Annotated in this window: 53 protein-coding genes (2 of these 53 only partly in view); 25 read left to right on the forward strand and 28 right to left on the reverse strand. The window is 60.2% G+C overall.

Annotated features, from left to right (window positions below; all coding sequences use genetic code 11):
• On the reverse strand, window positions 1-123 hold the 5' portion of the coding sequence (locus tag ACYVGC_RS00230; protein WP_460581763.1) for a DUF7738 domain-containing protein. It extends 360 nt beyond the left edge of the window; 123 of the gene's 483 nt are visible here — the first part of the coding sequence; the start codon lies at window positions 121-123; the stop codon falls past the left edge of the window.
• A gap of 97 nt (window positions 124-220) precedes the next feature.
• Complete coding sequence (locus ACYVGC_RS00235) at window positions 221-913, reverse strand: HAD family hydrolase (RefSeq protein ID WP_460581764.1); 693 nt, start codon at window positions 911-913, stop codon at window positions 221-223.
• Between the two features lie 75 nt (window positions 914-988).
• Between ACYVGC_RS00235 and ACYVGC_RS00240 the strand changes: the two genes are divergently transcribed.
• From ACYVGC_RS00240 to ACYVGC_RS00250, 3 genes are read left to right on the forward strand one after another with little or no spacing between them, the layout of a single operon-like run.
• Window positions 989-2,002: a vWA domain-containing protein gene (locus ACYVGC_RS00240; RefSeq protein WP_460581765.1), complete on the forward strand. Its 1,014-nt coding sequence runs from the start codon at window positions 989-991 to the stop codon at window positions 2,000-2,002.
• Window positions 2,003-2,028: 26 nt separating this feature from the next.
• A complete protein-coding gene (locus tag ACYVGC_RS00245; RefSeq protein ID WP_460581766.1) occupies window positions 2,029-2,697 on the forward strand; it encodes a YggS family pyridoxal phosphate enzyme in 669 nt (222 codons plus the stop codon).
• Between the two features lie 34 nt (window positions 2,698-2,731).
• Window positions 2,732-3,397, forward strand: a complete 666-nt coding sequence (locus ACYVGC_RS00250; protein ID WP_460581767.1) for an alpha/beta hydrolase — start codon at window positions 2,732-2,734, stop codon at window positions 3,395-3,397.
• 116 nt (window positions 3,398-3,513) lie between these two features.
• Here ACYVGC_RS00250 and ACYVGC_RS00255 read toward each other — a convergent pair whose 3' ends face one another.
• From ACYVGC_RS00255 to ACYVGC_RS00270, 4 genes are all read right to left on the reverse strand, one after another.
• Entirely contained in the window at window positions 3,514-4,254 is a 741-nt protein-coding gene (locus ACYVGC_RS00255) for a Rossmann-fold NAD(P)-binding domain-containing protein (protein ID WP_460581768.1), read from the reverse strand.
• Window positions 4,255-4,295: 41 nt separating this feature from the next.
• Window positions 4,296-5,123 carry a type IX secretion/gliding motility protein PorT/SprT gene (gene porT / locus ACYVGC_RS00260; RefSeq protein WP_460581769.1) on the reverse strand — a complete coding sequence of 276 codons (828 nt, stop codon included), beginning with the start codon at window positions 5,121-5,123 and terminating at the stop codon, window positions 4,296-4,298.
• On the reverse strand, window positions 5,072-5,800 hold the full coding sequence (gene ubiE / locus ACYVGC_RS00265; RefSeq protein ID WP_460581770.1) for a class I SAM-dependent methyltransferase: 729 nt from the start codon (window positions 5,798-5,800) through the stop codon (window positions 5,072-5,074). The genes porT and ubiE overlap by 52 nt, the downstream gene beginning before the upstream one ends.
• 141 nt (window positions 5,801-5,941) lie before the next feature.
• Complete coding sequence (locus ACYVGC_RS00270; RefSeq protein WP_460581771.1) at window positions 5,942-8,137, reverse strand: OmpA family protein; 2,196 nt, start codon at window positions 8,135-8,137, stop codon at window positions 5,942-5,944.
• 482 nt (window positions 8,138-8,619) lie between these two features.
• Between ACYVGC_RS00270 and yihA the strand changes: the two genes are divergently transcribed.
• The 3 genes from yihA to ACYVGC_RS00285 all read left to right on the forward strand — a co-directional run bounded on the left by yihA (window position 8,620) and on the right by ACYVGC_RS00285 (window position 10,404).
• Complete coding sequence (yihA, locus tag ACYVGC_RS00275) at window positions 8,620-9,237, forward strand: GTP-binding protein (RefSeq protein ID WP_460581772.1); 618 nt, start codon at window positions 8,620-8,622, stop codon at window positions 9,235-9,237.
• A gap of 64 nt (window positions 9,238-9,301) precedes the next feature.
• Window positions 9,302-9,757, forward strand: coding sequence for an energy transducer TonB (locus ACYVGC_RS00280; RefSeq protein WP_460581773.1), 456 nt, complete (start codon window positions 9,302-9,304; stop codon window positions 9,755-9,757).
• Between the two features lie 95 nt (window positions 9,758-9,852).
• A complete protein-coding gene (locus ACYVGC_RS00285; RefSeq protein ID WP_460581774.1) occupies window positions 9,853-10,404 on the forward strand; it encodes a DUF5606 family protein in 552 nt (183 codons plus the stop codon).
• A 145-nt stretch (window positions 10,405-10,549) separates the two neighbouring features.
• Here the strand turns inward: ACYVGC_RS00285 and fbp are convergent, their stop codons facing one another.
• Window positions 10,550-11,563: a class 1 fructose-bisphosphatase gene (gene fbp, locus ACYVGC_RS00290; protein ID WP_460581775.1), complete on the reverse strand. Its 1,014-nt coding sequence runs from the start codon at window positions 11,561-11,563 to the stop codon at window positions 10,550-10,552.
• Window positions 11,564-11,738: 175 nt separating this feature from the next.
• On the opposite strand from fbp, the gene ACYVGC_RS00295 reads away from it, so the two are divergent.
• From ACYVGC_RS00295 to ACYVGC_RS00320, 6 genes are all read left to right on the forward strand, one after another.
• A complete protein-coding gene (locus ACYVGC_RS00295; RefSeq protein ID WP_460581776.1) occupies window positions 11,739-13,037 on the forward strand; it encodes an amino acid kinase family protein in 1,299 nt (432 codons plus the stop codon).
• 128 nt (window positions 13,038-13,165) lie between these two features.
• Window positions 13,166-13,747: a peroxiredoxin gene (locus tag ACYVGC_RS00300; protein ID WP_460581777.1), complete on the forward strand. Its 582-nt coding sequence runs from the start codon at window positions 13,166-13,168 to the stop codon at window positions 13,745-13,747.
• Window positions 13,748-13,880: 133 nt separating this feature from the next.
• The gene (locus tag ACYVGC_RS00305) at window positions 13,881-15,125 is read left to right on the forward strand and encodes a 3-deoxy-D-manno-octulosonic acid transferase (protein ID WP_460581778.1); all 1,245 of its coding nucleotides are present in this window, start codon (window positions 13,881-13,883) and stop codon (window positions 15,123-15,125) included.
• A gap of 96 nt (window positions 15,126-15,221) precedes the next feature.
• Entirely contained in the window at window positions 15,222-16,148 is a 927-nt protein-coding gene (gene rsgA, locus ACYVGC_RS00310; RefSeq protein ID WP_460581779.1) for a ribosome small subunit-dependent GTPase A, read from the forward strand.
• Between the two features lie 47 nt (window positions 16,149-16,195).
• On the forward strand, window positions 16,196-17,764 hold the full coding sequence (locus tag ACYVGC_RS00315) for a hypothetical protein (RefSeq protein ID WP_460581780.1): 1,569 nt from the start codon (window positions 16,196-16,198) through the stop codon (window positions 17,762-17,764).
• 42 nt (window positions 17,765-17,806) lie between these two features.
• Window positions 17,807-18,691: an NAD(P)-dependent oxidoreductase gene (locus ACYVGC_RS00320; RefSeq protein ID WP_460581781.1), complete on the forward strand. Its 885-nt coding sequence runs from the start codon at window positions 17,807-17,809 to the stop codon at window positions 18,689-18,691.
• Between the two features lie 148 nt (window positions 18,692-18,839).
• Here the strand turns inward: ACYVGC_RS00320 and ACYVGC_RS00325 are convergent, their stop codons facing one another.
• Window positions 18,840-19,478 carry a fasciclin domain-containing protein gene (locus ACYVGC_RS00325; protein ID WP_460581782.1) on the reverse strand — a complete coding sequence of 213 codons (639 nt, stop codon included), beginning with the start codon at window positions 19,476-19,478 and terminating at the stop codon, window positions 18,840-18,842.
• Window positions 19,479-19,646: 168 nt separating this feature from the next.
• Between ACYVGC_RS00325 and ACYVGC_RS00330 the strand changes: the two genes are divergently transcribed.
• The 3 genes from ACYVGC_RS00330 (at window position 19,647) to ACYVGC_RS00340 (ending at window position 22,912) form a co-directional block, all read left to right on the forward strand.
• On the forward strand, window positions 19,647-20,108 hold the full coding sequence (locus ACYVGC_RS00330; protein ID WP_460581783.1) for a peptidylprolyl isomerase: 462 nt from the start codon (window positions 19,647-19,649) through the stop codon (window positions 20,106-20,108).
• Between the two features lie 96 nt (window positions 20,109-20,204).
• Window positions 20,205-21,068 (forward strand): helix-turn-helix transcriptional regulator, encoded by an 864-nt coding sequence (locus ACYVGC_RS00335; RefSeq protein ID WP_460581784.1) that lies wholly within the window; start codon window positions 20,205-20,207, stop codon window positions 21,066-21,068.
• Window positions 21,069-21,202: 134 nt separating this feature from the next.
• A complete protein-coding gene (locus ACYVGC_RS00340; RefSeq protein WP_460581785.1) occupies window positions 21,203-22,912 on the forward strand; it encodes an FAD-dependent monooxygenase in 1,710 nt (569 codons plus the stop codon).
• 505 nt (window positions 22,913-23,417) lie between these two features.
• Here the strand turns inward: ACYVGC_RS00340 and ACYVGC_RS00345 are convergent.
• The 3 genes from ACYVGC_RS00345 to ACYVGC_RS00355 form a co-directional block, all read right to left on the reverse strand.
• Entirely contained in the window at window positions 23,418-24,941 is a 1,524-nt protein-coding gene (locus ACYVGC_RS00345; RefSeq protein WP_460581786.1) for a P-loop NTPase family protein, read from the reverse strand.
• Between the two features lie 133 nt (window positions 24,942-25,074).
• Complete coding sequence (locus tag ACYVGC_RS00350) at window positions 25,075-26,184, reverse strand: vWA domain-containing protein (protein ID WP_460581787.1); 1,110 nt, start codon at window positions 26,182-26,184, stop codon at window positions 25,075-25,077.
• Between the two features lie 113 nt (window positions 26,185-26,297).
• Window positions 26,298-27,302, reverse strand: coding sequence for a GNAT family N-acetyltransferase (locus tag ACYVGC_RS00355; protein WP_460581788.1), 1,005 nt, complete (start codon window positions 27,300-27,302; stop codon window positions 26,298-26,300).
• A 95-nt stretch (window positions 27,303-27,397) separates the two neighbouring features.
• On the opposite strand from ACYVGC_RS00355, the gene ACYVGC_RS00360 reads away from it, so the two are divergent.
• Window positions 27,398-27,679, forward strand: coding sequence for a DUF427 domain-containing protein (locus ACYVGC_RS00360; protein ID WP_460581789.1), 282 nt, complete (start codon window positions 27,398-27,400; stop codon window positions 27,677-27,679).
• A 164-nt stretch (window positions 27,680-27,843) separates the two neighbouring features.
• On the opposite strand, the gene ACYVGC_RS00365 is transcribed toward ACYVGC_RS00360, so the two are convergent.
• The 7 genes from ACYVGC_RS00365 to ACYVGC_RS00395 all read right to left on the reverse strand — a co-directional run bounded on the left by ACYVGC_RS00365 (window position 27,844) and on the right by ACYVGC_RS00395 (window position 35,712).
• On the reverse strand, window positions 27,844-28,800 hold the full coding sequence (locus ACYVGC_RS00365) for an NADP-dependent oxidoreductase (protein ID WP_460581790.1): 957 nt from the start codon (window positions 28,798-28,800) through the stop codon (window positions 27,844-27,846).
• Between the two features lie 126 nt (window positions 28,801-28,926).
• On the reverse strand, window positions 28,927-29,913 hold the full coding sequence (locus tag ACYVGC_RS00370; protein WP_460581791.1) for an acyl-ACP desaturase: 987 nt from the start codon (window positions 29,911-29,913) through the stop codon (window positions 28,927-28,929).
• Between the two features lie 306 nt (window positions 29,914-30,219).
• Window positions 30,220-30,759, reverse strand: a complete 540-nt coding sequence (locus tag ACYVGC_RS00375; protein WP_460581792.1) for a GbsR/MarR family transcriptional regulator — start codon at window positions 30,757-30,759, stop codon at window positions 30,220-30,222.
• A 22-nt stretch (window positions 30,760-30,781) separates the two neighbouring features.
• On the reverse strand, window positions 30,782-31,693 hold the full coding sequence (locus ACYVGC_RS00380; RefSeq protein WP_460581793.1) for an epimerase: 912 nt from the start codon (window positions 31,691-31,693) through the stop codon (window positions 30,782-30,784).
• Window positions 31,694-31,818: 125 nt separating this feature from the next.
• Window positions 31,819-32,901, reverse strand: coding sequence for a nucleotidyltransferase domain-containing protein (locus tag ACYVGC_RS00385; protein WP_460581794.1), 1,083 nt, complete (start codon window positions 32,899-32,901; stop codon window positions 31,819-31,821).
• Between the two features lie 256 nt (window positions 32,902-33,157).
• Complete coding sequence (locus ACYVGC_RS00390; protein ID WP_460581795.1) at window positions 33,158-34,936, reverse strand: hypothetical protein; 1,779 nt, start codon at window positions 34,934-34,936, stop codon at window positions 33,158-33,160.
• Between the two features lie 11 nt (window positions 34,937-34,947).
• The gene (locus ACYVGC_RS00395) at window positions 34,948-35,712 is read right to left on the reverse strand and encodes a nucleotidyltransferase domain-containing protein (protein ID WP_460581796.1); all 765 of its coding nucleotides are present in this window, start codon (window positions 35,710-35,712) and stop codon (window positions 34,948-34,950) included.
• 363 nt (window positions 35,713-36,075) lie between these two features.
• On the opposite strand from ACYVGC_RS00395, the gene katG reads away from it, so the two are divergent.
• The 4 genes from katG to ACYVGC_RS00415 all read left to right on the forward strand — a co-directional run bounded on the left by katG (window position 36,076) and on the right by ACYVGC_RS00415 (window position 39,742).
• Window positions 36,076-38,283: a catalase/peroxidase HPI gene (gene katG / locus ACYVGC_RS00400; RefSeq protein WP_460582403.1), complete on the forward strand. Its 2,208-nt coding sequence runs from the start codon at window positions 36,076-36,078 to the stop codon at window positions 38,281-38,283.
• Window positions 38,284-38,387: 104 nt separating this feature from the next.
• On the forward strand, window positions 38,388-38,978 hold the full coding sequence (locus ACYVGC_RS00405) for a TMEM175 family protein (protein ID WP_460581797.1): 591 nt from the start codon (window positions 38,388-38,390) through the stop codon (window positions 38,976-38,978).
• 2 nt (window positions 38,979-38,980) lie between these two features.
• Window positions 38,981-39,232: a DUF3601 domain-containing protein gene (locus ACYVGC_RS00410; protein WP_460581798.1), complete on the forward strand. Its 252-nt coding sequence runs from the start codon at window positions 38,981-38,983 to the stop codon at window positions 39,230-39,232.
• Between the two features lie 66 nt (window positions 39,233-39,298).
• Window positions 39,299-39,742 carry a hypothetical protein gene (locus ACYVGC_RS00415; protein ID WP_460581799.1) on the forward strand — a complete coding sequence of 148 codons (444 nt, stop codon included), beginning with the start codon at window positions 39,299-39,301 and terminating at the stop codon, window positions 39,740-39,742.
• 16 nt (window positions 39,743-39,758) lie between these two features.
• On the opposite strand, the gene ACYVGC_RS00420 is transcribed toward ACYVGC_RS00415, so the two are convergent.
• Together ACYVGC_RS00420 and ACYVGC_RS00425 are read right to left on the reverse strand one after the other, a co-directional pair.
• A complete protein-coding gene (locus ACYVGC_RS00420; RefSeq protein WP_460581800.1) occupies window positions 39,759-40,547 on the reverse strand; it encodes an NIPSNAP family protein in 789 nt (262 codons plus the stop codon).
• A gap of 80 nt (window positions 40,548-40,627) precedes the next feature.
• The gene (locus tag ACYVGC_RS00425; protein WP_460581801.1) at window positions 40,628-43,279 is read right to left on the reverse strand and encodes a polynucleotide kinase-phosphatase; all 2,652 of its coding nucleotides are present in this window, start codon (window positions 43,277-43,279) and stop codon (window positions 40,628-40,630) included.
• 281 nt (window positions 43,280-43,560) lie between these two features.
• Between ACYVGC_RS00425 and ACYVGC_RS00430 the strand changes: the two genes are divergently transcribed.
• Window positions 43,561-44,904 carry a putative sensor domain DACNV-containing protein gene (locus ACYVGC_RS00430; protein ID WP_460581802.1) on the forward strand — a complete coding sequence of 448 codons (1,344 nt, stop codon included), beginning with the start codon at window positions 43,561-43,563 and terminating at the stop codon, window positions 44,902-44,904.
• Window positions 44,905-44,943: 39 nt separating this feature from the next.
• Window positions 44,944-46,272 carry a hypothetical protein gene (locus ACYVGC_RS00435; protein ID WP_460581803.1) on the forward strand — a complete coding sequence of 443 codons (1,329 nt, stop codon included), beginning with the start codon at window positions 44,944-44,946 and terminating at the stop codon, window positions 46,270-46,272.
• 116 nt (window positions 46,273-46,388) lie between these two features.
• Here the strand turns inward: ACYVGC_RS00435 and ACYVGC_RS00440 are convergent, their stop codons facing one another.
• Both ACYVGC_RS00440 and ACYVGC_RS00445 read right to left on the reverse strand, forming a co-directional pair.
• On the reverse strand, window positions 46,389-47,912 hold the full coding sequence (locus ACYVGC_RS00440) for a 3' terminal RNA ribose 2'-O-methyltransferase Hen1 (RefSeq protein WP_460581804.1): 1,524 nt from the start codon (window positions 47,910-47,912) through the stop codon (window positions 46,389-46,391).
• 169 nt (window positions 47,913-48,081) lie between these two features.
• On the reverse strand, window positions 48,082-49,017 hold the full coding sequence (locus ACYVGC_RS00445; RefSeq protein ID WP_460581805.1) for a sugar phosphate isomerase/epimerase family protein: 936 nt from the start codon (window positions 49,015-49,017) through the stop codon (window positions 48,082-48,084).
• 153 nt (window positions 49,018-49,170) lie between these two features.
• Between ACYVGC_RS00445 and ACYVGC_RS00450 the strand changes: the two genes are divergently transcribed.
• A complete protein-coding gene (locus tag ACYVGC_RS00450; RefSeq protein ID WP_460581806.1) occupies window positions 49,171-49,797 on the forward strand; it encodes a hypothetical protein in 627 nt (208 codons plus the stop codon).
• A 157-nt stretch (window positions 49,798-49,954) separates the two neighbouring features.
• Here ACYVGC_RS00450 and ACYVGC_RS00455 read toward each other — a convergent pair whose 3' ends face one another.
• The 4 genes from ACYVGC_RS00455 to ACYVGC_RS00470 all read right to left on the reverse strand — a co-directional run bounded on the left by ACYVGC_RS00455 (window position 49,955) and on the right by ACYVGC_RS00470 (window position 53,848).
• Complete coding sequence (locus ACYVGC_RS00455) at window positions 49,955-51,397, reverse strand: glycoside hydrolase family 1 protein (protein WP_460581807.1); 1,443 nt, start codon at window positions 51,395-51,397, stop codon at window positions 49,955-49,957.
• Between the two features lie 122 nt (window positions 51,398-51,519).
• Window positions 51,520-52,557, reverse strand: coding sequence for a glycosyltransferase family protein (locus ACYVGC_RS00460; RefSeq protein ID WP_460581808.1), 1,038 nt, complete (start codon window positions 52,555-52,557; stop codon window positions 51,520-51,522).
• A gap of 140 nt (window positions 52,558-52,697) precedes the next feature.
• Complete coding sequence (locus ACYVGC_RS00465) at window positions 52,698-53,606, reverse strand: UDP-2,3-diacylglucosamine diphosphatase (RefSeq protein ID WP_460581809.1); 909 nt, start codon at window positions 53,604-53,606, stop codon at window positions 52,698-52,700.
• Complete coding sequence (locus tag ACYVGC_RS00470) at window positions 53,603-53,848, reverse strand: hypothetical protein (RefSeq protein ID WP_460581810.1); 246 nt, start codon at window positions 53,846-53,848, stop codon at window positions 53,603-53,605. The genes ACYVGC_RS00465 and ACYVGC_RS00470 overlap by 4 nt, the downstream gene beginning before the upstream one ends.
• Before the next feature lie 174 nt (window positions 53,849-54,022).
• Here ACYVGC_RS00470 and ACYVGC_RS00475 point away from each other — a divergent pair, with 174 nt between their 5' ends.
• The gene (locus tag ACYVGC_RS00475; RefSeq protein WP_460581811.1) at window positions 54,023-54,598 is read left to right on the forward strand and encodes a hypothetical protein; all 576 of its coding nucleotides are present in this window, start codon (window positions 54,023-54,025) and stop codon (window positions 54,596-54,598) included.
• An 81-nt stretch (window positions 54,599-54,679) separates the two neighbouring features.
• On the opposite strand, the gene ACYVGC_RS00480 is transcribed toward ACYVGC_RS00475, so the two are convergent.
• Together ACYVGC_RS00480 and ACYVGC_RS00485 are read right to left on the reverse strand one after the other, a co-directional pair.
• Window positions 54,680-55,276 carry a hypothetical protein gene (locus ACYVGC_RS00480; protein ID WP_460581812.1) on the reverse strand — a complete coding sequence of 199 codons (597 nt, stop codon included), beginning with the start codon at window positions 55,274-55,276 and terminating at the stop codon, window positions 54,680-54,682.
• Window positions 55,277-55,290: 14 nt separating this feature from the next.
• Complete coding sequence (locus ACYVGC_RS00485; protein ID WP_460581813.1) at window positions 55,291-55,809, reverse strand: NUDIX hydrolase; 519 nt, start codon at window positions 55,807-55,809, stop codon at window positions 55,291-55,293.
• 209 nt (window positions 55,810-56,018) lie between these two features.
• On the opposite strand from ACYVGC_RS00485, the gene ACYVGC_RS00490 reads away from it, so the two are divergent.
• Window positions 56,019-56,242, forward strand: the beginning of a protein-coding gene (locus tag ACYVGC_RS00490) for a DEAD/DEAH box helicase (protein WP_460581814.1). The gene runs 1,228 nt beyond the window's last position; only the first 224 of its 1,452 coding nucleotides appear in the window; the start codon lies at window positions 56,019-56,021; its stop codon lies off the right edge, out of view.

Raw genomic sequence — 56,242 nt, forward strand, 5'->3', positions numbered from 1 at the left:
GCGGTCAACGGGTCCCAACAGCTGGATTAAAGCGTCGACAGGGCGGCCTTTGGGCAGTATTTTGGTAGCGCCAATGCAGATGTATTCTTCAAAGAGTTGAATAGTCAGGATGGCCAAATTCATTGGGCGAAGTTCAGCTTTGCTGAGTGGACGCTCGGCCGCGCTGGCTGCGTGTAGGATAAGCTTTAGCTTGCCATCAAGCGCGCCGGCAAACTAAAGCTTACCCTACAATCGCTTGAATCTCGACTGCCGAAAGCTCGGAAAAGTGCTGAATTACGCGGTCGGCCAACCGCAAGTCCTGCCCAGCTGAATGCGGGCTTGCGTAGCCAATGCAGTAAATACCGGCCGCCTTAGCCGCCGCCACCCCGTTGGCCGAGTCTTCGATAACGATACACTCGGTAACGGGCGTTTCGGCCAGGGCCGCCGCGTGCAGAAAGATGGCTGGGTTAGGCTTCGACTGCGCAAAGTCTTCACCGCTAACGGTATGCTTAAAGTAAGGTGCCAGCCCAAACCGGTTGAACACCCGCGCGATGGTAGCCTTGGAGGCCGACGAGGCCACTACCAGCTGCACGCCGTGTTGCTGAATATCTTCAATAAGCGCCCGCGCGCCGGGCAGCAAATCGAGGTTGGCATCTTCATCGAAAGCCTTGTTAAAAAGCTCCCGCTTGCGCAGCAGCAGCGCATTTACCTCCTGCGGCAAGTTAAATTCCTGCTTCAGGCGCTGAAATACATTGCGCGTCGAAGAGCCTAAAAACGAAGCATATAGCGTATCTGATACGGTAATGCCCAACTCGGCAAACTGAGTTACGAAGGCTTGGTGGTGGATGGGCTCAGTGTCGATAATGACGCCATCCATATCAAAAATCACGGTACGAATCATGGGGCCGGCCGCGAGGGCATAAGGTCGGGGCAAAGGTACCCTGCGGCAGGCGGCCCACCGGCCCGAGTTCGCGAATGGCCGTAATTTGCGCCTTCTGGCCCTTTTTGCATGAATCTTTTTTCCTACGCTACCCTGGCCAGTTACGAGTGGCAGCACCCGCGCCTGCTGCTGCTGCTGGCCCTGGTGCCCCTGCTGCCGCTGCTGCGCGGGCTGCTGGCTCGGCGGCGGCGGCAGGTGGTGGTGGCCTTCGGGCCGGGCGGCATCCGGGCCGACTGGCGAGCCGGGCTACGCTTCATTCCGGTTATCGTATTAGCCCTCAGTATAATGCTATTGATAATTGCCGTAGCGCGCCCCCAGCGGCCCAGCGAGCACCTCACCCAAACGGGCCAGGGCATCGATATTGTGCTGGCCATCGACGTGTCGGGCAGCATGGAGATTGAGGACCTCAAGCCTACCCGCCTCGAAGCCGCCAAGCGCCTGGCGCGCCGCTTTGTGCAGCGCCGGGCCGGCGACCGCCTGGGGCTGGTAGCCTTCGCCGGGCAGGCCTATTCGCTGGTGCCCCTCACCACCGACTACGACCTGCTGCTCGACAACCTGCGCAGCCTGCGCCCCGGCCTCATCGACGACGATGGCACGGCCATTGGCACGGCGCTGGGCGTGGCCATCAACCGGCTGCGCGAGTCGCCGGCCAAGTCGCGCATCTGCGTGCTGCTTTCCGATGGCGAAAGCAACGCCGGCAGCCTCGACCCACTGCTGGGGGCGCAGCTGGCTCATGCCTACGGTATCCGACTCTATACCATTGGCTTAGGCAAGGATGGCTTTGTGCCCTACGGCCGCGACTCGACCACCGGCAAGCCCCGCTTTGTGCAAACCCGCCTCGACGAAACCACCATGCGGCAGCTGGCCCAGGCCGCCGACGGCCGCTTCTTCCGGGCCACCGACAACGCCGCGCTTAGCCGCGTTTTCGGCGAAATCGACCGGCTGGAAAAGTCCGACATCCGCACCCAGCGCTACCGCAACGTACAGGATTTTTACCGGCCTTATTTGGGCCTGGGCATCGCGCTCTGGCTGCTCTGGCTGGCCTTGCGCAGCACGTTTATGACTAATGTACTAGAAGATTAACTCCGTAGAAACTAAACTTTAAAACCGTGTCCATCGCTGCTAATATTTCCGCTTTCGAGCAAAAGCTAGTCGGTACGCCCGCCCGCCTGGTAGCCGTCACTAAAACCCATCCCGTTGAGCTGTTGCGTGAGGCGTACGCGGCCGGGGCCCGCATTTTTGGCGAAAACCGGGTGCAGGAAATGGCCGCCAAACAGCCCGAGCTGCCCGCCGATGTGGAGTGGCACCAAATCGGTCAGCTTCAGACCAATAAGGTCAAATACCTGGCTCCCTTCGTGCATACCGTGGAAAGTGTGGACAGCCTGCGCCTGCTGCAAGAGCTGGACAAGCAAGCGGCTAAGCACGAACGAGTTATCTGCGGCCTGCTGCAATTCCACATTGCCCAGGAGGAAACCAAAACCGGCCTGAGCCTAGCTGAGGCCGAGGAGATTTTGCAGTCGCCCGAGTACCAGGCGATGCGTCACGTGCACCTAACCGGCGTAATGGGCATCGCCACCAACTCGCCCGATGAGGCGCTGGTGCGGGGTGAGTTTCGGCAGCTCCGTCAGCATTTTGACCACCTGAAAGCCACCTATTTCGCAGGTAGTGAGGACTTCCGCGAAATCTCCATGGGCATGAGCGCCGACTACGCCTGGGCACTGGCCGAAGGCAGCACGCTCATTCGGGTGGGCAGCGCCATTTTTGGCCACCGCGCGTAGGCTACACTACTTTTTATCCGCATTTATTCTCTCGGTGGAACACCATATTTCCGTACCCCGCACGGCCCGTTATCAGCAATTGGGTGAGGTTTCGCCCACCACCCGGCAGCTTTGGCTGGTGCTGCACGGCTACGGCCAGTTGGCCGAGTACTTTATTCAACACTTCGCGGCCCTGCACGCGGCCGACCCAGCCGGCACGGTCATCGTGGCCCCCGAGGGCCTCTCGCGCTTCTACCTCACGGGCACGAGCGGCCGCGTGGGCGCTTCCTGGATGACCCGCGCCGACCGCCTGGCCGAAATGGACGACCAGGCAGCTTACCTGAATCAACTACTTGACCAACTGCTACTTGCTTGCCCCGCCGACGCACGCGTCACAGTATTAGGGTTTTCGCAGGGCACCGCCACGGCCAGCCGCTGGCTGGCCCGCTACGCTGGGCGCTGGCGGCCTCACCAACTGATACTATGGGCCGGCGACTTTCCAGCTGATATCGACGCCACGGCCGCCCAGCAGTTGCTAGCTGGCTTACCCGTGGCGCTGGTCAGCGGCGACCAAGATGAGTACGTGGGTCCTGTCAAGCTGCACGGCCAAGCCGAAGTTTTACGCCAGTACGCAGCCCGCGTGACAACCCTCCGCTTCGCCGGCGGCCACACGCTACACGCTGACTTACTACAGCAGCTATACGCCACCGCGCTGACCTAACGTAATTTCGATGCCAATAAGAAAGACGAGTTAGAAACCTGACAATCCAGGTTTTTAACTCGTCTTTCTTATTGGCAAAAAGCAACCTCCTTAGCAAGCAAGCCGCTCTCGCACAACTAGCTACGGCGCACCGTGGCGGCAGCCGCCTGCGCCGCTGGAAACACCACTACCTCCGCAATTTGCACGTGCGGCGGGCGCGTAACTATGAATTGGATAATCTCGGCAATATCAGTAGCTTGCAGCGGCTGCACACCCTTGTACACACCGGCCGCCCGGTCCTCGTCGCCCTTAAAGCGCACCTCTGAAAACTCGGTTTCAACCATACCCGGGGCTACCTCGGCCACCCGAATGCCCTTGGGAAGCAAGTCGAGCCGCATGGTGCGCGTAAGCATTGCCACGGCGGCCTTGGAGGCGCAGTACACGTTGCCATTAGCGTAGGCCTCGTAGCCCGCAATCGACCCCATGTTGACGATGAAGCCGCCTTCGCCCATGCGCGGTAGCACGGCCCGGCTCACGTAGAGCAAGCCTTTCACGTTACCGTCGAGCATGGCATCCCAATCGGCCGGGTCACCCTCCTGAATCGCACTCAGCCCATGCGCGTTGCCCGCGTTGTTGATGAGCACGTCGATATGGCCAAACTCAGCCGGCAGCGTGGCCACCGCCGCATCTACCGCGGCGCGGTCGCGCACATCAAACGTGAGAATGTGCACGGGCGTCGGTACTAGTTCCTGTACCAACGCATCGAGGCGCTCGCGCCGCCGGCCCGTAATCACTAGCTGGAAACCCGATTTTGCAAGGGCCGTTGCCGTAGCCCAGCCAATGCCAGAAGAAGCACCCGTGATAAATGCAGTTTTCATAAAATACTATTTACCAAATAGTTATCGCCAACTATTCGTATTTATTCAATATTGAGATAAAGCGTAACCGTATTCGTGCGCAAGCTCTGCAAGCTGCTGCTATACTGGTTATCACGCGGGGCCAGGATGTTGCGCAAGCCGTGTGAAAAGCGCAGCTCGGGCCCAAACTTGAAGTAAGGATAGAACAAGTCCAGACCAAAACCATATTCCAGCAACACGTCGTTGCGCGCTACGGTCAATTGGTTGATGGCCGGCGTACTCTGGCGCTGCGTCACAGCAATGCTGGGTTTCACGCCCCCAATCATGTAGAAGCGTGTGTTGCGTCGGCGGTTCGACTGGTACTTGAGCAGCAGCGGCAACTCTAGCTGCGTGGTGCCCACTTCCTGATTACGAATGGTATCGGGCTGGCCCGCCCCGGCACTTTTGAACTCTACCCGGCGCGTCAAAAAGTTGAGGCCCGGCGCAAAGCGCAGGTGAAACGGCGTGCTGGGCGCTCCTAGCCGGATATCGCCAATAAAGCCCACTGCGAAGCCAGGACTAATGATGGAATTAGCCGCGAGGCCCCGGCCATTTTGCGCCGCCTGAAAGTAGGCTGCCGACTGCTCCAAAAAGAAGCGCGAGAAGTTGGGCGCGATGTAAATACCCGGTCGGAAAAACCGGTCGTTATAGTTGGAGAGGTTCTCCACTGTAATGCCCTTGATGCGCCCCTTGCGGCTGCGGTCAATGGCATCGCTGCGCTTGCGCTGGGCCAACGCGGGGCCAGCCAGTAGCAGCAACAGCAGCAGCGGGGCCAGCCCACGGCCCAAACCACTGGCATTTATTTGCGCGCCGTATAAATGGAGCTGATTCCGAACGTGAGGGGTTGCCATGCAGGATTAGTAAAGCCGACGCGGCCCAAAATGGCCACAAACTCGGCACCGTCGGGAAAAGCCTGCACCGAAGCAGGCAAGTAGGTGTACGCGCTCTGGTCTTTGGAAATTACCTTGCCAAAAACCGGCAGCACCCGACTAAAGTAAAAGTTATAAGCTTGCTTGAGCGGGAAAGCCGTTGGCTTGCTGAACTCCAGAATAACGAGCTGCCCACCCGGCCGCAACACGCGGCGCATCTCGGCCAGCCCGCGCTCCAAGTGCGCAAAATTACGCACGCCAAATGAGGCCGTTACGGCATCAAATTCGTTGTCGCCAAACGGCAGGTTTTCCGAATCGGCCAGCTCCAGCTTGATGCGGTGGCTCAGCTTCTTAGCCTCCAGCTTCTGGCGGCCCACTTCCAGCATACCAGCCGAAATATCGACGCCCGTTATCTGGGCGTCGGGAGCGGCGGCCCGTAGCGTTTCGATGGCAAAGTCAGCCGTGCCCGTGGCAATATCCAGGATGCGGGCCGGGCGCAGGGCACGCAACTCGTCCACGGCTTTGCGACGCCAGTAGATGTCGGTGCCTACGCTCAGGAAGTGGTTCAGGAAGTCATACTTGCCAGCGATGTTATCGAACATCTTGGCCACCTGCGATTTCTTATCGGCGGCGTCTTCTTTGTAGGGTACTACGGCCATAGGAGGAGTGCAAAGAACGGCAGTGCGCCGCAAAAATTGCGTAGGAAGCAGCCACGAAGTTGGGCCCGCTACCCAGCAGGACAAAAAAACGGCCGGACTGTTCGTCCGGCCGTTCTATTTTTTCAGCAAATCTGCCGGAGCTTATTCGGCTTTGGTTTTCACCTTAGCTTTCTCACCCGAAGCGTCCTTGGCTTTCGAATCCAGCTCGCCGTCTTTGGCAATTGTCTTCGACTTTTCGCCAGCGGCACCTTTGGTTTTCACCTTTACTTTATCGCTGTCCTCGTCCACTTTGGTTTTCACCTTCGTGCCGTCGGCCATCTTCACTTTGCTCTTGCCGGGTAGCGGCGCTGCGGGCGTCGAAACCGTGGTGGAGCCAGAAGACATGGTGGTAGTAGTGGCCGGAGCAACTGGCTGCATCACGGGCATTTTCTCCCCCTCTTTCAACACTACCTTGAAGTCATCGCGGCGGTTGAGCTGCATGTTCTCAGGCGAATCGTTCGGAGCAGCGGGCTTGCGCTCACCGTAGCTAACCGTGGTGAGGCGAGCCGAGGCTACACCCTGCTTCACGAGGTAGTTTTTGGCAGCATCGGCGCGGTTCTGGCCGAGTACCATGTTGTACTCATCCGTGTTACGCGAGTCGCAATTGCCTTCAATCGAGATGTTCAGGCCAGTGTTGGCTTTCAGGATAGCGGCTGTGTTGTTAAGCGTGGTAATCGACTCGGCGCGTAGCTTGTACTTGTCAGTGTCGAAGTAAATCGGACGCATACCGCGAGCAATGCCCGTGCTGGTAGTATCGATGTAGTCAACGTAGAAGTTCTTGGTGATGCTCGTCGAATCGTTCGTCGAAATCGGCACGGCAAACTCCTGCGTTTCGATGTTCTTACCATCTTTGTTCACGGCTACCTGGTAGGTACGGGCCGACAGAACTTTTACTTGGTAATCACCACCGGGGTCTTTGGTTACGTCGCGGAAGCTGATGGCCGTTTTATCGGCCTGCGTACCGTTGAACACCAACTCCACGCCGGGGATAGCCTGCGTGCTGTCACGCTTCGAGTACACGGCACCTTTGATGGTGATATTCTTGATGTAGCTGATGGTATAGATATCTTTCTCGCCGTAGCCGCCAATACGGTACGAGCTGAGGTAAGCGTACGTACCATCGGGAGCCAGGCGGTAGTACGAGTCATCATCAGGCGTGTTGATGGGGTAGCCCATGTTCTCGGGGCGGCTCCACTTGTGGCCAATGCTGTCGTACTTCGACTGGAAGATGTCGTAGCCACCCATCGTATTATGCCCTTTCGAAGCAAAATACAACGTCTTGCCATCGCGGCTCAAGTACGGGCTATCGTCGTCCTCTTTGGTATTGATGGCACCACCCAGCGACCTTGCCGTGCCCCAGTCGCCGCCCGCCGTGCGGGTGCTGTAGTAGAGGTCAAGGTTGTTGTCTTCCGAGTATTTGCCGGTCGAGAAATACAGCGTCAAGCCATCGGGCGTGATGTAAGCATCACCTTCGCGGGCTTTGGAATTAACGTTGCTGTTTAGCTTGGTAGGCTGACCCCAATCACCGCCCTGCGTCTTCGACGATACAAAAACGTCGCCGTCCTCGTCGTCACGGTACATGAGCAGCTTGGTATCATTGTCGAACAGCTGATCCGAGGCGTCGTGGCCTTTGCTGTTGAGCGCAGTAGCCAGCGAGCGGGGCTTCTCCCAGTTGTCGGCGTCGATGCGGTGCGTTTCTACAATGCCTTCGTAGTACTCACCATCGGCGGCAATATCTTTCTTACCAACGCGCTGCTGCAGACCGGGAATATCGGCTGGGTTAGCACGCGTAGTGAAAATCAGTGTCTTATCATCCGAAGAGATAACGGGGCTATGCTCCGCGTACTGCGTGTTCACGGTCGGGCCAAGGTTCTTCACGAAGATATCCTTGGGCGAGTTGAACAGCACTTTAGCATTTTTGCTGTGCTGGATGAGCTGTGCTACTTCCTCGCGGCGCGTATCGTTACGCTTTTTCAACGTAGCGTTGTAAGCCTGGTAGTGCGTGATGGCCTCATCAAAGTTGTAGTTGAGGTGGTCAACGCGACCCAGCCAGTACTCTACATCTTTCGACACCTTCGGCTTCAGCTTCTGGGCTTTGTAGATGTAATCGCTAGCCTTCTCTTTGTCAAAGGACAAGTAGGCTACCCCGGCCCGGAACAAGGCTTGCGCGTTGTTGGGGTCCTTAGCAATCACCCGCTCGTAGTAAGGGATGGAGGCACGGTAGTTCTCCTGATTGAACAGCTTGTTGCCGGTTTGCAGGTCCTTACGGGTGCTTTGGGCCTGGGCTGATGTAGCCACGGTTGCCGTTAAAGCTAGCGCGCAGGAAGCTTGCAGCAGCCTTTTGGATACGTTGTCCATTGAAAAAAGGGTGTATTGGAAAATTTTAGAGTGAAGAGCGAAAGAAGGATTTCAGCACTAGTGGTGGGCAAACACAGCCCGGGGGTGCGCCTGCTTTTGCCGACTTATACTAAATTCCGGCGTCAGGGTTGGCCCGGTTGGCCAGGGAAGAGCGGAAATAAATGCAGAGCCGTAAAGCCCATTGCGACAACAAATATACCTGAAAAGCGCGGGCCGCCTGGCAGGCCTGGGGCACTAAAGCGGGCTGGCAACTGTCTAAACAGGCTGTGGGCGTTCTAAATAATGGCTAAGGGAAACCGTGCAAATATAGTGGCAGGTTTTGAAAGACAACTATTTAGCTACTATTGCTGCGCTCGGGACCAAGCCGACACCCGTAGTGCAACGCATCTTTGTACCCGCATCGACCGATAGGTAACCCAATAATGGTAATTCGTGAAGCAAGTTTTTTAGTCAGTAATACGCAAGTAGCCCTCTGCCCGCCTCCCAACCGCCCCGAGTACGCATTCATCGGGCGCTCCAACGTGGGCAAGTCGTCACTGATAAATATGCTGACCAGCCGCTCGGGCCTGGCCAAAACGTCGAGCACGCCCGGTAAAACGCAGGTTATCAACCACTTCAATATCAATGACGAGTGGTACCTGGTCGATTTGCCGGGCTACGGCTACGCCAAGGTGAGCAAGACCTCGCGCGCCGAGTGGGGCAAGATGATAAATGCCTACCTCACCAAGCGCGAAAACTTAACCTGCGTGTGCGTGCTGCTCGACTCGCGCCACGCGCCGCAAGCGGCCGACCTGGAGTTTATGACCAAGCTGGGCGAGGATGGCGTGCCCTTCGTGATGATTTTTACGAAGACCGACAAGCAATCGACCAGTCAAACTAAAGCACTCATTAGCAATTACTTGGCTAAAATGAGCGAAACCTGGGACGAGCTGCCGCGCTACTTCGTGACGTCGGCCGAAACGGGGCTGGGGCGCGAGGAAGTATTGGACTTTATTACGGAGATAAACCGGCAGGTGGCTGCCGATGCCGCGGGCGCTTAGTTACTTTTGGCCCGTCAATTGCCCAGGGGCAGGGTCTTTCCGGCTTTGTCCTTTCTTACTTATCATGAAAAAAATACTGCTTACGCCCCTGGCCATCTGCGGCTTACTGACCGCCGCCCACGCCCAAACGCCCAAGCCCAACACGGTGCCCCCGTCGCAGACGGTACCGCAGACTGAGCAGGGCGCGGGCATTGCCCACGTGGGCAAGGACATTCCGGTGGCTGCTTATTACGAAGGCGGGCAGGAGGCGATGTACGCCTTCATTGCCAAGGAGTTGAAGTACCCGCTGCTGGCCAAGCGCAACCGCATGCAGGGGCGCTGCATCGTAAGCTTTACCCTGAACCCCGACGGCACCATGCAGGGCCTGCGCATTGTGAAGCAAGTGGGCGGCGGCACCGGCGAAGAAGCGGCCCGCGTAGTGCGCCTGCTCAAATTCAAGAAACCCGAATACCCGATTTTAACCAGCCTGCCCATCGACTTCAAGCTCGGCGTGACTGGCTCGAACGCGTTAGAAAACTAAGCATGACGAAGCGGGACGGAGGTAGTGGCCGGTTGGCTTTTCACTGCTCCTTCCTTATTCTTCATGCTTCATTCCAATTCCTAATTACAAAAAGAATGCCCTACGATTTGAAAGAGCTGGCGGCCATCAGTGGCCAGCCGGGTTTGTTCCGCCTGGTGCGGCCCGCCCGCCACGGTGTGTTGGTGGAAAGCCTGGATGCCAAAGCAACTCGCTCGCTGGCCCCGGCCAGCAACAAAGTATCGCTGCTGAGTGAAATCGGCATGTATACCCAGGATTCGGACGAGACGCTGCCGCTGACGGAGATATTCGAGCGCATCCACCAGAAGCATGGCGCTGGCCTACCCGTAACCAGCAAATCGGGCGAGAGTGAGCTAAAGAGTTTTCTGGCCGATGTGATGCCCGAGTACGACCGCGACCGCGTGTACCTCTCCGACATCAAGAAGCTGGCTACCTGGTATGGCATTGTGAGCCAGCACGTACCCTACGAAGCCGCGGCGGAGGCTGACGCCGAGCCGGCGGCTGATGAGCCCCTGAGCACCGGCGGCGTAATCGGCGCCGAAGATGAGGCTGCCACGCCCGCCGGCAACCCCGAAGTGACCACGGAAGCCGCTAAGCCAGCGGCCAAGAAGAGCAAGAAAGCGGAGTAGTATTCCTGCTTGAAAAAGCGTCATGCAGACCGAAGGGAAGCATCGCGCTCGAATCGTTGAGATAGTTAGTTCAACGATTCGAGCGCGATGCTTCCCTTCGGTCTGCATGACGCTTTTTATTGCGCGGGCGATGGCAAACTAACGCCTACCCTGCGTTTTCTTTTTCCTTGGCCAGGAAGGCTTCGGCTTGCTCTACCAGCTCGCGGCTGCCGATGAACACGGGGCAGCGGGCGTGGCAGGTTTTGGGCTCGATTTCGAGGGTGCGGTGAGTGCCGTCGGAGCTTTTGCCGCCGGCCTGCTCCACGATGAAGGCCAGCGGGTTGCACTCGTACATGAGGCGCAGCTTGCCGCCGGGCGCTTTGGCGGTGGCGGGGTAAATGTAGATGCCGCCTTTGAGCAGGTTGCGGTGGAAATCGGCCACCAGCGAGCCGATGTAGCGGGCCGAGAAATTGGTGGCCTTGCAGTGTTGGATGAACGCGGCCACGCCAGGCGAAAACGACTCGGACGAGCCCTCGTTGATGGAGTAAACGGTACCGGTTTTGGGCGTCTGGATGTCGGGGTGCGAGAGGAAGAACTCGCCCAGGCTGGGCTCGTAGGTGAAGCCGTTGACGCCGTTGCCGGTGGTGTACACCAGCATGGTGCTGGAGCCGTAGATAACGTAGCCCGCCGCCACCTGATGGGTGCCGGGCTGGAGGCAATCAGCCTCGGTGCCCTCGCGGCCGGTGGGCGAAATGCGGCGGTAAACGCTGAAAATAGTGCCGATGCTAACGTTGACGTCGATGTTGCTGCTCCCGTCGAGCGGGTCGATGGCCACCACGTACTTGCCCTGGTTGTTACCGGTCTGGATGATGTCCTCATCCTCCTCCGAGATGATGGTGCAGACTTCACCCCCATTACGCAACGCCCTGATAAACCGGATGTTGGCTATTACGTCGAGCTTCTGTTGGTCTTCGCCCTGCACGTTGCGGTTGCCGTAGGCCCCGGCAATGTCGATGAGGCCTGAGCGGTTGATTTCGCGGTTCACAATTTTGGCGGCCAGCGCGATGTCGCGCAGCAATTGCGACAGCTCCCCGGTGGCGTAGGGAAAGTCTTCCTGCTTGCGCATGATGAAGCGGTCGAGAGTAGTGCCAACGGGCAGGGCTAGCTTATTGTGGTCCATGAAAGCGGATAAGGGCGAGAATTGCTTACAAAGCTAGCCGAAGCACGGCAAGCGGCCTAGCAAAACCTGCGCACACGATTGCAGCGGCTGCGGAAGCCGTTTCGGCGGCTGGCGGCCGCACCTAGGCTAGCTTGCTTATGCCACCTCTCCCCGCTACACCCTAGTTTTGGGCCTTATGAAAGATGAACTAACGGGCTTGCAGGTCTACAAATTTGGCGGGGCCTCGGTGAAAGACGCGGCGGCGATTCTCAATCTCTGCCGCATCGTGCGCGACTTTGGGCCGCAGGGGCCACTGCTCATTGTGGTGTCGGCAATGGGCAAGACGACCAATGCGCTAGAGGAGATTTATGATTTGGCGCACCGAGGTGAAAACTACTCGACGCAGTTGGCGGCTTTAAAAGCTTATCATGAGCAAGCAGGCAAAGAAATAGGCAAAGCTCTGCCTCACCCCGGCGTCGACCTCAGCAAACTAGATGCTGGTTTAGAAAGTCTTTTCGAAAGCCTAGCTTATAAATTAGTAAACCTCTCGCCGAGCAATAGCTACGATGAGGGGTATGACCAGGTAGTAAGCTTTGGTGAAGCGCTTTCCTCTTATTTAGTTTACTATGCGTTAGCCAGCAGTTTAGAGGAAGAAGTTTACCATAGTGGGTCGATAATTATAACGGATTCCACTTGGCGAGAAGGTAAGGTAGATTGGAAGGAAACCGAAAAGACTATTCAAGGATTATTCTTTACTAGTAATGCGCGCATTTTAGTCACCGAAGGCTTTACTGGCCAAGTAAAAGACGACCACCGCACCACTACCCTCGGCCGCGAGGGCTCTGATTACACCGCCGCCATCTTCGCCTATTGCCTGCAGGCCGAGTCAGTAACCATCTGGAAAGACGTGCCGGGCCTGCTCAATGCCGACCCCAAAATATTTGCTGACACGGTGCTGTACCCCGAAATCAGCTATCAGGAAACCATCGAAATGGCGTTTTACGGGGCCAGTGTTATTCACCCCAAGACGTTGAAGCCGCTGGCTGAGCGCGGTATTCCGCTGCGGGTGAAGTCGTTTCTGGACCCTAGCGCGCCGGGCACGCTTATTCACGACTGCCAGCACCCGCCGTTGGTGCCGGCGTTTATTCGCAAGGGTGGGCAGGGGCTGCTGTCGTTTGAGAGCAAGGACTTTGCGTTTATCTCGGAGGAGAACTTGGAGGTGATTTTTGGGGCGCTGGCGCAGGCGCGGCTCAAGATTAACTTGATGCAGAACTCGGCCATCAGCTTTTCGGTGTGCGTCGATTACTCGGAGATGCGGGTAAAGCGGCTACTGGAGCTACTGGGTGGGCAGTTTCGGGTGCAGTACAATGCTGATTTGACGCTCTTTACGATTAAGCACTATGACCAGGCCAGCGTAGAGCGGCTTACCAGCGGGCGGGAACTGCTGCTGGAGCAGCGTACGCGCAGCACGTTTCAGTTTTTGGTGCGCGAATAACTGTTTGGGGGCGTTTGGAGTATGAGGCGGCAGCAACGTCTTAGCCCGCAGAGGGCGCTGAAGTTTTGCGCAGAAGACGCAGAAGCAGCCGGCGCTAATTCATGATTTTTAACTTATAACTCAACAAAATGCCCGTTCTCGTTGGTAAGCGCGCCCCCAATTTCAAGGCCTCGGCCGTTATCGGCCAGCAGGTGGAGGAAGAGTTTTCGCTCGACCGCTACCTGGGTAAGCGCTACGTGCTGCTGTTCTTTTACCCGGCCGATTTTTCGGGCCTCTGCCCTACCGAACTGCTGGCTTTCCAGGCCATGCTGCCCGAGTTTGAGCGCCGCGGCGTGGCCGTGGTGGGCTGTAGCACCGACTCGCACCAGACGCACCAGGCCTGGCTGCGCACGCCGCAAGCTGAGGGCGGCATTTCGGGCGTTACGTACCCACTCGTTGCCGATGCAACCAAAACAATATCAGCTAATTACGACGTATTAGCCGGCCACTACGATTACAACGAAGCCGGCGAGATGACTTTTATCGGTTCGCCGCAGGCCTACCGGGGTTTATTTTTGATTGACCGCGACGGTATTGTGCGCCACCAGCTCGTGAACGACCGCTTCCTGGGCCGCCGCATCTCCGACGCCCTGCGCATGGTAGACGCCCTGCGCCACTTCGAAGAGCACGGCGAAACATGCCCCGCCAACTGGGAGGCCGAGGAGGCCTAAAAGTGCGGTAAGCTTTAGCTTGCCGTTATAGGATAAAACCTTTTGTTCTATAACGGCAAGCTAAAGCTTACCGCACATATTTGCCGTATTTTTGGGGCTGCGTTCGGACTTTTAATTCCGAATGCAGCCTTTTTTGCGTTTTATATATTCTTTAGGATTAACCCTTTACGCGCTGCTGCTGCGCCTGGCGTCGCCCTTCGTACCCAAGGCTGCCGCCTGGGTGGCGGGCCGCGAAGGGCTATTGCCCCGCATTGCGCAGGCCCTGGCCGCCGATGCCGCGCCGCGCCTGTGGGTGCACTGCGCCTCGCTGGGCGAGTTTGAGCAGGGCCGCCCGCTCATTGAGGGGCTGCGCGGGCAGTACCCCGGCCACAAAATTGTGCTCACGTTTTTTTCGCCTTCGGGCTACGAGGTGCGGCAGCACTGGGCAGGGGCCGACTACGTGTTCTACCTGCCGCTCGACACGGCCGAAAATGCCCAGGCGTTCCTCAACAGCGTGCAGCCCAAGTTGGCCGTGTTTGTCAAGTACGAGTTCTGGTACTTCTTCCTGCGCGAGCTGCGGCAACGCCAGATTCCGGCAGTGGTAGTGGCGGCTATTTTTCGGCCCGACCAGGTTTTTTTCCAACCCTGGGGCGGCTTTTTTCGGAAAATTCTGGGCGAACTCAGCCATATTTTCACCCAGAATGAAGCCTCGGCCGAGCTACTGCGCGGCATCGGGCTAGTGCGGGTGAGCGTGGCCGGCGACACGCGCTTCGACACCGTGGCGGCCACGGCGCTGGCCCCCGCCCGCCCCCTGCCGCTGGCCGAAGCCTTCGTGGCCGATGGCGCGCCCACGCTAGTGGCCGGCAGCACCTGGCCCGAGGACCTGCCCGCCCTGGCCCCGCTGCTGCGCAAGCACGCCCGCGGTATGCGCTTTATCGTGGCCCCGCACGAGGTGAGCGAGGCGCACCTGCTGGAGGTAGAAGCCGCCCTGCCGGGCCTTACGGTGCGCTACTCACGGGCCACGCCCGCCACCGTGGCCGACGCCCGCCTGCTGCTGATTGACAACGTGGGGATGCTGAGTCAGCTTTACCGCTTCGGGCGCTTTGCCTACATCGGCGGGGCGTTTGGGGCGGGGCTGCACAACACGCTGGAGGCGGCGGCTTTTGGGCTACCGGTGTTTTTTGGGCCGCGCTACCAGCGGTTTCAGGAGGCGGTGGAACTGGTGGAGCTGGGTTGCGCCTTTTCGGTGCAATCAGCCCAGCAGCTCGAATCGGCCTTCGACCGGCTGTATTATAACGAGGAGGCCCGCCTCAAAGTGCAGGATATGAGCCTCGAATACGTGCACACCCACGCCGGGGCCACGGGCCGCATTCTTTCTCAGTTATCAATTATCAGTTAACAGGTATCAGCTTTTCGCAGCCCACATTTCGGGCTTGCTCAATGCGCTACTTGCTTACTTGAATTGATAACTGTTCACTGATAATTGATAACTGAAATGAAAGGAGTTGTCGTCAAATCTACCGGCTCGTGGTACGTGGTGCGCGAAACGCCCGATGGGCAGCTGCACCGCTGCCGGCTGCGCGGCAAGTTCAAAAACCAGGGCCTGAAGGTGAGCAACCCGCTGGCCGTGGGTGACTTAGTGGAGTTTGAGGTGCCCGAGCAATCGGAGGGCGCGGGCGTGATTCACACTATTGTGCCGCGCCGCAACTACATCATCCGGCGCTCGGTGCACAAGAGCGAGCACGCCCACATTGTGGCCGCCAACCTCGACCAGGCGCTGCTGGTAGTTACGCTGGTGTCGCCGGCCACGTCGTTTGGCTTCATCGACCGCTTCTTGGTCACGGCCGAGGCGTATCATTTGCCTGCTTTGCTAATATTCAATAAATCAGACCTTTATGATGAAGATACCCTGGACTACCAGCGCCAGATAGCCGGCATGTACGCCAGCCTGGGCTATCCCAGCGTGCTGTGCTCGGCCGAAACGGGTGACAATGTGGTGGGCGTGGCCGCGCTGCTGCCCAACAAGATTTCGCTGCTCTCGGGCCACTCGGGCGTGGGCAAGAGCACGCTTATCAACGAACTGGTGCCCGACCTGGACCTGAAAACGGCCGAAATCAGCGCCTTTTCCGATAAGGGCAAGCACACCACCACCTTCGCCGAAATGCTGGAAGTGGTACCCGGCACCTACCTCATCGACACGCCCGGCATTAAGGAGCTGGGCCTCGTGGACGTGCCCGCCGCCGAGCTGGCGGGCTACTTCCCCGAGATGCGCGCCCTACTCAACCAGTGCCGCTACCACAACTGCCAGCACGTGCACGAGCCCGGCTGCGCCGTGCGCGAGGCCATGGACCAGGGCAAGCTGGCCGTGCCGCGCTACGAAAGCTACCTCAGCATGCTGGCCGACGACGATAACCGCCATTAGGGGGAATCAGGGGTTTGGTAGAACAGCATGCTCATCTGATTCGCAATTTGTATTTCACTCCTCAACCCATGCTGGTCAGCGTATTGCCCGTGCCCTTTGCCGATACCGGCCACCAGCGGCAGTATGAGGCCGTGCGGGCGGCGCTATATACCGAGGCTGGCACGCCGGCTACCGTGCTGCTGGGCAACCTGGGGGCTTTTACGTCCATTGAAGCCGACATGCTGGTGGTGCGGCCGGGCAGCGTAACGCTGGTGCTGCTAACGCCCCGCGCCGGGCGCCTGACCCTGCCCGCGCTGGCCCACGGGGCCTGGCAACTCGCCGGGCAGCCGCTACCGGGCTACGAGGGAGCCGACAATCCATTGGCGCACTACCAGCGGCAAGTAGCCGGCGCGCTAGGCTGGCTGAGCGAGCATTTTGACTTGCCAATGGCCGAATTACCCCCGTGCGGCGGCATCGCCTTATTCGACGCGCCGCTTACGTTCGGGCCCGAGGTGGAGGCGCAGCTGCATCGCCACGCGGCGGCCCACGATTTTCAGTTGGTGGGCGATGCCGCGCAGCTACCCGCCCGCCTGCGCCAGTCGCCAGTTAGTGAATTGTTTACATTAGCTGACGACGAGCTAATCGAATGGGGCGAATACCTGGCCAACGAGCCGTACGCACCCCACCAGCAAGGCGTGCCCGAAAGCTTGTTCGAAGACCTGCCTACTTTTCTAACGCAGAAGCTGCGCCAGCTGTGGAGCTGGCTGGGGGCCGAGGATATTCCGGCTGACCCGTCCTACGGCGGCAGCCTACCCGACCCGCACCTGCGCGACCAGCAGGAGCAGGCCCGCCTCCAGCAGCTACGCCACGAGCTGCAAGCTGAGCTGCACCAGCAGCGCCAAGAGGCCACCACCCGCGAGGCCGCCCGCACCCAGGAGCTAACCCAGCTGCGGCAGCAATTGGCGCAAGCCGGGCTATCGGCCACCGAGCGGCGGGCCGAGCAACAGGCCACCGCCAACCTGGAAGGCGAATTGCGCACCGCCCGCGCCGAGCTGGCCGCCCGTAATCACGAGCTTGATGCCCGCATTCAGCAGCTTGGCTTGCTTATCAAGCAGTTACAGACCACGAATAAAGCCGCCCAGGTGCCGGCACCCACGCCGCCGCTGGCAACAGAACATCCAGCAGCTGCGGTTGCTGCGCGGCGGCCCGCAAGCCAAGCGGCAACGCAGCCGGCGGCCAGGCCCCGCCCTACTTCATTTCGCCGCCTGCGCCAGGCCGAGCGCTGGGGCGTGGTAGCGCTGGTGTTAGCTGGGCTGGGCGTGGGCAGTTGGGGCATGGTGCGGCTGGCGCACCCACCCAAACCGCGGGCCGCTGCTACGGCCGCTCCTCGTAGCAAAACTGTTTTGCAGGCGGAGGAAGGGGCCGCGCCCAACGTGGTTTACGTGGTCGATAGTGCCCTAGCCCCAATTCAGACCGATACCGACGATGCCTCCCTGTATTCGGCTGCCCCGGAACCAGCCGCCATACCGGGCACCGCCGCTAAGCAGCTCACCGACAGCACCGCTACGCCCACCGTAGTTGCGCCCGCGCCCGCTGCCGTCCCCGACTCTGCGGCTACGCCCAGCCCTGCGCCGTAGGTTTTGCGTACACCCAGCCATTTTAGATTTTCTTTCTTCTTCATGGCTGATAAAATTGCCTTTTTAGGCTTGGGCAGCATGGGCGCGGCAATGGCCGCCAACCTGCTCAAAGCTGGCTTCCCACTCACCGTTTACAACCGCACCGCCGCCAAAGCCGAACCTCTGCGTCAGCAAGGTGCCACCGTGGCCGCCACCCCCGCCGAAGCCGTGCGCGACGCCGCCATCGTGTTCACCATGCTCACCGATGACCAGGCGCTGGAAGAAATTACCACCGGCCCCGACGGCATCCTGAGTGCCCTGCCCCAAGGTGCCATCCATGCCTCGTGCAGCACCGTGGCCCCCGATACCAACCGCCGCCTAGCCGCGGCGCACGCCGCCCACGGCTCCGTGCTGGTGGCCTCGCCCGTATTTGGCAAGCCCGATGTAGCAGCCTTGGGTAAGCTCTGGATAGGCTCTTCGGGACCAGCCGAAGCGCGCGAACGACTGAAACCTGCGCAGGCGGCCATCGGCCAGGGCACCCACAATTTTGGCGACGACCCCGGCGCGGCCAGCGTGGCCAAGCTGTGCGGCAATTTTCTGCTCGGCACCGTAATCGAAGGCATGGCCGAAGCCTTGACGCTGGCTGAGAAAAGTGGCCTCGACCGGGTAGGTTTTTATAACATGCTGACCAGCACGCTCTTCGATAACCCCATCTACAAGGGCTACGGCAAGCTCATTGCCGAGCAGCACTACCAGCCGGTGGGCGCGCCGCCCGCCATCATCCGCAAGGATATGAACCTGGTGGTGCAAGAGGCTTATAAACAAGAAGTTCCGATGCCGTTTGCCAACATCATCCGCGACCGCCTCACGGCCACCGTGGCCCTGGGCGAGCCCGACGTGGACTGGGCCAGCTTCGCCAAGCGCGTATCGGAAGACGCGGGGCTTTAACAGCCAGTAAAGAGCACTCAACAAAAGAACGTCATGCTGAGCTTGCCGAAGCATCTCTACCGCGCCGATAGGAGTACTAACCTATCGGCGCAGTAGAGATGCTTCGGCAAGCTCAGTATGACGTTCTTTTTTAGCCTGACAAAAAGTGTTACTTAGCCAGCGGCAGTACGACGGTGTCGATAACGTGGGTGACGCCGTTTTTCGATACTACGTCGGCGATGGCGACGGTAGCGGGGGCATCTTTGCCATTGCCCACCATCACTTTACCGTCTTTTACCATTACGTGCAGCTTCTCACCGTTCACGGTGGTTAGCTCCTGGCCATCCTTGAGGTCGGCGGCCATCAGGCGGCCGGCGATTACATGGTAGGTCAGCACGCCTTTCAGCTTAGCCGCGTTGGCAGGGTCGGTGAGGGCCGCCACGGCCGCCTTGGGCAGCTTGCCGAAGGCATCGTTGGTGGGGGCAAATACGGTGAAAGGACCAGCGCCCTTCAGCGTTTCAACTAGGCCAGCCTGCTTCACCAGCGACACGAGCGTGCTCACGCTCTTGGCACCAGCGGCATTGTCCACAATGTCTTTATCGGCCGTCATGGCCACACCGTCTACCATTACGCCGCCGGGCTTGGCCATGCGGGCCGAGTCGCCGGCCATAGCGGCTACTGAGTCAGCAGGGTTAGCCGTGCTGGCTTCGGTAGTGGTAGTAGTTTCGGTGGTTTTGTCGCCGCCGCAGCTAGTGAGGCCAAACGAAATGGCCACAGCAGTAGCGAGGGGGAAGAATAACTTCTTCATGAAAACGGTGAAAAAAGGGATGAGGTGAAAATCAGGAGCTTTGCATACGTAATAAGCGGGCCTCCCGGTTCTGCTTAAACCCCAGCGGCGGCCGGCTGGTTTACCTTCGCAGCGCGCTACCCTTAGATGCAGCGCCGATTCCCACCCCTCATTTTACGTTGTTTTTCGATGAAAACCGCTGAAATCCACACGCCTAAGGGCGTTATGAAAGTTGAGTTCTACGAGCAGGACGCGCCCAACACGGTTAAAAACTTTACCGACCTGGCCAGCAAAGGCTTCTACGACGGCACTAAGTTTCACCGCGTTATCCCGAATTTTATGATTCAGGGCGGCGACCCCAACACCAAGCCCGGTGCCAAAGGTCAGCCCGGCACCGGCGGCCCCGGCTACAAAATTGACTGCGAAACCAGCGGTGGCCACCAGCACCACGAGCGCGGCGTGCTCAGCATGGCCCACGCCGGCAAAAACACCGGCGGCTCGCAGTTCTTCATTGTACACGACCGCCAGAACACTGCCCACCTCGACCGCGTGCACACCGTGTTCGGTAAGGTAGTGGAAGGCCTGGACGTGATTGACCAGATTCGTGGCAACGACGAGATTACCAAGATTGTGGTAAAAGACGAGGAATAAGCTTTGCCATATCCTCTTTAATCTAATAAGGCTATTCTACTAACCTAGGGTGGCCTTATTGCTTTTATACTGTTTGCGAAGCCATTTTCCTGCGCTATGCACTATGTTTCGGAGAGTTTCGCGGCCCCACCGCTGGTTACCAGTGTCCCGTTGACCTGGCCTGGCGTCCGGGTCGAGCAGTATCACCTGGGCGCGATGGCCTTGCCGGCGCACCACCACCGCCACCATTTATTGCTGCTCTACCAGGTCGACGCCCCCTTTGTCGTGCAGCGGCAGTGCGGCGCGCGGGTGCAGCAAGAGGTTTACCAAACGGGCGACCTAGGCTTGTATCCGGGCGGCGAGTACGGCCAAATCACCTGGACGGCCGCCAGCGCCAATACCTACCTGATGGTAGACGACCAGTACCTTGAGCAGCTGGCCCGGCAGGGGCTGGACCTGCGCTACTTCGCGCTTCAGGAGCGCGCAAAATTCGCGGACCCCCTGCTGGTGCAGCTCGGCCGGCAGCTCCTGGCGGTGGCCAGTGACCACCACGCCACAGGGCCGCTGTACGCCGAGTCGCTTATTCATGCGCTGTGTTACCATCTTATTGAGTACCACGGGGCCTACGAGCGGCGCGTCGCGCCGGCCGGCAAGCTGCCGGCGGCCGTGCTAGCACGCATTGAGGCCTATGTGGAAGAACAGTTGAGCACCCCCGTGACCCTGGAAACGTTGGCGGGCCTGGCCAACCTCAGTGTGTTTCACTTTGCGCGTTTATTCAAGCAAACTACGGGGCTGGCGCCCTACCACTACGTGCTGCGCCGGAAAATCCAGCGGGCGCAGCAATTGCTCCGCTTGGCCGACGCTTCCGTAACGCACGTGAGCGAGGTGCTGGGCTTTGCCTCCCCAGCCAGTTTCTCCGCTGCCTTCAAGCGAGCCACTGGGCAGGGGCCACAGGCCTTTCAGCGGAGGCAGGGCCAGTAAACCCGCTTCCGCGCGCAGAAAAGCAAGAATGACTCGGTAAGAAAGCAAGAATCTGCTTATGCCTCAGCAAGCAGGGCCGGACCTTTGTGGCAGGCACGCTGAGGTTCTTCCAGCAGTCGCCTTTCTGCCACTCTATGTCAACTGCCCCCGCACAACCGCTGCCCTTCGATACCGACGTTCTCCTCATTGGGGCGGGCCCGATTGGCCTTACCGCCGCCAACGCCCTGCGCCACCACGGCGTAGCGTGCCGAATTTTAGAAGAAAAGCCAGCGCCCAGCCAGTACTCCAGAGCCAATAATGTGTGGGCGCGCCCCCAAGAACTGCTCGACAGCGTGGGGCTGCGCGCTCCCCTGGCCGAGCGGGCCTACCTGGTAGACCGCATCCACCTTTTCATCGACGGCAACCCGCTCGACGACGTGCAGCTCGACGAGGTGGCCAGCCCCTTTCCCCAGGCCCTCTACTCGGGCCAGGATGTAATGGAGAAAACGCTGGCCGAGCAGCTGGCGGCGCGCGGGGTGCAGGTAGAGCGCGGGCGCAAGGCCCTACGCGTGGAGCCCGACGACGAGGGAGTGACCGTGTGGGTAGCCAGTACCGAGGAACAGGCCGCTACCGGTGGTGAGCTTGAGCGCATCCGGTGCCGCTACCTCGTGGGGGCCGATGGTACCGAAGGCACCGTACGCAAGGCCGTGGGCCTCGACTACGAACCGGAAAAGTTTAAAGGCCGGGCCAACCACCAGGCCGATGCCAAGCTGAGCTGGCAGCGCTCCACGGAGCCCAATCAGCTGTGGTTTTTCACGTACCACAACGGGTTTGCCGGGGTGATGCCGGTCTGGGGAGGCTACCACCGGCTGTTCTTTCTGGAGGATGAAAAGCTGGTGCCCGACCGCGACCCGACGCTAGCCGAAATTCAGCAACGGGCCCGCGAGGTAACCGGCGACGCGACGCTCACGCTTACCGACCCCATCTGGCTGACACACAGCCGCTTTCAGCACGCCGTATCGTCCGCCTACTCCAAAGGCCGCGTGTACCTGGTGGGCGACGCGGGCCACTTCACGCTGCCCATCGGCGGGCAGGGCATGAATACGGGCTTTCACGACGCGGTAGGCCTAGCCTGGCGGCTGGCCCAGACGCTGGCCGGCCACGCCGGCCCGGCGGTGCTGGCCAGCTACTCGCCCGAGCGACAGGGCATCCATGCCGCCCTGGATGCCGAGCAAGCCAAGGGCTTTGAACACCTGCTGTACCGCAATCAGCTGGAAGACAAACTACTAGCGGCAGCAGGCCGGGTGTTTCCCCACATTGGCTGGCAGCTTCTAGGTAGCGGCGACGGGCAGCAGCTGCGGGTTGGCTACGCCAAGAGTGCGCTTAGCGAAGACCACCTGCGCCTGCGGCAGCTGCTGCAACCCGGCGTACCACAGGCCGGTGACCGCGCCCCCGATGCCCAGGTCACCACGGCCGAGGGTGAAACAGTATCCCTGTTTGCCCACCTCTACAACCCCGACGGGCATACCTACGGGTGGAGCCTGCTGGCCTTCGATGGCCGCCAAGCCGACGCGACGCCACAGCTAGTAGCGGCCATTGCTGAGGTAGGCGGCTGGCCGTGGGTGCGGCCGCGGCTGGTACTGGCGGCTCCCCTGGCCTCGCCGGCAGCGGCCAGCCCCATTGTTCACTTGGCCGACCGCGACGGCCACGCCCACCAGGCCTACCACCTAGAAGAGCAGCCGGCGCTGGTGCTGGTGCGCCCCGATGGCCATCTGGCCTTCCGGGGCCCGGCCGACCAGCCAGGCCTCCTGCGCCAGTACTGCGCCCGAGTGTTTGGGGCCGCCGCAACTACTTCCCAAGCCTGACGCCTCATGGCAGCTGATGCAGCCAACTCCTCAATGGACCACGCTTGGCAGGAGCAGGTTTTTGCGCTGGTGCGCAAGTAGGTATGGTACCTGCGCAAACCAGTGTTGACGCCCGCTACCCATCTCCACCATGACTTGCAGCTAAGCTTGCTCGAGTGTGTGCAGCTTGGTATTCGCCTCGAATACGGCTTATGTTTAGAAATCCCCGACTCTGAAATAGGACAGTGGCAGACCCTGGCCGACGTTTTAGCGTGTGTGCGGCGCCAGCTGCCCGCGCAGCCAGACTGTCTCCCTGCTACCCGGCTGCCACTGCCCTAGGTAGCCTTTGGCTAGTCGAAAGCGCTGAAGCACCAACCTTTTGCCAAAGCTCCCGAAGCTACTGGCTAACTTGACGAAGCAGGCGATTAAGCAACTATTATTCTAATAAAAAGCCCCGTACATCTTTCGATGCGCGGGGCTTTTTATTACTTACTCGCGGACTCGCAGAGTCCACGCTACCTAGTGCCTAGCGGCGGCGGCGCGGCTTCTGCTCTTCTTCGTCCTCGTCGTCATCCTCACCAAAGCTGGGCATGGTGAACATCGACGAGAGCAGGTCTTTGAACTGCGCGCCGGCCGTGAGGCGGTTGCGCGAGATGAGCGAGTGCTCGGCCAAGCCGTGCAGCAGGAATTCCATGAGGAAGTACGTAGTTTCGGCGTCTTCCTTGGGGTGCAGCTCGGTTACGATGTCGCGCAGGCCGGGTACTTTATCGAGGGCGACGCGGTAGTCGGCGGTGCTGGCATCGTGCAGGATATCCAGCGTATTGCCGTTGCCAAACCACTCCTGCACCGTTTTGTAGGGCGAGGGGCGGTTCTTGAGTTTCTTCGACTTGTCGGGGTCGGGGAAGTAGTTCAGGAACAAGGTTCTAATGGCCTTGCCCATGAGCTTCTCAGCCACGATGCCCGCGCCTTCCTGCTCGCCTTCGTACACCAACTCTACCTTGCCCGTGATGGCGGGCACGGCCGAGATGAAATCAGCTACACGCACGTAGGTATTGCTTTCGCCATTGATGAGCGCCCGGCGCTCGGCCCCGGCAATCACCTGCTCGTAAGCCGAAATGGTGAGGCGGGCCGACACGCCCGACTTGGCATCCACAAACTCGGAGCCGCGGGCCTCTACGGCCACCTGCTCCACGAGGTCGTGAATGATTTCGTTGGTGGTTACCAGGCCTTTCTGCTCCTCTTTGATGCGAGCTTCCTGCTTGGTAATGCGCTTGCCGATTTCAATCGACTTGGGATAGTGCGTGATAATCTGCGCGTCAATCCGGTCCTTGAGCGGCGTCACAATGCTGCCGCGGTTGGTGTAGTCCTCGGGGTTGGCGGTGAACACAAACTGAATATCAAGCGGCAAGCGCACCTTGAAACCGCGAATCTGGATGTCGCCTTCCTGCAAGATATTGAACAGCGACACCTGGATACGGGCCTGCAAGTCAGGCAGTTCGTTAATTACAAAAATACCGCGGTGCGCCCGTGGAATCAGGCCGAAGTGAATCACACGCTCGTCGCTGTACGGCAGCTTGAGCGTGGCCGCCTTAATGGGGTCGGCGTCGCCGATGAGGTCAGCCACGGTCACGTCGGGCGTAGCCAGCTTCTCGGTGTAGCGGTCGGCGCGGCTCAGCCACTCGATGGGCGTGTCGTCGCCTTTCTCCTCAATGAGGTTTTTGGCATAAATCGACAGCGGCTGCATAGGGTCGTCGTTCAGCTCCGAGCCTTTCACCATCGGCACAAACGGGTCGAGCAGGTTGATGAGCAGGCGCGCAATGCGCGTTTTTGCCTGGCCGCGCAGGCCCAGCAGGTTGATGTGGTGCCCGGCCAGGATAGCGCGCTGCAACTCGGGTATCACGGTTTCTTCGTAGCCGAAGATGCCGGGAAACACGTCTTCCTTGTTTTTGAGTTTAGAAATGAGGTTGTCCCGCAGTTCTTGTTTCACAGTGCGGGGCTGGTAACCACTGGCGCGGAGCTGGCCCAGGGTGCGGATAGTTTCGTGCTTCATTGGTTGGTAAACCCGCTAAGCGGGCCTGAGGTTCAGCCGGTCGGCGGCGAGTTTAACGTGGGCGTTATTCCAAAAAAACGCTTCCCACTCCAAGGCTGGAAATGGGAAGCGGTAGGCGAGCAGCCAGCGCTGGTTAGAGCGACTTGCGCCGGTTTTTCTTGTAGTCTTCAAACACCAGGTGGCCCAGGCCCTTCAGGCCCGAGTAATAGGCCTTGCCCTGGTTCACCTCGGTAAACTCCTCCACGAATTTCTGCAAATACGGGTCGGAGGTAATCATGAAGGTGGTAATCGGAATCTTGATGCGGCGGGCGGCGGCGGCCAGGTTCAGCGTCTTGTTCACCACCTTGCGGTCGAGGCCAAACGAGTTTTTGTAGTAGCCGTTGCCTTCCTTCAGGCAAGTGGGCTTGCCGTCGGTAATCATAAATATCTGCTTGTTAGGCGTTTTGCGCTTGCGCAGCAGGTCCATGGCCAGCTCCAGGCCGGCCACCGTGTTGGTGTGGTAGGGCCCCACTTGCAGGTAAGGCAGGTCCTTCACCTCAATCTGCCAGGCATCGTTGCCGAATACGATGACGTCGAGCGTATCCTTGGGGTATTTCTGCTTCACCAGTTCGGCCAGGGCCATGGCCACCTTTTTAGCGGGCGTGATGCGGTCTTCGCCGTAGAGAATCATGGAGTGCGAGATGTCAATCATCAACACCGTGCTGGTCTGCGACTTATGCTCGTTCTCGCGCACTTCGAGGTCGCCCTCGGTGAGCATGAAATTGTCGCCGTCCATGCCGTGGTTGAGCTGGGCGTTGCGGATAGATTCGGTCATCTGAATCTGCTCCAGCGAGTCGCCGAAGCGAAACTCGCGCAGGTCAGTGCTCTGCTCGTCGCCTTGCCCGGTGTGGGGCGTGCGGTGGTTGCCGCTGTTGCCGCGCTTGAGCTTGCCAAAAATCTCCTCCAGCGCCGACTTGCGGATTTTCTGCTCGGTTTTAGGCGTGATTTTCAGCTCGCCCCGCTCCTGCTCGTTTTCATCAATGTAGCCCTTTTTCTTAAGGTCATCGATGAAGTTGCCCATGCCGTATTCGTTGTCGGTGAGACCATACTGCTTGTCGAGCTCGTTGAGCCATTGCAGGGCCTCGCCCACATCACCGCTGGTGATGGTAATCAATTGCATAAACAGCTTGAAAAGCTGCTCAAATCCTTTGTCGCCCGAGTTTTCATCGGGCACAAAATCACGAAAGCGAACGCCGAGAGCCATATAATTTTTACTGGGATAAAGATGCTGCCCGGCGCACGCTACGGCGGCCCAAAAAGCATCGAATAAGCTACTCCGGCCAACAACGCCCGCGCCGGTAATGTTTCCCAAGGAAGCTAGTCGGGGCTGTTGCCAGCGGCCGGGCGGGGCCGCAGCCGGCGGTACAGCGCCATGCGCGCCGCCTTGAGCTGGCGCACCGGCCACGGCAGGCGGTTGGCGGCAATGGCGTGAAACGGCGCGGCCACCGAGCCAAAGCTGGCGTAAAAGTGCGCCACGTTGGCCACTTCCGGCGCTTCAAAATCGAAGGTGATGGCTTGGCCCGCGTAGGTGCGAAACACCTCGTCGAGCAGCACCGAAATGGCCCCTAATTCCTTGCCGGCCAGCGTCGAACTGTTGAAGATATAGGTCAGCTGGCCGTTGAACTCAAACAGCAAAATCATGGCTACTACCTCACCCGTGGCGGCGCGCGCCTGCCACATGTGGGCCATATTACGCTGAATGGCAGTCTCATACAATGCTCGCAAAAGCCGGTATTCATAGGCTTCGCCAATAACACCGTGGATTTTGGGAGCCGTGTACTCCGCAAAAATTCGCACCAGCAAGTCGATGTCAGTGCTCGGCTCCACGTGCAGGCCCCGGCGGCGGGCCTGGTTGAGGCGCCAGCGGCGGTTGGCCTTGTAGCCCGCCAGCAGCTGCGGATATGCTGGTTTCAGCGATAGGTAATAAGTAGTGAAGGCCGCCCCCGCCAGCTCCGGCTGGCCGGCCCCGAGCAGCTCCTGGTTGTGCGTATTAAAGGCATACTGCGTAATAAACCGGAACCGCTGCCGCAGCAGCTGCCCGATTTGCTGCCAGTCGGTGGCCGTAGGTTCTTCCAAATAAAACAGCCCCAACTGCTGCGCAAACAAGGGTTGCTTGAGGTAGCGCAGCCCAAGCTTCGTGCGCAGCGGCAGCGGCATTACCGCCACGTAGCGGCCGGCTTCCTCCTTCACCAGCGCCGCCCAATCGGGCGACACGATGTCGAGGTACCAGGACAGCCCGTAAATCAGGCCGTTGGGCGCGCGCGCCAGCAAGGCATCCCACTGCGGGCGGTCTATTTCGCCGGGGCGCAGGTAGCGTATCATAGCAGGCAGGCCGGGTTAGCGGAAGGTGAACATCTGGCAAAGATGCGCGTTTACTCTCAGCGGGCCGGCTTTTTAACACGCTGCCCCACCAACCTATGAAAGCCATTTGGAACAACACCGTCGTGGCCGAGAGCGACGACACCGTGGTGGTGGAAAACAACCACTACTTCCCCGCCGACTCCCTCAAAAAGGAGTTTTTTGAGGATAGCATCGCCCACACGTCCTGCCCCTGGAAGGGCCGTGCCAGCTACTACTCCCTGCGCGTAGCCGGCGAGTTGAATAAAGATGCCGCCTGGTTTTACCCCGAAACCAGCCCCGCCGCCGCCAACATCAAAGACCGCGTGGCTTTTTGGAAGGGCGTAAGAATCGAGAAATAGCCGCTAGGCCAATAGTGCAAAAAAGAACGTCATGCTGAGCTTGCCGAAGCATCTCGCGTGGGGTAGTAATCAAAACGGTTAAACGATTGAGTTAATACCTCACGCGAGATGCTTCGGCAAGCTCAGCATGGCGTTCTTTTTTGTGCGCTTTGCATATTCATTACCTATGGCACGATTACCACCTTACCGGTAGTGTGCTTCGACTCAATTTGCTCAAAAGCCTTTTTGGTATCGGCCAGCGAGAAGGTGGCCGCGATGGGCACCACCAGCTTACCGGCGTCGGCTAGTTCGCGCAGGTGGTCGAGGTCGGGCACGCTGGGCTGGGCCATTACGTGGGCAAAATGCACGCCAGCAGGCAGCTTCAGGCCCTTGCCATCGTTGAGCACCGAAATGAGGCGGCCGGTGGGCTTGAGGGCGGGCAGGCTCTGGTTCAGCGTATCACCGCTGATGGCATCAAACAGTAAATCAACGCCTTGTGGCGCTACCTGCTGCACGGCCTCGGCAATCGGGCCGGCTTTGTAATCGATGGTAAAATCGGCTCCAAGCTCCTTCATATGGTCGGCACTTTTGGCGCTGGCTATGGCAATTACCGTCGCTCCCACGTTCTTAGCTAGCTGAATGGCCGTGCCACCCACGCCACCCGAAGCGCCCAGAATCAGCACCGTTTCGCCCGCCTTGAGGCCGCCCGCCACCATAACCGACTGGTAGGCCGTGAGGCCGGCCAGCGGCAGGCCGCCGGCGGCTTCCCAGCTCAGCTTTTGGGGCCGCAGGGCCAGGTAGCACTCGGGCACCACCATGTGCTCGGCAAAGGTGCCGTGCTGCACCACCGGGCGGCGCACGTAGCCATATACTTCGGTGCCTACGGGCAGGCGCGACGCGCCGTGGCCACACTGCTCCACTACGCCGGCCACGTCCCAGCCCGGCACGGCCGGAAAAGCGTTGGGCACCACTTGCTGAAAGTGGCCTTCGCGCACGATGTAATCGACGGGGTTAATACCGGCGGCCTTCACGCGCAGTAGCACATCGCCTTCCTGCACTTCGGGCAGGTCGAGCAGACCGACCTGAATTTTATCAATACCACCAAATTCGGTGTAATAAGCGGCCTGGGTTTGCTGAGCCATGGGTTAGGTACGGGTTAGTTGTGCTTGTTCCTAACGCAGGCGTGGCCCATTGGTTGAAACCCAACAAAAAGCGCCGGCCGCCTTAGGCAACCGGCGCTTTCAGAAAGCATAATATGAATGAGCTAACTAGCTAATCCACTTGAACTTATATTCCAGCTTGGGTACCGTCATGCGGTCGCTCACGCGGCGCAGGCGGGCGGGCAGGGCCATCACGTAATCACGGGCCTTTTCGGCGGGGCCGGTGAGGTTAGTGCGGTCAGCTATTTTCCACTCACTGATGAGCGTGTCAAGAATGTCGGTGTAGTCGGCGCTCGTGTACACGCCAATGCGCTGGGCGGCGTCAGTGAAATGGCCGAAGGTCTTACCCATATCGATGCCCAACTCCCGCATGTAGTGGGCGGGCATTACAATTTTCTTGCGCATCATGTCCTCGAAGGCCAGCATCATCTCGCTGGGGTCCAGCTCGAAAATCTTGTCTACGAAGGTCTTGTATGCGCGAGCGTGGCGGTTTTCGTCGCCGGCAATCATCCCGCAGATTTTGGACAGTTGGTCATCGCCCGCGACGCGGGCCAGCTGGCCCACGCGGCGGTGCGACACGTTGGTGGCCATTTCCTGGTAGCTCGTGTACACAAACGCGCGGTACGGGTCGTGGGCCGTGCCCAGGTCGAAGCCGTCGTTGATGAGGTGCTGGGTCGAAAACTCAAACTCGCGCATGTTTACGCGGCCGCATAGGTAGAGGTAGCGGTTGAGCAGGTCGCCGTGGCGGTTTTCCTCGGCCGTCCAGCCCCGAATCCACTGTGCCCAGCCGTTGTTGTGGTCGCGGTTGAGGTCGTCGAGCTCATGAAACCACGCCTCGTAATTGGGCAGGGCTTCCTCGGTAATGGTATCGCCGATGAGCACGGCCAGCAGGTCGTAGCTGAGGCCACCGGCGCGCTCCCGCAGCTCCTTTATTTCGTCGAAGAAGGTATCGCGGCGCGAATCAGGCAGGTAGTCAGCGGGTTGCCAGCTATCCTCCACCTTCTTCAGAAAGGTATAAATATTATCTTTCAGATAACCTTCGAGTTGCATAAGCACTTCGCCGCGCGAAATGAGAAGGTCGGGACTGAGCATCATATAGAAGGGGGACCGCCAGTGAGCGGCCGATGAATGAACGCGTGAAGGTCGGGTTTTAGTTGAGTTTAGCCAGTACAAGATTACGGCATTGCTGGCTTTCGGAGCACTCAGCCGCGCTACTATAGGTACGTTGAATGCTACCTTGCTAGTTTTCAGCCAGTAGCCTGTGGGCTGGCAAAGCCGCGCTATTATTTTTATTCCGCGCTTGCGCAGCCTCGCCCAAGGCTTGGCGCGCTAAGGCGGGCCGCCGCTACAAATGCCTTTGGGCTACTGCCCGCCCGGGCTACGGCCGGCAGCCGCGATTGGCTATAAAAACAGCTTGAAAAACTTATCCCAAAACCAGCTGCGCTCGGCTAGCATGAGCTTAGTGAGCAGCTTATCGGAGGCAGTGGCCAGCTGCTGAATATCAGTCAGCGTGGTATGAAAGGCGCGGTAGTCAGCGTCGGCCGCATCGCCGGGCAGGGCAGCCAGCTGGTCGAGGGTACGTTGCATCTGGTCAAGCTCGCGGCGCTTGCGGGCCCGGATGATGCAACGCGTTACTTGCAGCATATCCTTTTCGGCCACAAAAAACTCGCGGCGCTCGCCGGGGCGTAGCTCCTTATAAATCAGGCCCCAGTCGAGCAGCTCGCGCACCGTCATGCTGGCATTGCCCCGCGAGATAGTGAGCTGACTCATTATGTCTTCGGTGCTGAGAGCCACCGGGCTCACCAGCAGCAGCGCGTGCACCTGGGCCAGGGTTTTGCTCACGCCCCAGCTCGTGCCCGACACGCCCCAGAGGTGGATGAACTGCGCCTTGGCCTCGGCAAGGGTTGGCAAGGGCAGGTCGGGGCTTTCCGCTTTTAGCATACTATTATTGATAGTCAGTTAGTTATAATTCAGATAACAAGTCCGCAATGGCGGGCTCACAAGTCGGGAAATCGAAGGTAAATCCCGCATCGAGCAGCCGCCCGGGGTATACCTTACGGCTTTTCAGGATGAGTTCCGTTTCGGTACGCAGCACAAAGGCCCCTATTTCGAGCAGCCAGCGGGGCTGCGGCAGGCGCAGCAGGGGCTTTAAGTAGCTAGCTAGCAATCCATTAAATTCCCGATTACGGAGTGGCTGCGGCGCACATAGGTTTACCGGACCACTAATGGCTTCGGCTTGCGCCAGGAATGCCACCGCCCGGCAAAAATCAGCAACGTGCAGCCAGCTAACCCATTGCTCGCCAGTAGCTTGCGGCGAGCATAGGCCCCAGCGGGCCAGCCGGGCCATTACGGGGAAGGCCCCGCCGTCGGCCCCCAGCACAATGGCGGTACGCAATGCCACCCGGCGCGTGCCCAACGTGGCACCAGCCATAAAAGCCGCCTCCCAGGCCCGCGCTACCTCCACCGAGAAGCCGTCGCCGATGGTACCCGCGGCCTCCGTGTTGGCCGGCAGGCTCCCGCGCGTATCGGCATAAATAGTAGCAGTTGAGGAGTTTATCCACACCCGAGGTGGCTGCTGGCAAGCGGCCACGGCCGCCGCCAGCACCGCCGTGCTCTCTACGCGGCTAGCCAGCACCGCTTGCCGGTTGGCGGCGGTGTAGCGGCAATCGACAGAGCGGCCGGCCAGGTTTACCAACAAGTCTGCGCCCTCCAGCTCGGCGGCCCAGGGGCCCAGCGTGCGGGCATCCCAACGGACATCACTAGCGCCCGTCCGGCTGATGCTTACTACCTGGTAGCCAAGCCTTTCAAAATGCGCCCGCACGTGGCGACCCAGAAAACCATTACCACCGATGAGAACGAGTTTGGGTGCGGGCATGGCTGGTTGTCGGTACCCGGTAGCGGCGCGCCGGGTTGGTCCGGGGCAACGGGCGATGACGGGGCAAATGTATCACAAGTTTCAATACTTATTGAAACTTGTGATACATTTTTGGTTGGGATTTTTTAGCCGCTGCTGCGCGGCGCATAAAACTGCTGGCGCACCCGGCGCAACGTGGCTTCGGCCGCGGCTTTGTCGGGCGCGTCGGGCAAGGGCGAGGCGGCGAACGCGTTTTCTACCCGCGCTACCAATTCGCCGGCTTCGGCTACCAGCGCGGCGTACTCAAATTCACCGCGCCGAATTTGCAGCAGGAATTCGCGGTTGGGTCGGTGCACGTTTAATTCGCCGGTCAGGGCAATTTCTTCAGCCATTTGCAGCAGGCGAAATACGTGCAGCATATTTTTGGCGTCGTAGTTTTTGCCGTGCTGCACGGTGTTTGCGTAGCGCTCTTTATTACGCTTTTCCACCCATTCCCAGTACTCCCGAAAGGCCCGGCAGTACACGCTGTAGCCCGTGCGGTTGAAGGATAGATACGCGGCCGGCTCCTCCCCTTTCGGCACGGCCGAAAGCAGGACGTCCTGGCTGGCTTCGGGGTCGCGCACGAGGCCGCGGTAGCTCAGCGGCTGGCTAGGAGCCCGGTCAATAAATAACACATATAAGTCGGCGAGGTGCGGCACGTTGGCCAAGCCACATTGCTGGCCCTCAAGCCCTTGCCGACTCAGCCAGGTAGCTACTGGCTGCGCGCCCGCCCCCACCGTGACGTAGCAAAAATCGAGCACCGACTTGCGGGCGGGCGGCTCGGGGTGGTTGATTTTTTTATTTAAGCCCTGCGCCTTGCGAATTTGCGCCACGGCGTATTCGGCGAAGCTTTGGCGGCAGAGTTTCGATAAATAATCAACGGCCCGAAACTCCGCAAATAGCGGGTGCTGGTAAATAATGCAGTCAGCGGGCGTGCCGAGTAATTCGAGCACGGTGGGATTATTTTTCAGCAATAATTCGACGAAGCGGCGTAGCTCATAAAATACCTCGTCGTTGGTGTCATTCGCAATTTGGGGAATATAATCGAGGCCGAAAAACGCCTTTTCAGGCAGGATAAATACGCCTTTTAAATCGGTGTCGGAATGCGGCAGGTTGGTGCCGTAGGCGCGGCTGCCGCTCACGGCTTCGAATAAAATCAGGTGTTGCTGGCGCAGGTCGGCGATGGTCATGGGGCGCTAAAGTAGCGCGGGGGCTTGTAATCCGCGGCGCATTCGGGCGGCTGGGGTGGCGGCCGACCAGCCAGCCCTACCTATGGCTCCCGCTGCCGCAAAAACCCAGAATTTCCCAAAATACCTGACTTGCTTTATAAGAAAAAGTTGATACAGCCAAGCTGGCACTTGCTGCTTCCTTTCGCGCTCCTGCTGCGTTGTTTTTACTTATATTTTCGCTGACACTCCGAGCAATGATGCTGTGCGTGTTTTTATGCTAGGGCGCATAAGGCAACTGCCAGATATACACACTACTACCGGCATAAGCGGGCGCGTGGCCGGCCAGCATCGGCGGCATTGGCCCGGCGTGTTGGCGGTCAAACACCACGTACTCGCGGCCCGGTCCGGCGGCCACTTGCGGCAGCTTTGGCACCACGCGCAGCGGCAGCGGCGCCGCCCGCACCAGCCCCCAGTGGTACCAGTAAATACCCTGATAAGTCCGGCTGAGCGAGTCGAGCCACACCCGCTCGGGGTGCTGCGCCCGCAGCCAGGCATGCTGTTGCTGAAGCCCGGCATAGCGGCCCGCCAGCGCCCGCATGCCCGTGGCTTCGCGGGTAAAACGGTAGGCCCCGTAGGCCAGCACCAGGCTGGCCAGCAGCACGGGGTAGTGCTGCCAAGCGGCTCTTGCCCAGCGCCTTGGCAGGCGGGCTACTACCGGCGCGGCGGTGGCCTCCACCACCAGCGCCAGTAGTACAAACGAAAACAACATGGCTGGCAGCAGGGCCCGGCCGGGCACGTACACCCGCTGCAACGCCAGGAGCGGCAGCGGCAAAAACACCACCGCGTAGCTGAGCCAGCCCACTGCCCGCCGGGCCGGGCTGGCCCGGCGCAGCAGCAGCGGCACCACCACCGCCAGCACCGCCAGCCAGCCCAGCGTGAGGCGCCCCTGCCCCCACAGCCGCGTGGCCGCCTCCGTCAGGTAGGTGCCGAGGCCGCGCAGGAATTCTGCCTCGCTCAGCGGGCGCACGTAGGGGTTGTGGAGCAAGGCCGCCCAGCCCGTTACCGCGCCCACTGGGGCGTAGAGGATAGCAGTTGTTAGCGCTATACTGCTGGCAGCCAGCGTTAAGTGCGCCAGGCCACGCCAGCGGGCCGGGCCAGTCAGTTGCCCCATGCCCACCAGCAGCCCCAGGCCCAACGCCGCCAGGGCGTAGGCGTGGGTCGGCACGGTGTAGAAACCCAGTACGCCGCTGCCCACAAACACCAGCCAGGGCAGCTGCCGCAGGCCACCGGGCCGCAGCAGCTCCAGCACCACAAAAAACCCCGCCACCACGGCCGCCAGCTGCACGCCATAGCCCCGCCCGGCCACGGCATAGAAAGCCGGCGTGGTCGAAAACGTGAAGAGCGCCAGCGCCAACGTAGCCGTCCCAAACCGGAGCTGCCGCAGCAAGAGCAGGTAACTCAGCGGCAGTAGCACCAGCCCGGCCAGCACGGCCGGCAGCCGCTGCAACCAGTCGGGCGGCAGGTGAGTAAAGGCCAGGCCGCTTACCAGTAAGTTATAGAATACGTGGTTGTTGGGCAGCGAATAGTTGCTGGCGGCAATGGCTGCGCCCGGCTGCACATAGTAATCGTAGGAGGTCAGCTCGTCAGTAGTAATGGGATAGGCCATTAGCAACCAGCCCCGTAGCAATAGTGCCGCGGCGCCCAGCCCCAGCGCTACCCCTTGTTGCCCAGGGCGCAGCTGCTGCCAGGCACGCCGCAACGCACAGCCCACGCGCCGCAGCTCCTGGCGCACCTGGGCCGCCCGCGGCCGGCCACGCCACCTGAGCAGCAGCCATAACCCCAGCCCGCTGGCACCGGCCAGCAGCAGGCTGCCCCAGCGCAACGCCTCGTAGCGCGCCGGGGTCAGGGCGGGCGGTAGGGGCGCATATTCGGCGGCCAGGTTGGGCTGCCGCAGCACCAAGGCCAACTCCTGATAAGGCAGCTGGGCAAATAGATAGTAGAAAACCACGCCCGCTACCAGCCACAGCAGCAGCGTCAGGATACTGATTGCGCGCATAGCTGGCAAAGCTAGCGGCCCGCCAGAATCCACTCGCGCAGGATTTCGGCCAGCTGGTCGTCGGTTTTCTCGCCTCGCGGCACGGCCAGCTCTTGCCGCGCCGCCTGCCCCGCCGCGTATTCCGCCGCCAAGAAGGTGAATAGCGCCACCGGGCGCGCCACCACCGTTTTTTCGGTGGCTAGGGCTTTTTGCGCCAGCAATTCTGCTACAACTTCTTGAAATTCAGCTGGCAGCATCTCGCACAGCGCTTTGAACTCCATGGGCGGCAGGGTGTGGCACTCGCGAATCCAGCGGGCCGCCAGGGCGGCGCGCAGGGCGTAGAACAGGCGCTTGAGGCGCACTTCCTCGCCCACTAAATCTTCCTCCACGCCGCGCCGCAGCTGGCCCTGGTAGTGGTGCAGGCCGGCTTTGAGGTTGAAGGCCAGTGGCAGCAGCGGCGCAAGCTGCGCCCGGAAGCCGGGCGCCTCCTGATACACGACGGGCGACTGCAGCCACTCGAACAGCGCCGCGTTGGAGCCGCGTAGCAGACGCAGGGCCTTGCGCAGCTCCCAGCCGGCGAGGTCAAGGTCCTCATCAACCGGAGAATTGAGGGTATCGGGGCCCTCGTCGAGGCGCAGGTACCAGGCAGCGGGGTGCACATAAATGAACCGCACATCATAATCAGAGTCGGGCGAGGGAAAGCCCCAGGCCCGGCTACCCGACTCGCAGGCGTAGAGAATGCGGATGTTGTGCTGGGCTTCGAGACGGGCCAGCGCCACCTTAGTTTGAATACGCATTAAACAAGAAACCGGCCGACAGACCTTGTCAGCAATGTTTTGCTGAAAAATAACTTACATTTGTTAAACAAAAGTATCGATGCCAGCTTTAGGAATACCGGGTACGGCTCCAGCTTTAGCCAGCACTTCTGAACCGCAGAGTGCAGCGCTAGCATTCAATTGAAATACCCAAATTTTTGCCGCTCCCCACAAACCTACGCGCGGGTTGCCGGTATTTTGCCCAACTTTCCCGTCTTTTCAATAAGCTGCTTCCAGCAGCGTTCGTCTGTCTCAAAATCGAGTTTCAATTAATCACAACTTCTCTAACTAATGGCTGAAGACCACAACAAGCACGCGCCCGCCTCCAACACCACGGAGCATTTCATGAACGACCCGTCGGCGGCCAAGTGCCCATTTTTGGCGGGGCAGGTACAGCAAACGGCCGGCGGCGGCACCCGCGACCGCGATTGGTGGCCCAATATGCTGCGCCTCAACATCTTGCGCCAGCACGCGCCCCAGGCCAACCCCATGGGTGCGAATTTTAACTACGCCGAGGAGTTCAAGAAGCTCGACCTGACGGCCGTGAAGCAGGACCTGTTTGAGTTGATGACCACCTCGCAGGACTGGTGGCCGGCCGACTACGGCCACTACGGGCCGTTCTTTATTCGCATGGCCTGGCACAGTGCCGGCACCTACCGCATTGCCGATGGCCGCGGGGGCGCGGGCTCGGGCATGCAGCGCTTTGCCCCGCTCAACAGCTGGCCCGACAACGCCAACCTCGACAAAGCCCGCCTCTTGCTGTGGCCCATCAAGCAGAAATACGGCGAGCAGATTTCCTGGGCCGACCTCATGATTTTGGCCGGCAACTGCGCCCTGGAGTCGATGGGCCTGAAGCCGTTCGGCTTTTCGGGTGGCCGCGCCGACGTGTGGGAGCCGATGGATGAAATTTACTGGGGCTCGGAGCGCGAGTGGCTCGGCGACAAGCGCTACACCGGCGACCGCCAGCTCGAAAACCCGCTGGCCGCCGTGCAGATGGGCCTCATTTACGTGAACCCGGAGGGCCCCAACGGCAACCCGAACCCCATGGGCTCGGCCCGCGACATCCGCGAGACCTTCGGCCGCATGGCCATGAACGACGAGGAAACGGTGGCCCTGATTGCCGGCGGCCACACCTTCGGCAAAACCCACGGCGCGGCCGACCCCGCCCAGTACATTGCGCACGAGCCGGCCGCGGCGGGCATCGAGCAGCAGGGTAAAGGCTGGCTGAACACGTACGGCACCGGCAACGCCGGCGACACCATCACCAGCGGCCTCGAAGGCGCCTGGACTTCGACCCCCGCCCAGTGGGGCAACGGCTACTTCAACAACCTCTTCGGCTACGAGTGGGAATTGACCAAAAGCCCCGCCGGTGCCCACCAGTGGCGGCCCAAAAACAACGGCGGCGCCGGCACCATCCCCGACGCCCACGACCCCAACAAGTCGCACCAGCCGTTTATGCTGACGACGGACATCGCCCTGCGCGAAGACCCGATTTACGAGAAAATCTCGCGCCGCTTCCACGAAAACCCCGAGGAGTTTGCCGATGCCTTCAGCCGCGCCTGGTTCAAGCTCACGCACCGCGACATGGGTCCCCTCTCGCGCTACGCAGGCCCCGAAACGCCCGCCGAAGTGCTCATCTGGCAAGACCCGTTACCCGCCGCCGACTACGCGCCAATTGACGAGCAGGATATTAACTCACTGAAAGACCGGCTGTTGGCCAGTGGCCTCACGGGCTCGCAGCTTATCCGCACGGCCTGGGCTTCGGCCTCCACGTTCCGCGGCTCCGACAAGCGCGGCGGTGCCAACGGTGCCCGCCTGCGCCTGGCGCCCCAAAAATACTGGGATGCCAACAACCCCGCCGAGCTGGCCAAAGTACTTGACGTGCTGACCGGCATTCAGCAGGAGTTCAACAGCAATGCGGGCGGCAAGCAAGTATCGCTGGCCGACCTGATTGTGCTGGGCGGAGCCGCCGGCATCGAGCAGGCTGCCAAGGATGGCGGCTACGACGTGCAGGTGCCCTTCCACCCCGGCCGCACTGACGCCACGCACGAGCAAACCGACGTGCAGTCGTTTGCCGCGCTGGAGCCGCACGCCGATGGTTTCCGCAACTACCTGCGCGCCAACCACGAAGCTTCGGCCGAGGCCATGCTCATCGACCGGGCGCAGCTGCTGACCCTCTCGGCCCCCGAAATGACGGTGCTGATTGGCGGCCTGCGCGTGCTCGACACCAACTTCGACCACTCCAACCACGGCGTATTTACCGACCGCCCCGGCACGCTCAGCAACGATTACTTCGTGAACCTGCTCGACATGGGCACCACTTGGAAAGCCACTTCGGAGGCCGACCAGTTGTTTGAGGGCCGCGACCGCAAAACCAACTTGGTGAAGTGGACCGGCACCCGCGTGGACCTGATTTTTGGCTCGAACTCGGAGCTGCGCGCCATTTCCGAAGTGTACGGCACCCAAAAAGCCGGCGCGAAATTCGTGCGCGACTTCGTAGCCGCCTGGGCCAAAGTGATGGACGCCGACCGCTTCGACCTGGCCAAAGCGTAAGGTTGTAAGATACTGATTAGGTTGAAAAAACGCCGCCCCGGCAACGGGGCGGCGTTTTTTGTTGCCCTACCTTAGCAGCCGCTCACTACCTACTTCTCTACCTTATGCACAAAACCCGCCTCGAAGCATTCAGCGACGGTGTATTAGCCATCATCCTCACCATCATGGTGTTGGAGCTTAAAGTGCCGCATAGGGCCGATTTTGCGGCGTTGCGGCTGCTGGTGCCCGTGTTTCTGAGCTACGTGCTGAGTTTCGTGTACGTGGGCATTTACTGGAACAATCACCACCACCTGCTCAGCGGCACGCGGCAGGTGAGCGGCGGCGTGCTATGGGCCAACTTGCACCTGCTGTTCTGGCTTTCGCTGGTACCTTTTGCCACCGGCTGGATGGGCGAAAACCACTTTGCGCCCGCCACGCTGGCCGTGTACGGCGGCATTCTGATGGGCTCGGCGGTGGCGTATGCCATCCTGCAAAACTGCATTATTGCCGTAAATGGCGGGCCCGACTCGTCGCTGGCCCGCGCCGTGGGGCACGACTGGAAGGGCAAGCTCTCGCCGGTGCTGTACCTAGTGGGCATCGCCAGTAGCTTTTGGCTGCCCTGGCTGTCGGGGGCTTGCTACGTCTTAGTGGCCTGCATGTGGCTGGTGCCCGACCGCCGCATCGAGCGCACCCTGCAAACCACCCCGGAGGACTAGATATGGCCGCTATTCAGGCGCTTGTGCCGGGCCAGTGCTACTGCGTAATGCGGGAGTTTGTTGATTATGACCGCCAGGTGCACCCCGTGGGCGAAACCTGGGTATTTGAGTCCACCAATTTTGTGCCTTATGAGGACGGACTGACGCTGCACGTTCGCGTCGGCGGCTTGCCGGTGGTATACCGTTTGCAATGGCGGCCGGAGGAGCAAGCGGCGCTCATTGAGAATTTCACCGATTTTGTGGCCGCCTGCTGACCGCAATACACCTACCAACTAATTCATACTATGCGAGTTATAAATTTCGCTTCTTTCGCTCTCGCCTTGGGACTACTGACGGCCTGCAACGAGCAACCTACCCAAACCGCTGACCAACAGCAACCTGCCGCAGCCAGCACAGCGCCAGCCGCCCCCGCCGGCCCGCAGTGCTACGCCTACACCGCGGGCAAAGACACGGTGCGCCTCACCCTGCGAACCACCCAACCCACCGTGACGGGCCAATTGACTTACAACTACTTCGAGAAGGACCGCAACCAAGGCACTATTCGGGGCACGCTGCACGGCGACACGCTGCGGGCCGACTACACCTTCCAGTCGGAAGGCACGACTTCGGTGCGGCAGGTAGCCTTTGTGCGGCGGGGCCAGGACTTCATCGAAGGCTACGGCGACCTAGCTGAGCGCAATGGCAAAACGGTGTTTGAAAAGCCCCACGCGCTACAATTCGACTCCAAAAATCTATTGTCGCCGGTAGCTTGCCAAAGTAAGTAATTACTTGATGAGTAGACTATAAGCCCGAGTAGGCTGCCGGCCGCAGGAAGGTAATGTCAATGTGCGACACGTTGTTCTGGTACTCGGGCAGGGCCGAGAGCTTTTTCCACTCGGGGTCGGCACCGAAGGCTTTCCAGTGCGCCTCGCGGTCGGGCATGTTGGCGAAGGAAGTCATATACAGCAGGTTCGGCATTTTGGGGCCGAACAGGACTTCACCGTAGAAAATAGCGTTGAAATTCAGCCGCGAAAACAGCTTGATTTCGCCGCCCGCGTTGAACATCTGCACCTTGTTGCGAAATATTTTTTCGCTGGCCCCTTCGTAGCTGCGCAGTTCGTACACTCGCTCGCTTTTGGGTGCGGCTAGCGCCGGGGCCGCCAGGCCGGCCATTTCATCGAAGGCCTTGATAAAGAGCGTTTCCAGGCGCGTGTAGGCAGGGTTAGTATAGGCAGTATTCTCGTAGCTGCCGCCCGCCGCGAGCAGCTTGGGCGCGGCGGTTTTGCCCACCTGCTCCCACTGCTTCAGGGAGGTGAAGGGCGTGAGAACGTAGATGCGGCGGTCGGCGGCCGTGTCGTTGCCGATGGGCTTGAACACGCCGACGGGGGCGATACCCGCTGCGCGCATTGCCGGTAGGTACTGCTGCTGCAAAAAGCTATCGACGCGGGCTTCCTGGCGCGCCGTTTTCAGGTGATATACTTTCAGCTCGAAATACGTGGGGCGCTCGGCGGCGGGGCGGGCGGCCACGGAGCCACTGGCCAGCCAGCAGCAAAGAGCCGCGATAAAAGGCAGGAAACGAAGTTTTTTCATGGGTGGGGAAATCCTGAATAGTAGATAAGCACGGCTTGGCCTAACGGCCAGCGCCTGATTGAGTTGCCGCTTATTGCCGCCTACAAGCGCGGGTCCACGGGCTCGCTCTCCAGGGCCAGCACGCCAAATACGCACTGGTGCACGGCGCGCAGCGGCTGGCCGGCCACGAAGCGTTCCAGGCCCTCCACGCCGAGGGCAAATTCGCGCAGGGCCAGGTTGCGCTTGGCCTTCACGTTGCGCTGGCGCAGGCGCTCCAGGTTTCCATCCAGCAGGTAATCAGGGCCGTAGATGATGCGCAGGTACTCGCGGCCCCGGCACTTGAGAGCGGGCTGCACGAGCGTGCGGCCGGTGGCCGGGATGAAGTCGTAGGGCTTCACCACCATGCCCTCGCCCCCGCCGGCGGTGAGGGTGGCCCACCAGTCGGTAGCGGCCTCCACCTCGGCGGGGTTAGTGAGGTCTACCACGCGGTAGGGCGTGGCGCGCAGCAGGCCCGAATCGGCTAGGCTGAGGGCGCGCAGGGTTTCCATGTGCCAGGCGTGGTCGCGGTCGAAGTACGTGTGGCCCTCGGTGGCGAGCAGGTGGAAGGGCGCCAGTTTGAGGTCGGCGAGCGACTGCACGGGCCAGCAGTAGCGGCGGTAGGCATCGGCGTAGTCGGTGGCGGCGGCGCGGCGGGCGCTGGTGCGGGCCAGCAGGGCGGTGGCCCCGTCGAGGCCGCGGGCGGCGGCGGCCGTTAGAGCCGTTTCGGCCTGGGGCAGGGCGGCGCTGGCGGCGGCGGCCACGGCGGCGTACTGGCTTTTCACCAGCTCCTGGGCCTTGGCCGACCACGGCAGTAGCTCGGCATCGAGGCACACCCAGTCGGTATCAAATTTCTCCCAGAAGCCGGCCGTGCTGAGGGCATCGCGCAGGCGGGCCAGGAAGGCATTTTCCAACTCTCTGTCATTGAAGAAGTTGCGGCCGGTGCGGGTGTAGCACTTGCCGATGCCCTCGCCCACCACGCCCAGGCGGCGCTGAATGGCGGCTTCGTCGCGGCCCAGCACCACCACTACGCGGCTGCCCATGTGCTTTTCCTCGCACACCACGCGCGCCACGCCCTGGCGCTGGTAGTAGGAGAAGGCTTCGGCGGGGTGTTCGAGCAGGTCGGGCAGCTCCGAGGTTTCGGTGGGCGACATGGTGGGCGGCAAATACAGCAGCCACTTAGGGTTGAGGGCAAAGCGCGACATTACCTCCAGGGCGGCCACGGCGTTTTCCTCCCGAATAGTGACCGTGTTGAGCAACCGCGTGTTAATGAGCTGCTTGCCGGTCACGTCGCGGATATCTAATTCAGCTGTTAGCTGATAGCTACTAGCTGTTAGCCTTTCGTTTTGGTCCTTTTGGGAAGAAGCTAATGGCTGATAGCTATCAGCTAACAGCTTGTTATCCAATTGGTGCGGGTTATAGTGGAGCGGGCGGCTGGGCTCGGCATATACCTGGTGGGCGGGCACGGCCACCAGCGCCCGCTCGGGGTAGCGCAGGGCGGTGAGGCGGCCGCCAAACACGCAGCCGGTGTCAATGTCGATGGTATTGTTGAGCCATTCGGGGTCGGGCACGGGCGTGTGGCCGTACACCACCATGGCCCGGCCCCGGTACTCGCTGGCCCAGTGGTAGCGTATGGGCAGGCCAAACTCGTCAGTTTCGCCGGTGGTTTCGCCAAAGAGAGCGAAGCTGCGCACAGCCCCCGAGCCCCGGCCCTGCATGGCCTCGGTGAGGCCCGCGTGGGCCACCACCAGCCGGCCGCCATCGAGCACGTAGTGGCTCACCAGCTTATCCAGAAACAGCCGCACCTGCTCCTTGAACGCGGGCGTTTCGGCTTCGAGCTGGGCCAGGGTTTCGGCTAGGCCGTGGGTAGCCGTTACGTTTTTACCGTTGAGGTGGCGTAGCAGCTTAATATCGTGGTTGCCGGGCACGCACAAGGCCAGGCCGTCGCGCACCATGCTCATTACCAGTCGTAATACTTGCGGCGAGGCGGGGCCGCGGTCCACGAGGTCGCCGAGGAAGATGACTTTGCGGGGTGGGGTGACCCGCACGCCCAAATCCCGCGCATCCCTAACCTCTTCCTCCTCAACTACATACCCCAGCTTCTCCAGCAGCTCACACAACTCGGTATAGCAGCCGTGCACGTCGCCGATAATGTCAAACGGCCCCGTTTCCTGCTGGTGGTTGTTGTGCAGCGGGTCGCGCACGATGGCCTGTACCGCGTCGATTTCCTCCACTCCGCGCAGGTGGAAAATGTGCCGGAAGCCTTCCGGCTTGAGCGTGCGCAGGCCTTGGCGCAACAGGCGGCGGTGGTTGGCAATGACGTGGGGCTTGAGGCCGGCGCGGTCGGGGCGCTGGCGGTTGCGGTCGGCGGCCACGCTCTCGGGCACATCGAGCACGATGGCCACCGGCAGGCAGTGGTACTGCCGGGCCAGCGCCACGAAAGCCTTGCGGTCTTCGGCGCGCACATTGGTGGCGTCTACCACGGTGAGGCGGCCGCGCTTGAGGCGCTTGGCCACCCAGTAGTGCAGCAGGTCGAAGGCATCGTTGGTGGCGTCCAGGCTGTTTTCATCGTCCGATACCAAGCCCCGGCAGGTATCCGACGACACTATTTCGGTGGGCTTAAACAGGCGGCGGGCAAACGTGGATTTGCCCGCGCCCGTGCTGCCGATGAGCAGGATGAGGGAGAGTTCGGGAAGCTTGAGAGTGGCGGCGGGCATGGGCGTAGCGGGCAATTTATCTTTGGCGCGGGCAGCGGGGCGCAACGTGCGCAGTCCTGCAAAGATGCTTTACCTGGCGTTTACCCGAATCGTTTGTCATTGCGAGCGCAGCGAAGCAATCGCACCAGAACGGCGTTGTTCGCGCCGCTTGTTCGGCCATCGTGCTGGTGCGATTGCTTCGCTGTGCTCGCAATGACAAATGGGGCGTACTCAGCCATCTCCTTAAAAGCCTTTATTTTCACACCCCTGCCCTACCGCTACCTCCTGTATTATTTCCTGCCATGAACGCTACCCCGAAAGACTTAGCCAAATTCGTATTCAATAAGCTAAAGCACGCCAAAACCAGGGAGCGCCAGCCGCCGCTGGCCGTGTTGACGACTCTGTTTGAAAACCTGTTCTTCACCAGCCTGCAAACCGAAGAAGGCCAGCTCATTAAAGTCACCGTGACGCTGCTGGATGCGGAGAACCCAGACCCCAACCCGCCCCGCAAAAAAGTGGCCCACCGCTGGACCTGCGTGCCCTTTGGGGAGCGCATCCCGTTCACAGTCAAGAATCTGGTGAAGCTTTCCAAGGCCGCCGACCCGTGGAGCACCTCGCTGGCCGTGGATTATGACGCGCACAACGAGCTGTTTATCTGGGGCTTGATAGACCAATCGTACCACTACCGCAGCTTCATCAATTACGAGTCCACGTTCAGCCCCGAGCAGCCCGGCCTGTTTCGCACGGCTATCAACGACATCGGCAACCTGCACGTGATGCTCGACTACGAGCTGATTGCCAACCTCAAGCACAACGTGCTGATAAGCAACTACGTGGACGTGTTTGCCAGCGGGCCCGTACGCGAGCTGCTGGGCCAGCACAGCACCGATTACCAGGCGGCAGTGCGCCAGCACTTCACCGACGAGCTGGGCAGCGACGTGCTCGACGACTGGAGCGGCTACCTCAACAACGTCATTAGCCGCTCGCTCTGCCGCATCCTGCTCAAAATGCAGGACTACCAGCACGGCGGTGCGTTCCTCATCACCCCCGACACCGAAACCGGCCTCAGCATCAAGCATCGCCTGGCCTACGACCGGCTGTTTCGGGCCATCGTGCAATTCGTGAAGTTCGACATTACCAGCTTCACGCACACCGAAACTATTCTAAATGAGTACATTGACCTGGAGCAGGATACCCTGCCCTCGCACCTGTACTTGCAGGAAAACGTGGCCGAAACCGACAAGAACGAAACCAGCGACGAGCTGAAAGGGGCCATCATGTTCGTGGCCTCACTCTCGTGCATCGACGGCCTGGTGGTGCTCTCGCCCGATTTGGAGGTGCGCGGGTTCGGGGTGGTTATCCGCAGCGTAAAGGCCCCCGACTTCGTGTACGTAGCCACCCAGGCCACAGTAGAGGAGCCCAAGCTGCTGCCAGTGAGCCCCAGCCACTACGGCACTCGGCACCGCTCCATGTTTGCCTACTGCTGGAACCACGCGGGCAGCCTGGGCTTCGTGGTGTCGCAGGATGGCGATATCCGGGCCATCACCCGCGTGGGCGACAAGCTCATCATGTGGGAGAATATCAAGGTGCAGCAGTTTATCAAGAGCAAGCGGCTGTTCCGGCCGCATCAGCACCAGGGGGTGTGAGTCTAATATTTTTACCTGTATCTAATACCCTTAAACAATATGCATCTCAGTAGTCTTGATTTTCAAACTTGGTGCAAACAACATCCTGACCACAAAGACATTTGGTACAGGGAATTATACCCTTACAATGTATTTAAACTGATAGACTTCTCAACTGAACTGCTCGATGTTCAGCAAGAAATCGAGTTTAATCAAGTGAATTATCTTGCAAAGATTAATACTATAGAGCTGCAAGAAAATGGAAGGTTCAAAACTACTTTTGAACTGACAACTAATTCAGGTTCCAAAACTCAAGCCTGGAAAGATTATACATGGAATACAGTTTTTCAAATTGTATATTCTGATAATTATTGGTTCGTTACCGTTTTTGCCAAGAACGACCCATCACAGGATTATGTCTCTCGTTTCAAGCGAGGTAATTTTCAGAAAATCAATGCCAATAAGTCCCTACCGCTTTCAGACTTATTATTCAGAACGCTAGTATTACTAATTTCAGCAAAAAAATTCTCTACTGGCAAGCACAACGTAACTTTTGCCCCTTTATTACAAGGCGTCCGAAATACTGAGGAGCATCCACAATTTATTCGTAAGTCGAAGTCTTTTACACCAATATTTTCTGTCGATAGAGACATCTGGGTAGTTGTTAGCTTTACAGAAGAAAAAGCTCATCGGCTTGCGTATCACTTATCTAATCAATGTCATAATCTATACGTGGTATTTTGTAACCCGACTTATACTCGCCACCACCGCTGCAAACATCTCGAAACCCATGTGCTTTCTTTGCATGAGTTTTCGAGTTTCTGCGCTGGTTCTGCATACGTTGAATACGAAACGCAAATTCGCTTCTTACAGAATCACTTAAACTTAAGCGAAACTGCTGACTCCACAGCCCTATTAGCCGAGATTACAAGTCCCACTCAAGAAAATTATGAGATACAAAAGTCTGATTTAATGGAAGCCTGGAGTGTAGCGAAGCTAGTTCCTACAACAGACAATGACACATTTCATTATTTAGCTGCAATGAATGTCATTAATGCCTGGCTTAGCAGAAATCGCAAGAATAAGCCTACAAACAAATCCCAGCAAGATAAGCTTTTTCGTGATATGTATTTCTTTAAAACATATCTGTCAAATCTATTAACTGAACTTATAGAGAGGCCAAGAGCATCTACAAAAATCTTTATTGAAAATGAATTAACACTAATTGAAATTATTGGTTTTCAGTTTTCCTTCCACAACCTGCCTAAAAACGAGATTATTACACGATTTCAAAACAGCCAAGAAAACCAACCAATAGTATGGTGCGGCAAGCGTTTGCAGCCTATTGCCTCTCTACTTTTAAGATATGCAATAGCACTTAAGGCATAACGCTTTTACAACACTTCTATCCGCTTTACCCGCCGCGAGTGGGCGCTAAAGTAGCCTACTACCCCGACCTAGAAGTTTAAATTGGTGTTTGCGCAGGGTGATACCAACACTTAAAATCAAGCATTAGCCCCCCCTTGCGCAAACACCGCCAGCTGCGAGGGCGCGCCCACGCCTTCCGCCGCCTCGCCCATGCCTACTAGCCGCACCTGGTACCCGTGGCGCGCGGCCACGGCGGTGGCCCAGGCCGCAAACTCGGCCCGGCTCCACTCGAAGCGGTGGTCGGCGTGGCGGAAGGTGCCGGCCGCGAGGCGGTCGTAGAGCTGGTTGTAGTCGGCGTTGGGGGTCGTGACGAAGACGTGCGCCGGGCGCGCGTGGCCAAACACGACAGCTTCGAGGGCGGCGAGGCGGCTGGGGTCGAGGTGCTCGATAACTTCGACCAGCGCCGCCGCGTCGAAGCCGGCCAGGCGGTCGTCCTTGTACAGCAGCGAGCCTTGGATGAGGTCGAGGCGGGCGCGCTGGCGCGGGGGCATCTCAGCCAGGTGCAGGCGCTGGGCGGCGCGAGATAGCGCTTGGTGCGACACATCCATGCCCAGGATGTACTCAATCTTAGGCTGGCGCAGCAGCAGGCGCAGGAGTTTGCCCTCGCCGCAGCCCAGGTCGAGCACGCGCTTGGGGGCCAGTTGGTAGATTTCCTGGGCCACTTGCTGGAGGCGCTGGTCGTGCAGGAAGAGCTTTTCGGCTTTCGACTGGTCGTCCTCCGCGGGCGCGCCGGCCGGCGGAGTCGGGGCATCCGCGCTAAGGCTGGCAACGGCTGCGGTAGCCGAAGTGGCAGCTGGCTCCTCCTCCGCAGTCGTAGCGTCGGGGAGCGGAGCTGGCGCATCGGGCTCATCGGTTAGCTCGTCGGCCTCCAGCAGCCTTGCCAGCGCCGGGTTCACGTACAACGCGCGGTAGCGCAGGTACCGGCGCGTGATGAAGCCGCGCTCGGGGTGGCGGGGCAGCCAATCGCCGCCGCGGTGCAGCAGCTTTTCGGCCTCGTTCTGGTCCACGTAGTAGTGCTTGTCGTTGTCGAGCACGGGCAGCAGCACGTAGAGGTGCGTGAGCACGTCTTGCAGGCGCAGGCCATCGTGGCGCAGATGCAGCGTATAGTATTGACTATCAACCCACTCGGACTGGGTGGGGTCGAGCGAGTACGCCTCGGTTTCGACCACGTAGCCCAGCGGCTCGAAGAGGCGGCGCGGCCATTCGGGGCCGGGGGCCGATACCACGGCCACCGTGATGGCCAGCGGCAGCACCTCGGCGGGCAGGGCGGGCCGGTCCTTGCAGGTGCCATTCATGGCGGTGCCGAAGGCCTTGCTCAGCGCCACGCTCAGAAACGACGACGCCACGTAGGGCCGGTCATTGACGTACTCGGCCAGCGCAAAGCCGCCCTCGCCGGGCGCGCCGCCCCGGCCGCGCACCAGCCCGATGGGGTCGAGGTCGAGCAGCAGGGCGGCGGTGCAGCGCTCGGCGGTGGCTTCGGGATAAAAAACATGGGCCTGGCCGCCGGTTATTTCCACGCTTTGCAGGCGCGCCGGGTTTTTGTGGAGCAGGTAGCCCAGGTCGGTGGCGGGCTGGTGGGTAGTGGTAATGGTGAGCAGCATAGCAGAAAGCGTGGGGCAGAAGCTCAAAAGTAACGCGATGTAGCGTGGACGCTGCGAGTCCGCGCGTAGGGTCGGTTGCGCAACTTTTATTCCAGCACACGGCGGACGACGTGTCTAGATATTACGCAACGCCCCCACGCGCGGACTCGCAGAGTCCACGCTACACCCGCTATGCCCGGCCGACCTTTTCCAGCAGCGCCTTGGTTTTGCGGATGCCCTCATCTTCGCTCAGCTTTTCGCCTTCGTACTCGATGCCCACGTAGCCTTTGAAGCCCGATTCTTTGATGATGCGGAACATCTTGTTGTAATCGGTTTCTACGCAGTTACCGGCCGCGTCAAACTCAAACGTTTTGGCGCTCACGCCTTTAGCCAGGGGCATCCACTCCTGCACGGCCTGGTACTTGTCGTACGATTCCAGGCAGGTACCCTGGTACAGGTCGCCGGTGTCGCGCCGGATGCAGAAGTTGCCAAAATCGGGCAGAATGCCCACGCTGGGCTTCCCCACCTGCTGAATGGTGCGCAACAGCCACTGCCCATCGGAGGTGTAGCTGCCGTGATTCTCCACAATCACATTGATGTTTTGCTTCTGGGCGTACTCGTTCAGGCGGCCCAGGCCGTCGATGGCGGCCTGCTGCACTTCGGTGGCCGAACCCTTGCCAAAAGCGTTGACCCGAACAGTGAGGCAGCCCAGAAACTTGGCGGCATCCACCCATTTGTAGTGGTTTTCGACCGCCTTCAGGCGCTCGGCCTGGTTGGGCGAGCCCAGGTCGCCTTCACCATCAATCATGATGAGGTGGTTGCGCACGCCGTGGTCGCGGCAGCGCTGCAACAGGTTACTTAAATACTTGGTATCCTCGGCTTTGTCTTTGAAAAATTGGTTGACGTATTCCACCACGCTAATGCCATAGTCCTTTTTGGCAATGCCGGGAAAATCCAGGTTGCTGATTTTCTTGCTGAATAAGGCCTTGTGCAGCGACCACTCGGCCAGGGATATTTCAAAAAACGGCTGCTTGGCGGGCACGCTGGCAAATGCTTGCGGCGCGAGGGCCGCCGCGGCGGCCACGGTAGCGGCCTGTTGCAGGAAGTGACGACGAGAAAGTGACATGGCAAACGGGTGGGAAAAGGATAGCAGCCAGCCCCATACGGTGCGGCCCGCCGAAAGTAGCACCGCCCCGGCGGCCAGCCAACCGCCACCCCCGAACTTTGCGGCGCTTGTCCGCCCCGCCCCGGCGGCTTCCCTCCCCCACGCTTTACTCCTATGTCCGAACTCTCGCCTCCCACCGCCGCGCCCTCGCTCACCGACTTTGCCAGCTTCTACCTCTACGGCCTCACCGACAACCCGTATCAGCAATCAACTGACATGCAGCATTTTGGTGAGTTATACAACCTCGTTATTGGTGAGCACGGCGGGGTGAGCATTAGCAGCTCATTTCACCCCTACCAGCTCGTAAACCCGGCGGGCGTCACGGTGTGGTACGCGGCCTACGCGCAGCTCTATGCGCAGCCCAACCGCACCGAATTATTTGGGGCGATGGCCGATGAGCAGGCGCGTTTCGTGGTGGCCCCGCCGGCCTCGTTCAGCGCGTTTCACGTGTGGCCCGACACCCGGCTGACCAGCGCCGAAAACCCAGTTTTCAGCCGCTACGTGCCGTTCGTACTGCCGTTTTTGGTACGCAAAGGCCCGGCCGCCCTGCGCTGGGACGCCGAATTTGCGGCCGCCGCGGGCGACCGCGACCGCATCCAGCCCTACCTGGCGGCTGTGAACGAAGCCATCCGGTTTGTGCAGCCCGCGCCGGCATTTGTGCTGGGCTTTGGCGAGTTTTACGAGGAGCAGCCTGAACAGCTCATTGAGGAATTTATGAATTGCCGCAGTATGCTGCGCTAGAGCGGTAACGAAGTAGCCGGGCAGGAAGTCATCAGCACGTCATGCTGAACGCAGTGAAGCATCTCTACCGCTTTGTTGAATAGCCTGAATGAAGCGGTAGAGATGCTTCACTGCGTTCAGCATGACGTTCTTAACTACCCACCCAACCAAGCGCAGGCTACAAAGTCCGCGCTACTTCCGCCCCAGCCAGAAACTCGCCGTACCAGCGCCCCGAGTCCTTAATGGTACGCTCCTGGGTTTCGTAATCGACGTGCACCAGGCCGAAGCGCGGCCGGTAGCCCTCGGCCCACTCAAAGTTGTCGGTGAAGCTCCAGGGGAAGTAGCCGTTGACCCGGATGCCCTCGCGCCGGGCGCGCAGCACCTGCCCGATGGCCGACTGGTAGTAGGCTTGGCGAGCCACGTCGGGCACGCGGCCACCGGCCGGCGCATCGGCAAAAGCCGCGCCCGACTCCGTTATATACAGCTCGGGCGCGCCGGGGTAGGCCGCGTACTGCTTCAGCATTTCATAGATTGACTCGGGGTAAACTTCCCAGCCCATTTCAGTAACGGGCACGCCGCGCTTGGCGGCCGGCACCAGGGCCGCGCCCAGCAGCGGCAGCCAGGGCGCGCGGCGCACCACTTCGCGGGTGTAGTTCTGAATGCCCCAAAAGTCGAAGTCGAATTTTAGAAGCGCCTCGTCGCCGGGCTTCTGGTAGCGGCGCAGCAGCCAGCCCAGCGTAGGCAGCTCGGCCGTGGGATAGCCCAGGCCGAGGGTAGGCTCCACGAAAAAGCGGTTGAGCACGGCATCGACGCGGCGCGTGGCGGCCTCGCTGGGGCCGTGGCCCGGCCGGTCGGGCGTGAGGTGCGAGCACGAAAACGTGGTGCCGATGCGCGCCGTGCTTGGCAGGGCGGCCCGCAGCGCCCGGCCGCCCTCGGCCTGGGCCAGCGTGGCGTGGTGGGCCGCCGCCAAAAAGCCCGGCAGGCTGCGCCGGCCCGGCGCGTGCACGCCCAGCGCGTGCCCCGCCCCCACAAATACCATCGGTTCGTTGAGCACCATCCAGTGCTGCACGCGGTCGCCGAGGCAGCGGGCCAGCACCTGGGCATAGTCGGCCAGCCAGCCCACCACCGAACGGTTGGCCCAGCCGCCGCGCTGCTGCAAGGCCAGCGGCAAATCCCAGTGGTACACCGTGAGCCAGGGGCGCAGGTCGCGCTCCAGGCAGGCATCCGCCAGGCGGTCGTAGAAGTCAAGGCCCCGCCGGTTCACCGCCCCTATACCCTCGGGCAGCACCCGCGGCCAGGCGGCCGAGAAGCGAAAATCAGTCAGCCCCAGCCCCTGGGCCAGGTCCAAATCCTGCTCGTAGCGAGTAAAAAAATCGGTACCCACCCGCGCGTGCTCGCCCCGCGCAACAGCCCCCGGCCGGCGCGTAAACTCATCCCAGATGCTGGGGCCCTTGCCCTGCTGCTGCCAGCCGCCCTCCACCTGGTAGGCCGCGCAAGCCGCACCCCAGTGAAAGTCGGCCCCAAAATCGGCGCGCGAATACGTGGCGGGCGTGGTAGCCGGAAAGAAAGCCGGGGGCAGCGCCAACGGGCGCTGGATGGAAAGCAGAGAATCGTCGGGCATCAAACGGGGCTGTGAGCAGCCGGGCACAAGTCAGAAAAAGAGAATACGGGCGCAGCCGCTAACCGGTAATACGCACATTGTAGGTAGCGCCGCCGCGCTAGTTGCTACGGGCCAGGGTAGCCCTACAAAGCTCGCGCCACGGCGGGCAGCGGCATCCCCAGCTGCTCGGCTAGCAGCTGGTCGAGCACCGCGCCGGTGCGGTCGGGGTAGTCTACGGGCACGGCCTCTCCGCGGTGCAGCCAGTCGTCGAGGCGGTCGAGGTGCTTGTCTTTGAGGCCGCGCACCACGGGCACGCCCATTTTGGCGAGCGCGGCGGCGTTGCACTGCTGCTCGTATTGCTGCTTCATGGGCACTACCAGCAGCTTCTTGCCCAAAAACAAGGTTTCGGCGGGCGTCTCAAAGCCAGCCCCGCACAGCACACCGTGGGCCCGGGCCAGGCTCTGCAAAAAGTCGCCGCCGCTCACCGGCCACACCCGCACGTTGCCGTGGTCGGCGGGCTGCTGGCTGTGCTTCGAAAACACTTCCCACTGCACCGTGCGACTGAGGTAGCGCAGGCGCTCAACCAGCGTGGCCTCGTCATAGGCGGGCAAGTATACCGTGTAATGCCCTTCATCAGAAGGCGTTAGCTCGCGCACCTGCCGCCGGATGACGGGCGTGCTAATGCCCGGCGCATATGCCTGAAAGTGAAAGCCATACTGCGCCGTATTGGGTGCGTAGTGCCGCAGCACGGCGCGGCCCGCCGGGTCTTCCTGCTTGGGCCGGGGCGCAGCGGGGTGCAGCACGGCGCTCTGGTGGCTTAGCGCTACGCAGGGCCGGTGGCGCAGCCGGCAGGCCCAGGCCGTCACCGGCTCGAAGTCATTGATTACCAAGTCATAGCTCTCTACCGGCAGGTGGCGGATATCATGCACAAACCCCGTCGAGTTGAACTGCCGGAAGGTCTTCACGAAATTTATTCCACCCTTCTTGCCGAATAAAAAGCCCATGCCGCCCACCCGGTACCGCACCTCAAAAGGCAGCGGCAGGTCGGCAGGCGGTCCACTCACCAGAATATCGAGCTGGCCGCCCAGGGCCGCCACGCGCTGCTGAAGCAGCGGCACCACGTCGAGCGCCCGCATCAAGTGGCCATTGCCAGTGCCCTGGATGGCATATAAAATATTCATTATAAAGTTATTATATTCACGCCTGTCATTGCGAGTGCAGCGCGGCAATCGCCCCAGCACGATACCCGAACGATTTCGTTCTGGGGCGATTGCCACGCTGTGCTCGCAATGACAGACGACTAAGAGTTCCTAACAAATTATTATTTCAGCTTAAACTCCAGCAGCAACCCCTCCAGCAGCGCGGCGGGTCCAGCATCGGCGGCCATTTCGGCGGCGTCGGGCAGGTCGGGGGTTTCGGCAGGCTCGGCCATGCGGGGGTCGTCGGCGTAGCGGTAGAGTTGCCAGCCGGCTTCGGCGGTGTATTCGAGGGCAGTGAGGTTTTCAACCCAATCGCCCGAATTCAAGTACGTTACCTCACCCTGGGGTGTATCTAGCGTTTTGATTTCGGGCTGGTGAATGTGGCCGCAAGCCACGTAGCGGTAGTCGTTGTCGGCGGCAATGTTGGCGGCCGTCTGCTCGAAATCGCTCACCAGGCTCACGGCGCTTTTCACCCGGTTTTTTATGGCTTTGGACAACGCCACTTTGGGCCGGCCTATCTTCTGCAACCCAAAGTTAACCAGTCGGTTGAGCAAAATAAGCAAATCGTAGCCCTTGCCGCCGAGCTTGGCCAGCCAGCGCGCGTGGCGCATAGTCACGTCAAACACGTCGCCGTGAAACAGCCAGGTGCGGCCGTGCGGCAAGTCGAGCACCAGCTTGTTATCGAGCTGAAAATGACCGAGTTTTAGGCCCGCGAACTTGCGCAGCAGCTCGTCGTGGTTGCCGGTGAGGTAGTATATTTTGGTACCCTTGGCGGCCAGGCCGGCCAGGTAGCGCACCACCCGCATGTGCGAGGCCGGCCAGTAGTTTTTCGAAAACTGCCAGATATCCACAATGTCACCGTTGAGCACCAGCACGTTGGGCCGAATACTCTTGAGGTAGCGCAGTAGCTCGGGGGCGTGGCAGCCGTAGGTGCCCAGGTGCACATCGCTGATGACGGCCACCGCCAGGCGGCGCTTTTTGCGCGGGCGCGAGGTAGTACCCGGCAGCATCGGCAATAATAAGTCGCTCATGCGGCCGCAGAATAAGGTTGGCCCGGCTGGCAGCGGCGCGGCCCAGCCTTGGGGCGGCGCGGCTTGGTGGGCGGCCCGTCGCTGGGCCAGCCGGCGGCCGCGCTACCCAAGGCAGCCCGCAGATTGCGGCGCAGTGGCCAGCCCAGGGCTACGCACCACACCAGCGCCAGCAGCCACGTCAGCCCCGCGCCGGAGGGCTGCCAGTCCAATAAAAAGCGCTTGGAAGCTGCGAGTTTTAGCATACCCAAAGCTCGCCGCCAGTTATTACGCAGGCATTACGCCAGCCTTACATTTTTGTCAACTTATGGGGCTAACGGGCTTATTTGGCGAATAAACCAGCGGATTTCGGGCGGGCTACCGTTCTTTGCAGCAGCCTTATTCCCTTTCTTTTTACAATTATTTACCTTCTCTGCATAATGCAATTCTCTACTACGCTACGCGTTGGATTAGTGCTGGCTTTGCTCGGCGGAGCCACCGCCGCGCACGCTCAAAGCCCCAACGGCCCGGCCCGCAAGCGCTACATGTTTGCCCAAAAAAACCCGGAGTGCCCAGTGGTAGCCAACCTCACCAAAAACACCGACGAGGACGCCGACGTCACGGGCACTTACACCCACGTGTGCTACCGCTCACCCGAAGAAATGCTCCTCGAAATCAATGAGTTGCGCAAAATTCACGACTGGGCCGACTCCACCTATCAGCGCCGCTTGGCCGCGCTGCCGCCCGGCGGGGCGCTGGTGCTCAACATTCGCCGCCAGGGCTCCAAAAACGCCGACCCGTCGCTGCTCACGCTCTCGGCCCGCACCAAGGATGGCAAAGAGATTTTTGCGGCCACGCCCAAGCCCGGTTTTGGCCGCTTTTTCGGCCGCGATTTGTATCAGAATCAGCAGCTTATCCCCTTCATCAAGCTCGACCCGGCGGCCGGCCCGCTCACGCTCGTTATTGTAGATACGCGCCTACGGCAACAGTTTGAGTACCAGCTAACGCCGCAGTAAGTTATCTAAAATACTGGTTAATATTGATTTGCAAAAAAGCCACTCCCCGTTGCTAACGTGCAACGAAGAGTGGCTTTTGCGTTAGGCAGCGCCCCTGTTTTCGAGGTGCTCGGTGGCGGCAGCTAGAAAATCAGCCGGGGTTACAAAGCCGTTGAAAAACTCTTCCAGCGTGCATATCCTGATAATCTCACTAAAGAATACCTCGTGGTCGGTGCCATACACCGTAGGATTTTCTTGGTCGGCATCGGTCAGGCAAACGAAGTAGTGGTCGGGAAAGCCGTAGGAATAGCAGACGCACATAAACTCCAGGTCGGTGCCCGCCACCACTTGCCTGATTTCGTCCGGGGTAACTAGGCCATCCAACTCGCCATAGTCGGGCGAGCCCTCTTTGAAGGGCGTAAACAGGAAGTTTCTGAAAAAAGCCTGCCCATACGGCAGTTCCTGGTCGGCAAAGAAGTGCGTCAGTAGCTGCTGGTCGAACGCGGGCCGGTCAGTTTGATACAGCGGCTGGTACTGCTCCCAAAACTCGGTTACCCCGGTTAGCTCAGTTAAGTAAGCAGCCGGGTATAAGGGATTTTTGAAGACGATGGCCGTTAGGTCGGCTTGCAGCGACGCACCCGTTACCCCATCGGTATTTCCTCCCAGGCGCTGCATCTGCTTTAAGATTGCCTGTTTCATAGGATTGATGCGGGCTAAGCCTTGTACAACTGCGCCCACTGCACGGCTAGCATCGTTTTGGCGTCTTGCAGCTTCTCTTTTAAGAGTACTTCTTTAGTCAGGCGCACCATTTCAATTTGCTCGTTTTCTTCGGCCAGCCCGCCGCCCGCGCCGGTTTGGCGACTCACCTCGGCATAATACACGGCGATGGTTTCGGCGCTGGTGCCGGGCGAGGGCCACATGGTCACAATCGCGGTCAGCTGGTCGATTTCGTAGCCCAGCTCCTCGTGAATCTCGCGGCGCACGGCGGTTTCGGGGCTCTCATCTTTGTCAATCATACCGGCCGCAATTTCGAGCAGCTCGCGCTCGGCCCCCACCCGAAACTGCCGGGTGAGCACGTACTCCTGCGTTTGGGTATCGAAGACCAGCGCCGCCACGGCGTGGCCGGGGGCAAACTGCTCGCGGGGCAATTCCTGGCCCTCGGGCGTCTTAATGGTAAGCTTGTTGAGCTTGAAGTGGCCGTCGTAGGCGCGCTCGCGGTGAACTATCTGCATGGGTTGGGGATTTAAGCGGTACCTTTGCCGCCGAAGGCAGCCTGGCAATCGGACCAGCTGCTGGCCGTAAGTATACGGCCGCCGGCCCGCCGCGTCGTCATTCTGGCACCAGGCGCGGGCTTTTTTCCCTCCCATTTTCTTGTACTTGCGCAGGCAGCCGATGGCCTCCGCCCCGGCCACCACCCACCGGGCGGGTGGCTCCCATCTTCATGACCTTTAACGACCTCAACTTGATTGAGCCCATCCTGCGCGCCCTGAGCGAGGAAGGCTATACCACCCCCACCCCCATTCAGCAGCAGGCCATTCCGCAGGTGCTCGAAGGGCACGACCTGCTCGGCGTGGCCCAGACCGGCACCGGCAAGACGGCCGCTTTCTCGGTGCCGATTCTCCAGATTCTGCACCAAACCGCCCAAACCCAGAAGGCCGCCCAGGG

The sequence above is a fragment of the Hymenobacter arcticus genome (assembly GCF_054779975.1).

Bases quoted from the DNA above. Each gene is read 5' to 3' on its own strand.
- ACYVGC_RS00240 (WP_460581765.1), top strand. From the start codon at position 989: ATGAATCTTTTTTCCTACGCTACCCTGGCCAGTTACGAGTGGCAGCAC.
- ACYVGC_RS00375 (WP_460581792.1), bottom strand. From the start codon at position 30,759: ATGCTAAAAGCGGAAAGCCCCGACCTGCCCTTGCCAACCCTTGCCGAG.
- ACYVGC_RS00425 (WP_460581801.1), bottom strand. From the start codon at position 43,279: ATGCCCGCCGCCACTCTCAAGCTTCCCGAACTCTCCCTCATCCTGCTC.
- ACYVGC_RS00430 (WP_460581802.1), top strand. From the start codon at position 43,561: ATGAACGCTACCCCGAAAGACTTAGCCAAATTCGTATTCAATAAGCTA.
- ACYVGC_RS00370 (WP_460581791.1), bottom strand. From the start codon at position 29,913: ATGATGCTCAGTCCCGACCTTCTCATTTCGCGCGGCGAAGTGCTTATG.
- ACYVGC_RS00320 (WP_460581781.1), top strand. From the start codon at position 17,807: ATGGCTGATAAAATTGCCTTTTTAGGCTTGGGCAGCATGGGCGCGGCA.
- ACYVGC_RS00340 (WP_460581785.1), top strand. From the start codon at position 21,203: ATGTCAACTGCCCCCGCACAACCGCTGCCCTTCGATACCGACGTTCTC.
- ACYVGC_RS00380 (WP_460581793.1), bottom strand. From the start codon at position 31,693: ATGCCCGCACCCAAACTCGTTCTCATCGGTGGTAATGGTTTTCTGGGT.
- ACYVGC_RS00435 (WP_460581803.1), top strand. From the start codon at position 44,944: ATGCATCTCAGTAGTCTTGATTTTCAAACTTGGTGCAAACAACATCCT.
- ACYVGC_RS00450 (WP_460581806.1), top strand. From the start codon at position 49,171: ATGTCCGAACTCTCGCCTCCCACCGCCGCGCCCTCGCTCACCGACTTT.
- ACYVGC_RS00410 (WP_460581798.1), top strand. From the start codon at position 38,981: ATGGCCGCTATTCAGGCGCTTGTGCCGGGCCAGTGCTACTGCGTAATG.
- porT (WP_460581769.1), bottom strand. From the start codon at position 5,123: ATGGCAACCCCTCACGTTCGGAATCAGCTCCATTTATACGGCGCGCAA.
- ACYVGC_RS00420 (WP_460581800.1), bottom strand. From the start codon at position 40,547: ATGAAAAAACTTCGTTTCCTGCCTTTTATCGCGGCTCTTTGCTGCTGG.
- ACYVGC_RS00355 (WP_460581788.1), bottom strand. From the start codon at position 27,302: ATGATACGCTACCTGCGCCCCGGCGAAATAGACCGCCCGCAGTGGGAT.
- ACYVGC_RS00350 (WP_460581787.1), bottom strand. From the start codon at position 26,184: ATGGCTCTCGGCGTTCGCTTTCGTGATTTTGTGCCCGATGAAAACTCG.
- ACYVGC_RS00285 (WP_460581774.1), top strand. From the start codon at position 9,853: ATGCCCTACGATTTGAAAGAGCTGGCGGCCATCAGTGGCCAGCCGGGT.
- ACYVGC_RS00455 (WP_460581807.1), bottom strand. From the start codon at position 51,397: ATGCCCGACGATTCTCTGCTTTCCATCCAGCGCCCGTTGGCGCTGCCC.
- ACYVGC_RS00405 (WP_460581797.1), top strand. From the start codon at position 38,388: ATGCACAAAACCCGCCTCGAAGCATTCAGCGACGGTGTATTAGCCATC.
- ACYVGC_RS00475 (WP_460581811.1), top strand. From the start codon at position 54,023: ATGCAATTCTCTACTACGCTACGCGTTGGATTAGTGCTGGCTTTGCTC.
- ACYVGC_RS00395 (WP_460581796.1), bottom strand. From the start codon at position 35,712: ATGCGTATTCAAACTAAGGTGGCGCTGGCCCGTCTCGAAGCCCAGCAC.
- ACYVGC_RS00460 (WP_460581808.1), bottom strand. From the start codon at position 52,557: ATGAATATTTTATATGCCATCCAGGGCACTGGCAATGGCCACTTGATG.
- ACYVGC_RS00325 (WP_460581782.1), bottom strand. From the start codon at position 19,478: ATGAAGAAGTTATTCTTCCCCCTCGCTACTGCTGTGGCCATTTCGTTT.
- ACYVGC_RS00480 (WP_460581812.1), bottom strand. From the start codon at position 55,276: ATGAAACAGGCAATCTTAAAGCAGATGCAGCGCCTGGGAGGAAATACC.
- rsgA (WP_460581779.1), top strand. From the start codon at position 15,222: ATGAAAGGAGTTGTCGTCAAATCTACCGGCTCGTGGTACGTGGTGCGC.
- ubiE (WP_460581770.1), bottom strand. From the start codon at position 5,800: ATGGCCGTAGTACCCTACAAAGAAGACGCCGCCGATAAGAAATCGCAG.
- ACYVGC_RS00300 (WP_460581777.1), top strand. From the start codon at position 13,166: ATGCCCGTTCTCGTTGGTAAGCGCGCCCCCAATTTCAAGGCCTCGGCC.
- ACYVGC_RS00345 (WP_460581786.1), bottom strand. From the start codon at position 24,941: ATGAAGCACGAAACTATCCGCACCCTGGGCCAGCTCCGCGCCAGTGGT.
- ACYVGC_RS00485 (WP_460581813.1), bottom strand. From the start codon at position 55,809: ATGCAGATAGTTCACCGCGAGCGCGCCTACGACGGCCACTTCAAGCTC.
- ACYVGC_RS00465 (WP_460581809.1), bottom strand. From the start codon at position 53,606: ATGAGCGACTTATTATTGCCGATGCTGCCGGGTACTACCTCGCGCCCG.
- ACYVGC_RS00335 (WP_460581784.1), top strand. From the start codon at position 20,205: ATGCACTATGTTTCGGAGAGTTTCGCGGCCCCACCGCTGGTTACCAGT.
- ACYVGC_RS00470 (WP_460581810.1), bottom strand. From the start codon at position 53,848: ATGCTAAAACTCGCAGCTTCCAAGCGCTTTTTATTGGACTGGCAGCCC.
- ACYVGC_RS00330 (WP_460581783.1), top strand. From the start codon at position 19,647: ATGAAAACCGCTGAAATCCACACGCCTAAGGGCGTTATGAAAGTTGAG.
- yihA (WP_460581772.1), top strand. From the start codon at position 8,620: ATGGTAATTCGTGAAGCAAGTTTTTTAGTCAGTAATACGCAAGTAGCC.
- ACYVGC_RS00390 (WP_460581795.1), bottom strand. From the start codon at position 34,936: ATGCGCGCAATCAGTATCCTGACGCTGCTGCTGTGGCTGGTAGCGGGC.
- fbp (WP_460581775.1), bottom strand. From the start codon at position 11,563: ATGGACCACAATAAGCTAGCCCTGCCCGTTGGCACTACTCTCGACCGC.
- ACYVGC_RS00280 (WP_460581773.1), top strand. From the start codon at position 9,302: ATGAAAAAAATACTGCTTACGCCCCTGGCCATCTGCGGCTTACTGACC.
- katG (WP_460582403.1), top strand. From the start codon at position 36,076: ATGAACGACCCGTCGGCGGCCAAGTGCCCATTTTTGGCGGGGCAGGTA.
- ACYVGC_RS00445 (WP_460581805.1), bottom strand. From the start codon at position 49,017: ATGTCACTTTCTCGTCGTCACTTCCTGCAACAGGCCGCTACCGTGGCC.
- ACYVGC_RS00360 (WP_460581789.1), top strand. From the start codon at position 27,398: ATGAAAGCCATTTGGAACAACACCGTCGTGGCCGAGAGCGACGACACC.
- ACYVGC_RS00295 (WP_460581776.1), top strand. From the start codon at position 11,739: ATGAAAGATGAACTAACGGGCTTGCAGGTCTACAAATTTGGCGGGGCC.
- ACYVGC_RS00365 (WP_460581790.1), bottom strand. From the start codon at position 28,800: ATGGCTCAGCAAACCCAGGCCGCTTATTACACCGAATTTGGTGGTATT.
- ACYVGC_RS00440 (WP_460581804.1), bottom strand. From the start codon at position 47,912: ATGCTGCTCACCATTACCACTACCCACCAGCCCGCCACCGACCTGGGC.
- ACYVGC_RS00385 (WP_460581794.1), bottom strand. From the start codon at position 32,901: ATGACCATCGCCGACCTGCGCCAGCAACACCTGATTTTATTCGAAGCC.
- ACYVGC_RS00255 (WP_460581768.1), bottom strand. From the start codon at position 4,254: ATGAAAACTGCATTTATCACGGGTGCTTCTTCTGGCATTGGCTGGGCT.